General features: G+C 68.2%; 50 protein-coding genes and 1 tRNA gene (2 of these 51 only partly in view). 11 read left to right on the top strand and 40 right to left on the bottom strand.

Annotation, left to right across the window (positions count from 1 at the left end; translation table 11 throughout):
* From ccmE to QFZ27_RS18275, 12 genes are all read right to left on the bottom strand, one after another.
* Positions 1-188, bottom strand: the 5' portion of a protein-coding gene (ccmE, locus tag QFZ27_RS18330) for a cytochrome c maturation protein CcmE (RefSeq protein WP_429227817.1). 298 nt of this gene lie to the left of the window's left edge; only the first 188 of its 486 coding nucleotides appear in the window; the start codon lies at positions 186-188; the stop codon falls past the left edge of the window.
* On the bottom strand, positions 185-355 hold the full coding sequence (ccmD, locus tag QFZ27_RS18325; protein WP_429227816.1) for a heme exporter protein CcmD: 171 nt from the start codon (positions 353-355) through the stop codon (positions 185-187). Before ccmD ends, ccmE begins: the two co-directional genes overlap by 4 nt.
* A complete protein-coding gene (locus QFZ27_RS18320; protein WP_429227815.1) occupies positions 352-1,113 on the bottom strand; it encodes a heme ABC transporter permease in 762 nt (253 codons plus the stop codon). The genes ccmD and QFZ27_RS18320 overlap by 4 nt, the downstream gene beginning before the upstream one ends.
* A 60-nt stretch (positions 1,114-1,173) precedes the next feature.
* Positions 1,174-1,590: an SET domain-containing protein gene (locus QFZ27_RS18315; protein WP_429227814.1), complete on the bottom strand. Its 417-nt coding sequence runs from the start codon at positions 1,588-1,590 to the stop codon at positions 1,174-1,176.
* A 126-nt stretch (positions 1,591-1,716) separates the two neighbouring features.
* Positions 1,717-2,382: a heme exporter protein CcmB gene (gene ccmB / locus QFZ27_RS18310; RefSeq protein ID WP_429227813.1), complete on the bottom strand. Its 666-nt coding sequence runs from the start codon at positions 2,380-2,382 to the stop codon at positions 1,717-1,719.
* Entirely contained in the window at positions 2,379-3,026 is a 648-nt protein-coding gene (gene ccmA, locus QFZ27_RS18305; RefSeq protein WP_429227812.1) for a heme ABC exporter ATP-binding protein CcmA, read from the bottom strand. Before ccmA ends, ccmB begins: the two co-directional genes overlap by 4 nt.
* A gap of 111 nt (positions 3,027-3,137) precedes the next feature.
* A complete protein-coding gene (locus tag QFZ27_RS18300; RefSeq protein ID WP_429227811.1) occupies positions 3,138-4,520 on the bottom strand; it encodes a Ca2+-dependent phosphoinositide-specific phospholipase C in 1,383 nt (460 codons plus the stop codon).
* A 172-nt stretch (positions 4,521-4,692) separates the two neighbouring features.
* Positions 4,693-6,102 carry a cell envelope integrity protein CreD gene (gene creD, locus QFZ27_RS18295; RefSeq protein WP_429227810.1) on the bottom strand — a complete coding sequence of 470 codons (1,410 nt, stop codon included), beginning with the start codon at positions 6,100-6,102 and terminating at the stop codon, positions 4,693-4,695.
* Between the two features lie 109 nt (positions 6,103-6,211).
* Positions 6,212-6,616: a VOC family protein gene (locus tag QFZ27_RS18290; protein WP_429227809.1), complete on the bottom strand. Its 405-nt coding sequence runs from the start codon at positions 6,614-6,616 to the stop codon at positions 6,212-6,214.
* Positions 6,613-7,119 carry a helix-turn-helix transcriptional regulator gene (locus QFZ27_RS18285; RefSeq protein WP_429227808.1) on the bottom strand — a complete coding sequence of 169 codons (507 nt, stop codon included), beginning with the start codon at positions 7,117-7,119 and terminating at the stop codon, positions 6,613-6,615. Before QFZ27_RS18285 ends, QFZ27_RS18290 begins: the two co-directional genes overlap by 4 nt.
* Positions 7,120-7,173: 54 nt before the next feature.
* Positions 7,174-7,590 (bottom strand): VOC family protein, encoded by a 417-nt coding sequence (locus tag QFZ27_RS18280; RefSeq protein WP_429227807.1) that lies wholly within the window; start codon positions 7,588-7,590, stop codon positions 7,174-7,176.
* A 96-nt stretch (positions 7,591-7,686) separates the two neighbouring features.
* Entirely contained in the window at positions 7,687-8,775 is a 1,089-nt protein-coding gene (locus QFZ27_RS18275) for an esterase-like activity of phytase family protein (RefSeq protein WP_429227806.1), read from the bottom strand.
* Positions 8,776-8,869: 94 nt separating this feature from the next.
* Between QFZ27_RS18275 and QFZ27_RS18270 the strand changes: the two genes are divergently transcribed.
* The 3 genes from QFZ27_RS18270 (at position 8,870) to QFZ27_RS18260 (ending at position 13,083) form a co-directional block, all read left to right on the top strand.
* On the top strand, positions 8,870-9,715 hold the full coding sequence (locus QFZ27_RS18270; RefSeq protein ID WP_429227805.1) for an alpha/beta fold hydrolase: 846 nt from the start codon (positions 8,870-8,872) through the stop codon (positions 9,713-9,715).
* 36 nt (positions 9,716-9,751) lie between these two features.
* Entirely contained in the window at positions 9,752-12,490 is a 2,739-nt protein-coding gene (gene acnA / locus QFZ27_RS18265) for an aconitate hydratase AcnA (protein ID WP_429227804.1), read from the top strand.
* A gap of 248 nt (positions 12,491-12,738) precedes the next feature.
* Positions 12,739-13,083, top strand: coding sequence for a MucR family transcriptional regulator (locus tag QFZ27_RS18260; protein ID WP_429227803.1), 345 nt, complete (start codon positions 12,739-12,741; stop codon positions 13,081-13,083).
* An 85-nt stretch (positions 13,084-13,168) separates the two neighbouring features.
* On the opposite strand, the gene QFZ27_RS18255 is transcribed toward QFZ27_RS18260, so the two are convergent.
* The gene (locus QFZ27_RS18255; RefSeq protein WP_138887178.1) at positions 13,169-13,375 is read right to left on the bottom strand and encodes a cold-shock protein; all 207 of its coding nucleotides are present in this window, start codon (positions 13,373-13,375) and stop codon (positions 13,169-13,171) included.
* A gap of 274 nt (positions 13,376-13,649) precedes the next feature.
* Here QFZ27_RS18255 and QFZ27_RS18250 point away from each other — a divergent pair, with 274 nt between their 5' ends.
* Positions 13,650-14,462 (top strand): molybdate ABC transporter substrate-binding protein, encoded by an 813-nt coding sequence (locus tag QFZ27_RS18250; protein ID WP_429227802.1) that lies wholly within the window; start codon positions 13,650-13,652, stop codon positions 14,460-14,462.
* A 339-nt stretch (positions 14,463-14,801) separates the two neighbouring features.
* The gene (locus QFZ27_RS18245; protein WP_429227801.1) at positions 14,802-15,836 is read left to right on the top strand and encodes a calcium-binding protein; all 1,035 of its coding nucleotides are present in this window, start codon (positions 14,802-14,804) and stop codon (positions 15,834-15,836) included.
* A 62-nt stretch (positions 15,837-15,898) separates the two neighbouring features.
* On the opposite strand, the gene yghU is transcribed toward QFZ27_RS18245, so the two are convergent.
* The 8 genes from yghU to QFZ27_RS18205 form a co-directional block, all read right to left on the bottom strand.
* Positions 15,899-16,774 (bottom strand): glutathione-dependent disulfide-bond oxidoreductase, encoded by an 876-nt coding sequence (gene yghU, locus QFZ27_RS18240; protein WP_429227800.1) that lies wholly within the window; start codon positions 16,772-16,774, stop codon positions 15,899-15,901.
* A gap of 102 nt (positions 16,775-16,876) precedes the next feature.
* Entirely contained in the window at positions 16,877-17,428 is a 552-nt protein-coding gene (locus tag QFZ27_RS18235) for a hypothetical protein (protein ID WP_429227799.1), read from the bottom strand.
* Positions 17,425-17,694 (bottom strand): hypothetical protein, encoded by a 270-nt coding sequence (locus tag QFZ27_RS18230; protein ID WP_429227798.1) that lies wholly within the window; start codon positions 17,692-17,694, stop codon positions 17,425-17,427. Before QFZ27_RS18230 ends, QFZ27_RS18235 begins: the two co-directional genes overlap by 4 nt.
* Positions 17,691-17,909, bottom strand: coding sequence for a hypothetical protein (locus QFZ27_RS18225; protein WP_429227797.1), 219 nt, complete (start codon positions 17,907-17,909; stop codon positions 17,691-17,693). Before QFZ27_RS18225 ends, QFZ27_RS18230 begins: the two co-directional genes overlap by 4 nt.
* A gap of 10 nt (positions 17,910-17,919) precedes the next feature.
* The gene (gene rlmN, locus QFZ27_RS18220; protein WP_429227796.1) at positions 17,920-19,065 is read right to left on the bottom strand and encodes a dual-specificity RNA methyltransferase RlmN; all 1,146 of its coding nucleotides are present in this window, start codon (positions 19,063-19,065) and stop codon (positions 17,920-17,922) included.
* Positions 19,066-19,175: 110 nt separating this feature from the next.
* The gene (locus tag QFZ27_RS18215) at positions 19,176-19,712 is read right to left on the bottom strand and encodes an invasion associated locus B family protein (protein ID WP_429227795.1); all 537 of its coding nucleotides are present in this window, start codon (positions 19,710-19,712) and stop codon (positions 19,176-19,178) included.
* A 468-nt stretch (positions 19,713-20,180) separates the two neighbouring features.
* Positions 20,181-20,819: a hypothetical protein gene (locus QFZ27_RS18210; protein WP_429227794.1), complete on the bottom strand. Its 639-nt coding sequence runs from the start codon at positions 20,817-20,819 to the stop codon at positions 20,181-20,183.
* 139 nt (positions 20,820-20,958) lie between these two features.
* Positions 20,959-23,784, bottom strand: coding sequence for a beta strand repeat-containing protein (locus QFZ27_RS18205; protein WP_429227793.1), 2,826 nt, complete (start codon positions 23,782-23,784; stop codon positions 20,959-20,961).
* A gap of 482 nt (positions 23,785-24,266) precedes the next feature.
* On the opposite strand from QFZ27_RS18205, the gene QFZ27_RS18200 reads away from it, so the two are divergent.
* Entirely contained in the window at positions 24,267-25,580 is a 1,314-nt protein-coding gene (locus QFZ27_RS18200) for a LacI family DNA-binding transcriptional regulator (RefSeq protein WP_429227792.1), read from the top strand.
* Between the two features lie 11 nt (positions 25,581-25,591).
* Here QFZ27_RS18200 and QFZ27_RS18195 read toward each other — a convergent pair whose 3' ends face one another.
* Positions 25,592-26,074: an MmcB family DNA repair protein gene (locus tag QFZ27_RS18195; protein WP_429227791.1), complete on the bottom strand. Its 483-nt coding sequence runs from the start codon at positions 26,072-26,074 to the stop codon at positions 25,592-25,594.
* A 286-nt stretch (positions 26,075-26,360) separates the two neighbouring features.
* On the opposite strand from QFZ27_RS18195, the gene QFZ27_RS18190 reads away from it, so the two are divergent.
* Positions 26,361-28,184 (top strand): type I secretion system permease/ATPase, encoded by a 1,824-nt coding sequence (locus QFZ27_RS18190; RefSeq protein WP_429227790.1) that lies wholly within the window; start codon positions 26,361-26,363, stop codon positions 28,182-28,184.
* On the top strand, positions 28,118-29,482 hold the full coding sequence (locus QFZ27_RS18185) for an HlyD family type I secretion periplasmic adaptor subunit (RefSeq protein WP_429232470.1): 1,365 nt from the start codon (positions 28,118-28,120) through the stop codon (positions 29,480-29,482). The genes QFZ27_RS18190 and QFZ27_RS18185 overlap by 67 nt, the downstream gene beginning before the upstream one ends.
* Positions 29,483-29,832: 350 nt before the next feature.
* Here the strand turns inward: QFZ27_RS18185 and QFZ27_RS18180 are convergent, their stop codons facing one another.
* On the bottom strand, positions 29,833-34,185 hold the full coding sequence (locus QFZ27_RS18180) for a beta strand repeat-containing protein (protein ID WP_429227789.1): 4,353 nt from the start codon (positions 34,183-34,185) through the stop codon (positions 29,833-29,835).
* A gap of 320 nt (positions 34,186-34,505) precedes the next feature.
* Here QFZ27_RS18180 and QFZ27_RS18175 point away from each other — a divergent pair.
* Positions 34,506-34,582 (top strand) — tRNA-Arg (locus QFZ27_RS18175).
* Position 34,583: 1 nt separating this feature from the next.
* On the opposite strand, the gene QFZ27_RS18170 is transcribed toward QFZ27_RS18175, so the two are convergent.
* The 5 genes from QFZ27_RS18170 to QFZ27_RS18150 form a co-directional block, all read right to left on the bottom strand.
* Positions 34,584-35,429 carry a carbohydrate ABC transporter permease gene (locus tag QFZ27_RS18170; protein ID WP_429227788.1) on the bottom strand — a complete coding sequence of 282 codons (846 nt, stop codon included), beginning with the start codon at positions 35,427-35,429 and terminating at the stop codon, positions 34,584-34,586.
* Positions 35,429-36,373: a carbohydrate ABC transporter permease gene (locus QFZ27_RS18165; RefSeq protein WP_429227787.1), complete on the bottom strand. Its 945-nt coding sequence runs from the start codon at positions 36,371-36,373 to the stop codon at positions 35,429-35,431. The genes QFZ27_RS18170 and QFZ27_RS18165 overlap by 1 nt, the downstream gene beginning before the upstream one ends.
* On the bottom strand, positions 36,370-37,476 hold the full coding sequence (locus QFZ27_RS18160; RefSeq protein WP_429227786.1) for an enolase C-terminal domain-like protein: 1,107 nt from the start codon (positions 37,474-37,476) through the stop codon (positions 36,370-36,372). The genes QFZ27_RS18165 and QFZ27_RS18160 overlap by 4 nt, the downstream gene beginning before the upstream one ends.
* Positions 37,477-37,547: 71 nt before the next feature.
* On the bottom strand, positions 37,548-38,792 hold the full coding sequence (locus QFZ27_RS18155; protein WP_429227785.1) for an extracellular solute-binding protein: 1,245 nt from the start codon (positions 38,790-38,792) through the stop codon (positions 37,548-37,550).
* A gap of 50 nt (positions 38,793-38,842) precedes the next feature.
* Positions 38,843-39,982, bottom strand: coding sequence for a mandelate racemase/muconate lactonizing enzyme family protein (locus tag QFZ27_RS18150; RefSeq protein ID WP_429227784.1), 1,140 nt, complete (start codon positions 39,980-39,982; stop codon positions 38,843-38,845).
* Between the two features lie 96 nt (positions 39,983-40,078).
* Between QFZ27_RS18150 and QFZ27_RS18145 the strand changes: the two genes are divergently transcribed.
* A complete protein-coding gene (locus QFZ27_RS18145) occupies positions 40,079-40,786 on the top strand; it encodes a GntR family transcriptional regulator (protein ID WP_429227783.1) in 708 nt (235 codons plus the stop codon).
* A 109-nt stretch (positions 40,787-40,895) separates the two neighbouring features.
* Here the strand turns inward: QFZ27_RS18145 and QFZ27_RS18140 are convergent, their stop codons facing one another.
* From QFZ27_RS18140 to QFZ27_RS18110, 7 genes are all read right to left on the bottom strand, one after another.
* Positions 40,896-41,384: a GNAT family N-acetyltransferase gene (locus tag QFZ27_RS18140; RefSeq protein WP_429227782.1), complete on the bottom strand. Its 489-nt coding sequence runs from the start codon at positions 41,382-41,384 to the stop codon at positions 40,896-40,898.
* Positions 41,385-41,843: 459 nt separating this feature from the next.
* The gene (gene arfA, locus QFZ27_RS18135) at positions 41,844-43,394 is read right to left on the bottom strand and encodes an arabinosylfuranosidase ArfA (protein WP_429227781.1); all 1,551 of its coding nucleotides are present in this window, start codon (positions 43,392-43,394) and stop codon (positions 41,844-41,846) included.
* Positions 43,395-43,423: 29 nt separating this feature from the next.
* A complete protein-coding gene (locus tag QFZ27_RS18130) occupies positions 43,424-44,269 on the bottom strand; it encodes an ABC transporter ATP-binding protein (RefSeq protein WP_429227780.1) in 846 nt (281 codons plus the stop codon).
* The gene (locus tag QFZ27_RS18125) at positions 44,266-45,276 is read right to left on the bottom strand and encodes an ABC transporter ATP-binding protein (RefSeq protein ID WP_429227779.1); all 1,011 of its coding nucleotides are present in this window, start codon (positions 45,274-45,276) and stop codon (positions 44,266-44,268) included. Before QFZ27_RS18125 ends, QFZ27_RS18130 begins: the two co-directional genes overlap by 4 nt.
* Positions 45,273-46,142 (bottom strand): ABC transporter permease, encoded by an 870-nt coding sequence (locus tag QFZ27_RS18120; protein ID WP_429227778.1) that lies wholly within the window; start codon positions 46,140-46,142, stop codon positions 45,273-45,275. The genes QFZ27_RS18125 and QFZ27_RS18120 overlap by 4 nt, the downstream gene beginning before the upstream one ends.
* A complete protein-coding gene (locus QFZ27_RS18115; protein ID WP_429227777.1) occupies positions 46,142-47,146 on the bottom strand; it encodes an ABC transporter permease in 1,005 nt (334 codons plus the stop codon). Before QFZ27_RS18115 ends, QFZ27_RS18120 begins: the two co-directional genes overlap by 1 nt.
* Positions 47,147-47,211: 65 nt before the next feature.
* The gene (locus QFZ27_RS18110; protein WP_429227776.1) at positions 47,212-49,107 is read right to left on the bottom strand and encodes an ABC transporter substrate-binding protein; all 1,896 of its coding nucleotides are present in this window, start codon (positions 49,105-49,107) and stop codon (positions 47,212-47,214) included.
* A gap of 147 nt (positions 49,108-49,254) precedes the next feature.
* Between QFZ27_RS18110 and QFZ27_RS18105 the strand changes: the two genes are divergently transcribed.
* Positions 49,255-50,193 carry an ArsR/SmtB family transcription factor gene (locus QFZ27_RS18105; RefSeq protein WP_429227775.1) on the top strand — a complete coding sequence of 313 codons (939 nt, stop codon included), beginning with the start codon at positions 49,255-49,257 and terminating at the stop codon, positions 50,191-50,193.
* Positions 50,194-50,712: 519 nt separating this feature from the next.
* On the opposite strand, the gene QFZ27_RS18100 is transcribed toward QFZ27_RS18105, so the two are convergent.
* The 5 genes from QFZ27_RS18100 to QFZ27_RS18080 all read right to left on the bottom strand — a co-directional run.
* A complete protein-coding gene (locus QFZ27_RS18100) occupies positions 50,713-50,976 on the bottom strand; it encodes a recombinase family protein (RefSeq protein ID WP_429227774.1) in 264 nt (87 codons plus the stop codon).
* 310 nt (positions 50,977-51,286) lie between these two features.
* Complete coding sequence (locus QFZ27_RS18095; RefSeq protein WP_429227773.1) at positions 51,287-52,972, bottom strand: FAD-dependent oxidoreductase; 1,686 nt, start codon at positions 52,970-52,972, stop codon at positions 51,287-51,289.
* Between the two features lie 75 nt (positions 52,973-53,047).
* Positions 53,048-54,277 (bottom strand): MFS transporter, encoded by a 1,230-nt coding sequence (locus tag QFZ27_RS18090; protein ID WP_429227772.1) that lies wholly within the window; start codon positions 54,275-54,277, stop codon positions 53,048-53,050.
* 67 nt (positions 54,278-54,344) lie between these two features.
* A complete protein-coding gene (locus QFZ27_RS18085) occupies positions 54,345-54,770 on the bottom strand; it encodes a putative quinol monooxygenase (protein ID WP_429227771.1) in 426 nt (141 codons plus the stop codon).
* Between the two features lie 117 nt (positions 54,771-54,887).
* Positions 54,888-55,306 carry the final stretch of a VOC family protein gene (locus QFZ27_RS18080; protein ID WP_429227770.1) on the bottom strand. 466 nt of this gene lie beyond the right edge of the window, so the window shows 419 of its 885 coding nt (coding positions 467-885); its start codon lies beyond the right edge, outside the window; its stop codon occupies positions 54,888-54,890.

The following is a 55,306-nucleotide window of genomic DNA, read 5'->3' as shown; positions in this document are numbered from 1 at the left end:
GAACCGTCGACCACCAGGCCGCCGAGGCGGAAGCGCTGCCCCTCCGCCACCTTTCCGTCATGCAGCTCGGTCGGGCTGTAGAAGAACAGCAGATTGTCCTGGAAGGCGGTCAGGGCCAGGGCCGAGGCGGTGCCGATGCCCAGGGCGGCGAGCCCCAGCAGCACCAGGCGGCGGCGCTTGCGGGTCATGCTCGTCTCCCCCGGCCGCGCAGCTGCTCCAGCGCCTCGAGGCTGCGCCGGCTGCTGCGCCGCCGCGCCAGGGTGGCGACGGTCAGCCCGACCAGCACCACCAGGGCGGCGCCATAGGCGGTCCAGACATAGAGGGCGTAGCCGCCCATCGCGAGGAACTCGGTCATCCGATCGGCTGCTCCAGCCCCGGCGCCTCGCCCCGTCGCGCGGCCGTGGCGGCGGCCAGGCGCAGGGCGCGGATCCGGCGTTCGGCGATCTCGGTCTCGGTGCGCAGCAGCACCAGCCAGGCGAACAGCGCGGTGAAAGCGACCGCCATCAGCAGCAGCGGGACCAGCATCGACGAGTCGAGGGTGGAGCCGCCCAGCTTCATCACCGAGGCCGGCTGGTGCAGTGTGTTCCACCAATCAACCGAGAACTTGATGATCGGCAGGTTGACGGCGCCGACCAGGGTCAGCACCGCGCCGGCCTTTAGCCCGCGCTGCGGGTCGTCGAAGGCCGAGACCAGCACGATGTAGCCGAGATAGATGAAGAACAGGATCAGCACGCTGGTCAGCCGCGCATCCCACACCCACCAGGTGCCCCACATCGGCTGGCCCCAGAGCGAGCCGGACAGCAGGCACAACGCGGTAAAGCCGGCGCCGAGCGGCGCCGCGGCCTTGGTGTAGAGTTCGGCCACCGGGTGCTTCCATACCAAGCCGACGGCCGAGGCCACGGCCATGGTGGCGTAGACCATCATCGCCATCCAGGCCGAGGGTACATGGATGTACATGATCCGCACCGTCTCGCCCTGCTGGTAGTCCGGCGGCGAATCGAACAGGGCCAGCCACAGCCCGGCGCCCAGCGTCAGCAGGGCGATGCCAAGGGCCCAGGGCCGCAGGGCGGCGCTCAGGCGCAGGAAGCGGGCCGGGTTGGCGAAGCGGTGCATGGCGTGGCGTGGCGATCGTTGGGTCCCAGGATAGACAAAGCTAGGTCGCGTGTCGGCGGTTCAATTGCCGCGGCCCGCGGGGCCGCCGGCCGCCCCGCCCGATGCATGGATGGCGTCGCGCAGCTCGGGATGGAAGGCGCCGTAGTCGCAGGTCAGCTCCTCCCCCGCCGCGATGTCGCGCCGGGCGACGCAGACCTCGCCCACCGTCTCCAGCGTCGGGTCGTCGCTGTGGTTCATGAAGCGGGCATCGTCGAGGTTCAGCGACAGCCCGCCCGGCAGCTCGGGCGCCGGATAGGCGTAGCGCTCGAGGAAGTCGCGCGCGGTCTCGGGCAGCGCGGCGATCGCGGCATCGGGCACGAAGGCCTCGAACACGGGATGCCAGCGCCAGACCTCGGTGCCGGCGGCGATCGGTTCGGCGGCGAGCAGGCCCAGCCCTTCGATCCGGCTGGGCCCGACGGTGGTGGGGACGAGAAGCATCGGCCGGGTTCCTTTTCCCAAAGCATTACGCGAGCCCGGCCCCCGCGTCACCCCGGACGAAGGGTCGAGACGGAATGAGGCCATGCCGGCCGCGGATCGATCTGGCGATCAGGCCCTCTGATCGCCTCACGACTGCGCCTGGCGCAGCGCCGCCGCGGCGGCGATCGGGGCCAGGGGCAGGGCGGCGGTGAGGCAGCCGCCGAGCAGCAGCAGATGTGGGCGGGCCGTGAGGCCGGTCGCCACTGCCTCCACCGCCGCGGCGCCGAAGATCAGGACCGGGATGAAGAGCGGCAGGATCAGCAGCGCCAGCAGCGCCCCGCCGCGCCGGGCGCCGAGGGTCAGGGCGGAGCCGACTGCGCCGATCAGGCTGAGGCAGGGCGTGCCGAGCAGCAGCGACAGCGCCAGCACCGGCCAGGCCGCCGCCTGCAGCCCCAGCATCGCCGCCATCAGCGGCGACAGCAGGATCAGCGGCAGGCCGGTCAGCAGCCAATGGGCCAGCGCCTTGGCCAGCACCGCGGCCTCCAGCGGCAGCGGCGACAGCATCAGGAGGTCGAGCGACCCGTCCTCGTAGTCCTGGGCGAACAGGCGGTCGAGCGCCAGCAGCGTCGCCAGCAGCGCCGCGACCCAGACCACGCCGGCCGCGATCCGGCCGAGCAGCGCCAGCTCCGGCCCCACGCCGAGCGGGAACAGGACCACGGTGATGACGAAGAAGGCCAGCACGGCGGCGACGTCGCCGCCCGAGCGCAGGGCCAGGCGCAGGTCGCGCGACAGCAGGGCGAGGAAGGCGCTCACAGCGGCAGGTCCTCCGCCGCGTAGTCCTGCAGCGCCAGGAAGCGGGCGCCGTCGAGCGCCAGCGGCACATGCGTCGCCAGCAGCACCAGCCCGCCCGCGGCGCGGTGCCGGGCGATGCGCCCCTCCAGCCGCGCCACCGAGGCGGCGTCGAGGCCGAGCGTCGGCTCGTCCAGCAGCCACAAGGCGGCGCGGCCGAGCTCCAGCCGCGCCAGGGCCAGACGGCGGCGCTGGCCAGCGGAGAGGTAGCGGCCCGGCAGATCATCCAGCCCCTCCAGCCCGACCGCGGCGATGGCGGCGTCGATGGCAGCGCCGATCGGCCCCTCCCCCGCCGCGGCGCCGGCCATGGCGGCCCAGCTGCGCAGCGCCTCGCGCACGGTCAGCGCCGGCTTCACCGCATCCTGATGGCCGAGATAGGCGATCGAGCCGGGAGCGCCGGTCCAGTCGAGCTGCCCGGCGAAGGCCGGCACCAGCCCGGCGACCAGGCGCAGCAGGCTGGACTTGCCACTGCCGTTCGGCCCGGTCAGCACCAGCGCCTCGCCGGCATCGAGCCGGAAGGACAGCCCGGCGAAGACCAGCCGCCCGCCGCGCAGGCAAGCGAGGCCGTCGGCAGTCAGACTCGGCTCAGGCGTGGGCGCGGCGGTCATCCCCCGGCAATAGCAGCCGGACGGCCCCAAACGGAAGGGGCAGGACCGCGGTCGGCCCTGCCCCCTCGTGCCGCGCCGCCCCCCGACGGCACGGCGTCCCGTCGCAACCGGTCAGTAATGCGGGTTGTTGGCGTTCGAATTGCCGATGATGTCGAAGCGCTGGCTGGCGCCGCCGGTGCAGTTGCGGATCTGCAGCCGGGTGCCGTTGGTGTTGTCGACCACGTCGGCGCAGCGGCCGTTCATGCCGATCAGGCGGCCGTCCGGCTGCAGCTGCCACTTCTCGCTGGAACCGCCGTCGCAATCCCAGATGTGCAGCTTGTCGCCGTTGTTGCCGTTGCCGCCATCGATGTCGAAGCAGTATTCGGCGTTGCCGACTGCGCGCAGCTGGGTCTCGTCGCTATAGATCCACTGCTGCGGCACGCCGCCGGTGCAGGGGCGCTGGTTGAGGTCCGAACCGTTGGCGTAGAGGCCGCTCTGGATCTCGACGCAGTAGCCGGACTGGGCGCTACGCAGGCTGAAGCCGGTCGGAACCGAGCGGCGGACGCCGTTGACCGGCAGCTTGCCGGAGAAGGTGTCGAGGCTCTCGCGGCTGATCATCGAGGCGCCCCAGCCCACCGCCAGATACATCTGCTGGAAGGCGTCGAACTGGTTCTCGTTGCTGGACCAGAGGTTGACGATCTGGCCGTTCTGCTGCGCGGTCAGCGTGTCCTTGTACCAGTACTGCACCGCCTCGTGGTTGCCGCAGACCACCCATTTGTTGGTGTTAGCGTCGTCGAAATCGTTGGCGTTGCCGTTCCAATAGAAGTCGTTCGGCTCATGCGCCTCGGGGCAGACGAAGATCTGCGCCGCGCTGCCGAACTGGTTCACATACTCTTCCTGGGTGTCGTTCTTGTCGCCGATCGGGCCGCCCATCATCTGCAGGATGATGCGGCCGCGCAGCGAATCCACCGTCGGCCAGCCGGCGCGGTAGACGCCCTCGCGCAGCGAGGCGTAGCCGGTGAAGGCCCGCAAGGTCTCCGGCTTGTAGACCTTGACCCCGAGCTCGGTCGCCACCAGCGTGTTCAGCGCCGACATATAGCCGGCGTCCCAGCCCCACAGGCCCAGGCTGGGCTTGAGGTCGAACTGCACGGTGATCGGCAGGTGGCCGGGATGCGCGTCGCTCCACGCCTTGATGTCGCGCAGGCAGTCCTGCAACAGGCCGCCGGCGCCGCCCTTGCAGTTGTTGTCGGTGTTCGAATTGCCGGGATCATGTTTCACCGGGAAGCCGGAATTGTCGTAGACGTCGATCTCGACCACCTGGTTGCCGCGGTCCAGCACGTCGGTCAGCCTGGCGAAATGCACCTTCTCATAGGCGTTGTGCGGCCGCGACCAGTAGGCGGCGTTGTAGGTGGTGGTCCCGGCCAGCGGCTGGCCCGCCGGCACCTCGGCCGACGCCCCCGCCGACAGCAGCAGGGCGGCCGCGACGGCCGCTCCGAACAATGCACTCCGTTCCATCGTTTTCCCCTTCCGTCCGGCGCCACCCATCGGCCGGCGCAACGGCGATGCTAGGCGGCTTCGAAGACGGCCGCGTGACGATTTGAACACGTGTTCATGACGAAGGGGATGCCTGTTCGCAGACACGAGCTGCTGGGCGGGAGGGCTACGGCCGCGGCCCTCCCGCCATCAATCATGAAGCCGACGGCTCGCCGCGGGCAGCCTCGGCCGCGCCCGCCGGGGCGGCGGCGTACCAGTCGATCCGGCGGGTCACATACATCACGCCGCTGAGCGCCAGGAACAGGCCGATCGAGCCGAGCAGCAGAGCCAGGTCCTCGAGCTGCATCAGCGCGTATAGGGCGCCGTACAGGATGGCCAGCAGCGCGCCGAGCACCACACTGCGCTTCCAGGTGCCGAGCACCGGCCGGCAGTAGAGGACGATCTGCGCCACCACCGCGGCCGCGCCGACGCCATAGGCCGCGGCGAAGCCGATCTGCTCGGCGAAGGACAGCAGCAGCAGGTAGAACAGGCACAGCGACAGCCCGACCAGCCCGTACTGGAAGACGTGGATGCGCAACCGCGCCACCGCCTCGAACAGGAAGAACAGGGTGAAGGTGAAGACGATGAACAGCATGCCGTATTTGGCCGAGCGCTCGGTCTGCTGATAGGCGTTGACCGGCTGGAAGAAGCGCACGCCGAAGCTGGAGCCGGACACGGCGGACAGGTAGTTGCCCTCGCCGCCGACCCAGGCCTGGGGGTAGCCGCGGCCGAAATAGGACAGCTCCCACTCTGCGGTGAAGCCCTGCGGGCCGATGCCGGAGCGCACCGGCAGGAAGGCGCCGTCGAAGCTGGGGTCAGGCCAGTTCGAGCTGGCGGTCACCCGGGTGGAGCGGCCGAGCGGCAGGAAATCGAGGCGCTGGCTGCCGTTCAACCGCAGCGTGGTAGCGAACGGGATGGCGGATTGGGCCGACGCAGCCGACAGGCCCGGCAGGCGCAGGGTCATGCCGGCGCCGAAGCGCTGGCCCAGCTCGCCCGGCGCGCCGGGCTGGAACGGCAGGTCGCGCCCGCCCCAGCGCAGCGACGCGCCTTCGCGGATGCTGCGCGGGTCGGCCACGCCGACATAGAGATAGGCCGAGGACCAGTCGATCGTCGCCTCCGGCCCGGCCAGGGACGCGGCGTCGCCGATCAGGAACTGCCCGGACAAGGCGAGGTCGACGGTGTAGACCACGGCCTCGAACAGGCCGCGCCTGCGCGTCTCCGGCGCCGCCTTGGCCTCGATCTCATAGCGGTCGGGCAGGATGACGAGCTGGCGGTCCAGCGGCGGCAGCGGCGTGCCGTCGGCGCGCGGCTCGGACGGCACCCGGAACGGCACCACCAGGATCGGCCCGATGACGCGCTGCGGCCCGCCCCAGCTGCTGCCGATCTCGTCCACCACGGACCGGTAGCGCTCTTCGCGCTCGCCGATCACGTCGTAGACCAGGAAGACCGGCAGCAGGAAGGCGACGGTCAGGAAGACGATGGCCAGCACCTTCAGCGCCGGCGACCCGGCGCGGAGGCGCCGGGTGGGCCAGGCGGCGGCAGGCGGGACGGAGTCGATGCTCATGGCGGGCTCGCTCGAGGCTGCGGAGCCCGCAGCGTCAGGGCCGCCCATGGCCGCTTCGTGGCGGCGCGACGGAAAGCTGGGGGCGCGCAGCGGCGCCCCCCTGGATCTTTCACCTGGCCTGGACCAGCTTCCAGCCATTCCCCGACGGATCGCGGAAGCTGGCGTCCACGCCGCCGTAGCGCTCGATGGGCTCCTGGGTGAACTCCACACCGCGGGCGAGCATCCGGTCATGCGCGGCGCGGCAGTCATCGACGATGAGCACGAGCGGCGGCATGGCGCCCTTCGCCACGATCTCGCGCAGGGCCTGGACGGTCGCCGCGTCGACCGTCGGCGACTGCGGCGAGAACAGGCCCAGCTGGAAGGAGGGCTGGTCCGGATGCTGTACCGTGAGCCAGCGATAGTCGCCGTTCTGCGCGTCGGTGTGGACGCGGAATCCGAGCTTCTCGATATAGAAATGAAGGGCTTCGTCCTGATCGCGGACGTACAGACCGACAACACCGACACCCTGGCTCATGGGACCTCCGTTTGCTGAGACCCAGGCACCCTATCGTCGGCCTCCAGCCGCCGCTTCTCCGAAACTGCGATTGTGAGGTCGGGCCGGTGGGCGGCGCTCAGGAAGCAGCCCGGCACTCGATCGAGCTGATGCGGGGCGGCCTTCTCGCGGGTACGGAGCTCGCCCGGGCTCTCGCCGGTGACATCGCGGAAGGTGCGTCCGAAGGTTCCCAGGCTGTTCCAGCCGGTCTCGAACGCGATCTCGGTGATCGGCAGATCCGTATCGCGGAGCAGTGCCGTGGCCCGTTCGATCCGGCGCGTGAGCAGATAGCGATGCGGCGGGACGCCGAAAGCATCCTTGAACGACCGTGCGAAATGGGCCTCGGAGACGCCGCTGACGCGCGCCAGCCGCGGCACGGGCCAATCCTCATGCGAGGCGGCATCGATCCGGTCCTTCGCGCGCAACAGGCGGCGCAGCAGCGCAGGGTCCTGGCCCCTGGTTGACCTCGATGCCGTGTCGGCCATGGTGCATTCCCCCTCCGGCGGGAAGGTGCACCATCGGGCCGTGGGATCAAACCTTTAGTAGTTCGAGCGCAGCCCCGGCGTCGCCAGCTCGATGGCGTGGCCATCGGGATCGCGGAAATACAGGCTGCGGCCGCCGCGCCGCCAATGGGTCTCGCCGGCCAGCGGGACGCCCTCCCGCTCCAGCCGGGCGCGCCAGGCCGGCAGGTCCTCCGCGGCGACGGCGAAGGCCATGTGCAGCCGCCCCTGCCCTTCATGGCCCGGGATCGTGCCCTCGTCATCGACCATGCCATCGGAGGTCAGGCCGTGGCGGAACAGCAGCAGCGCGCCCTGGCGCCCGGCATCCAGCGCCGCCAGCCGCGGCGAGCGCGACAGCAGCTCCAGCCCCAGCACCCGCTGGTAGAACTCGGCGGCGCGGTCGACGTCCTCGACATAGAGGCAGGTCTCGGCCAGCCCGTTTACCCGCGCTTCCATCCCTCGGCTCCTCCGTTTCGGAAGGCCAGGGTGAGGCGGCGGCCTGCGCCGGTCCAATCGCGGTTTCTCACCCGCGGATGAGAACCGCTCATGCCCTCAGTCGGGCAGCACCTCGAACACCAGCGCCTTGGTCACCTGCAGCGGGTTGAAGTTGTCGTCGGACAGCACGACCAGGCTGCGGTGGCCGTTGGCCAGGTCCGGGCCCCAACCCATCGCCTCGAAATTGTCGAGGGCGACGCCGAGCGTGCCGAAATCCAGCAGCAGGGCCTTCTGCATCGCGAGCCAGCTGCCGTCGAGCAGCGAATCGAGCCTGGAGACATCCGTGGCCAGGGTGGGATCGGCGCGGTACAGCCGGATCGAGTTGCCGCGGCCCTGGGCGTAGGCGCGCTCCAGCACCAGGAACGTGCCGTCGCCGGCCGGCAGGATCTCCGACACGCCATTGTCGGCCAAGCCGCCCGGAAGCAGCGGCGCCACCGGGATCGGGTCGGTGACATAGACGTGCTCCGGCCCCGGGGCGCCGGTCGCCGTGTCGAAGCTGGCGAAGCGCACCGAGCTACCCCGGGCCAGCGAGGCTGCCGGCCCGTCCTGGACGAGGGCGTTCTCCAGCGACACGATCAGGGTGTGGCCGTCGGGCGAAAGCGCCAGCCCCTCGAACACCAGGTTGTCGCGCGGGCCGAGATCCTTGTCCTCGGAGACGCGGTAGCGCTGCGGCAGGTCGAAGCCGCGCTGCCAGCGCCCGTCCGGCGCGGCGACGCTGACGGCCGGGTCGATCCCGGCCTTCACGCCGCCCTCGCTGCTCCAGTACAGCAGGCCCGAGGCCGGGTCGCGGCGGATCGCCTCCGGATCGACACTCTTCGGCGCGAAGCTAGCGCCGGCCGCGTCGCGCAGGGTGGTCACGCCGGTCACGGCGATGCCGCGCACCGCCTCGGCGTCGTAATCGATGGCGAGCGTGTAGAACCGAGCCGGCGCCTTCTCCGACCGGTCGTCGCTGAGGGCGATCCACTGCCGGGCGGCCGGATTCCAGTCCAGCCCCGACAGGCCGCCGACCGTGGTGCCCTGATAATCCAGCCCCTTCGGCAGCGCCGCCTCGCCGATCAGCCGCAGCTGCCCGATCCCCTCCGCCCCGGCCGGCAGCGCGGCACAGGCCAGCAGCACGCCGAGCACGGCGATCCCGAATTTGCCCATAGACATTCTCCCCCGGACATTCGCGCGCCCTGTTGACCACGGCAGCGCGACAGCGGCATGACGAGCCTGTGTTGGCTTGATGACGGAGCGGCGGATGGACAACCCGGCGGCCACCCCGGCGAACAATTCCGCCCCGCTGCGGCGCAGCGAAGGTTTCGTCCGCGTCGACAGACGCAACCTTTACTGGCAACGACTCGATCCGCCCGGCAGTGCCGGGCGCCTCCCCATCCTTCTACTACATGAAGGGCTGGGCTCCGTCGCGCAATGGACGCGACGCGGCGTCGACATCGCGGCGCGGCTGGCCGCCGCGACCGGCCAGCCGGTGCTGGCACATGACCGGCTGGGCTTCGGCCGGTCCGACCCGCTGCCGGCGCCGCGCGGCACCGACTATCTCTATCAGGAAGGGCGCGAGACGCTGCCGCGGGTGATGGACGCGCTCGGGATCGACCGCGCCGGACTGGTCGGGCACAGCGACGGCGGCAGCATCGCGCTGATCTTCGCCGCTGCCCATCCCGGCCGCACCGCCTGGGTCGTGACCGAGGCCGCGCATGTCCTCGTCGAGGACGAGACCCTGGCCGGCATCGCCGTGGCTCATGCCGCGTTCCACGCTCCGAACTCCAGGCTGCGCGCCGTGCTGGCCCGCTATCACGGCGACAAGACGGATGTCACCTTCGCCAATTGGGCCGAGCTGTGGCCGACCCCCGGATTCCGCAGCTTCGACATGCGCGATGCGCTGCCCTCGATCCGCTGCCCGGTGCTGGCGCTGCAGGGGGCCGAGGACGAATACGGCACGCCGGCCCAGCTGGACGCGATAAAGGCTGGGGTTTCCGTCCCTTGCGAGACCTGGCTGGTGCCGGATTGCCGGCACGCGCCGCATTTCGAGGCGACCGAGCGGGTGCTACCCCGGATCGTCGATTTCGCAGTTGCGAACGGTTCTTAACCCGTTGCATTTGAACGGCTTGCGCGGACGCGCTACATGAAGGCCGCACAGCCCATTTCGCGATCAGCCTTCGACCGAAGGAGCCCTTCCGTGACCTTCACCGGACATGACACGCTCAAGACCCGCCGTCAGCTGACGGTCGATGGGAAGAGCTATGATTATTTCAGCCTCGAAGCCGCCCAAGCCCAACTCGGCGACGTCGCCCGCCTGCCCTTCTCGCTGAAGGTGCTGCTGGAGAACCTGCTGCGCTTCGAGGATGACCGGTCGGTCACGGTCGATGACGTCAAGGCGATGGCGCAGTGGCTGAAGGACCGCCGGTCCGACCGCGAGATCGCCTACCGCCCGGCCCGCGTGCTGATGCAGGACTTCACCGGCGTGCCGGCGGTGGTGGACCTCGCGGCGATGCGCCAGGCGATGGTCGCGCTGGGCGGCGACCCGCAGCGGATCAACCCGCTCTCGGCCGTCGACCTGGTGATCGACCACTCGGTCATGGTCGACGCCTTCGGCACCCCGAATGCCTTCCAGCAGAATGTCGACCTGGAGTTCGAGCGCAACCACGAGCGCTACGCCTTCCTGCGCTGGGGCCAGACCGCCTTCGACAATTTCCGCGTCGTCCCCCCCGGCACCGGCATCTGCCACCAGGTCAACCTGGAGTATCTGGCCCAGACCGTGTGGGTCGAGAAGGACCGCAACACCGGCAATCAGGTCGCCTATCCCGACACGCTGGTCGGCACCGACAGCCACACCACCATGGTCAACGGCCTGGCTGTGCTGGGCTGGGGCGTCGGCGGCATCGAGGCCGAGGCGGCAATGCTGGGCCAGCCGGTGTCGATGCTGATCCCCGAGGTGATCGGCTTCAAGATCACCGGCAAGCTGAAAGAAGGCATGACCGCCACCGATCTGGTGCTGACGGTCACCCAGATGCTGCGCAAGAAGGGCGTGGTCGGCAAGTTCGTCGAGTTCTACGGCGAGGGCCTGGACCACATGTCGCTGGCCGATCGCGCCACGATCGGCAACATGGCCCCGGAATACGGCGCCACCTGCGGCTTCTTCCCGATCGACGCCGAGACTCTGCGCTACCTGGAGTTCTCCGGCCGCGATCCGCACCGCGTCCGCCTGGTCGAGGCTTATGCCAAGGCCCAGGGCATGTGGCGCGACGCAAATTCGCCGGAGCCGGTCTACACCGACAGCCTGTCGCTGGACCTGGGCGACGTCGAGCCGTCGCTGGCCGGGCCGAAGCGGCCGCAGGACCGGGTCGCCCTGACCCAGGCCGCCAGCGCCTTCACCAAGCTGCTGGCCGATGCCGGCACCGCCCCGGCCCCGACCAAGGTGCTGGGCATGGACCATGACCTCGACCATGGCGACGTGGTGATCGCCGCGATCACCAGCTGCACCAACACCTCGAACCCGTCGGTGATGGTCGCGGCCGGCCTGGTGGCGCGCAAGGCGCGCGAGCGCGGTTTGACCCGCAAGCCCTGGGTGAAGACCTCGCTGGCCCCGGGCAGCCAGGTGGTCACGGAGTACCTGAACGCGGCCGGCCTGAACGTCGACCTGGACGCCGTCGGCTTCAACACCGTCGGCTATGGCTGCACCACCTGCATCGGCAATTCCGGCCCGCTGCCGGACGAGATCGCCGCCGCCGTCGAGGCGGGCAACCTGAACGTCGCCGCCGTCCTCTCTGGCAACCGCAACTTCGAGGGCCGGATCAGCCCGCATGTGCGGTCGAACTACCTGGCCTCGCCGCCGCTGGTGGTGGCCTACGCCCTGCTCGGTAGCATGACCAAGGACATCACCACCGAGCCGCTGGGCACCGGCAGCGACGGCCAGCCGGTCTATCTGAAGGACGTCTGGCCGACCGCGCAGGAGATTGCCGAGACGATCGAGCAGTGCCTGACGCCGGAGATGTTCCGCAGCCGCTACGCCAATGTGTTCGAGGGCCCGCAGGAGTGGCGGAGCATCGAGACGGTGGAGAGCGAGACCTACAACTGGAACCCGGGGTCGACCTACGTCCAGTACCCGCCCTTCTTCACCGGCATGCAGAAGGAGCCGGAGCCGCTGACCGACGTGCGCGGTGCCCGCCTGCTGGCCGTGCTGGCCGACAGTGTCACCACCGACCACATCTCGCCGGCCGGCTCGATCAAGAAGGACAGCCCGGCAGGCGAATACCTGCTGGAGCACCAGGTACGGCCGCTCGACTTCAACAGCTACGGCGCCCGCCGCGGCAACCATGAAGTGATGATGCGCGGCACCTTCGCCAACATCCGCATCAAGAACGAGTTGGTGCCGGGCGTCGAGGGTGGCTTCACCAAGCACCAGCCCTCGGGCGAGATGCTGCCGATCTACGACGCCTCGATGCGCTACCAGGCCGAGGGCGTGCCGCTGGTGATCATTGCCGGCAAGGAATACGGCACGGGCTCGAGCCGCGACTGGGCGGCCAAGGGTACCCGCCTCCTGGGCGTCAAGGCGGTGGTGGCGGAGAGCTTCGAGCGCATCCACCGGTCGAACCTGGTCGGCATGGGCGTTCTGCCGCTGCAGTTCACCGGCGGCACCACCCGGGCGGACCTCAAGCTCGACGGCACCGAGACCTTCGACATCCTCGGCATCGCCGAGGGGCTGAAGCCGCGGCAGGAGATGGTGCTGACCGTCACCCGCGCCGACGGCAGCCGCCAGGACGTGACCCTGCTCAGCCGCATCGATACGCTGGACGAGCTGGAATACTTCAAGAACGGCGGCATCCTGCAGTATGTGCTGCGCAGCATGGTGAAGGCGGCGTAGGCCCTTCCTCACCCCAGCGACTTCGGAGAAGCCCGGCGCGAGCCGGGCTTTTCTATTTCCGAGGCCGGCATGGCGGCAGCAGCGACGATCCGGCGCAGGCTGTGGCCATGAGGGAACCGAACCGCCGCTCGATCCTTGTTGGGCGGTGGCGACGGCACGGCCGGAAATTCGATTCCGGCGGAATAAGCGTCGCCATCCGGGCGTCCTAGGAAGGTCACCGGGTAGAGCAACAGCAACGAGGGGGCCGGATGCCCATCGATGAGATCGGCGCGGCGGCGCTGTCGACGCCGAACCAGGTTCTCGAAGTCACCACGGCGATCGTCGCCGCCCATCTGCGCGGAACCGCGACCTCGGCCGCGCATGTGCCGGACATCATCCGGCAGGTCTATGACGCCCTGACCGAGCTGGTCGAGGGCTCCGGGGCGGAGGAGGCGCCCCGCCCCGTGGGCGATGCAGCCCCGCGCCGCCAAATGGCCGAACCACTTGCGGACGCCGCGCTGCCCTGGCGCGAGACCACGGCCTTGCGGGGGATGCGCGCCGGCACCCGGATCGGCGAGAGCCCACGCGAGCGCTTCCGCTCACGGTCACGCTGACGCGGGATCACCGCAGCATCCGAACAAAAAAGGGCGGCGTCCGTCTCGGATGCCGCCCCTTTGTATCAGCCGTCGATGCGGACCGTCAGGAAACCTGCAGGTTCGCCGCCGACTCCCGGCCGTCACGGCCTCGCGCCAACTCGAACGTGACCTGCTGACCTTCGTTCAGGGACCGCAGCCCGGCCGCTTCCACCGCCGAGATGTGGACGAACACGTCCTTGCCGCCGTTGTCCGGCTGAATGAACCCGAAGCCCTTGGTGGTGTTGAACCACTTCACGGTACCAGTCGCCATACGTCTTCACTCCATAGGCAGCCGAAGCCGCCGTCGTTCACGGCCGAATGAGGTCCCGGCCGGTCGGCCAAGTGAGCCGAAGCCAGTCACATAGGCAGCGTTTTGGCCGTCGCCTAGTCACCCGATGCGATTCGACCGAAACTTGCGCGAGCACGCTGCGCGATGACTCAAGCCGCAACCGCGGATATGGTGGCCGGCCTCCTCGCTGTATCTGATTGAACATATCGAGAGACGCGGCTGGCGTCCGGCTGCGGAACAGCGGCGGAGGAAGGTCATGCGGCGGCTGGCGGTGGTAGTCATCGGATGCGTGCTGCTGGCGGTGCCCGCCGCAGCGGCGGATCAGGCCCTGACCTTGGACGGTGCCGGCAGCCTGCGCGGTGCCATGCTGCGGCTCGCCGAGGCCTTCCACAAATCCGGCGGCGCCGAGGTCACGGCGAGCTTCGGCCCCTCCGGCACGATGCGGGAGAAGATCGAGGCCGGCGACGAGGTCGACATCTTCACCTCGGCCGACACCGGCCATCCCCAGAGGCTGAACCAGGAGGGGCTGGGCGGGCCGCTGATGATATTCGCCCGCAACCGGCTGTGTGCCATCGCCGGGCCGAAGGCCGGGCTGATGGCCGACAACGTGCTCGACCGCGCCCTCGACCCGGCGGTCAGGCTGGGCACCTCGACGCCGAAGAGCGACCCGTCGGGCGACTACACCTGGGCCATGTTCCGCAAGGCCGAGGCGATCCGCCCGGGCGCCTTCGCCGCGCTGGACAACAAGGCGCTGCAACTGGTCGGGGCGCCCGACAGCGCGCGGAAGCTGGGCCTGCCCGAGGACGCCAACGCCGCCGCCTGGCTGATCGAGCACGACAAGGCCGACATGGTCCTCGGCTACTGCACCAGCGGCAAAACGGCGCAAGCGGAGCGGCCCGATCTCGTGGTGGTGCCGCTGCCGAAGGATCTGGCGGTCGGCGCCGCCTATGGGCTGACGGTGCTGAAGGACGCCCCGCCGGAAGCCTATCGCCTGGCGCTGTTCATCCTGTCCCCGGCCGGCCAGGCGATTCTGGCGGAATCAGGTTTCGATACGCCGACAGCCCCCTGAACCTTCACGCCCCATCGATTCTGACTTGAGATTCGACTCACCGAGCCTTCGGCGGCCGATCTGGAGCGCCGACTGTGACAAATTTGAATCTCCGGATGGAAGATTCTCAGAGATTATATTTTAGGCAGATTTCAGTTCGAGTATCCCAACGCCAATCCTGCTGCGGCATTCAGATTTTAAAACGATCACTCGCAAAATGCCGACGATCTCGCCGCTGGATTTCACATCGCACTCTGTGCGTAGACATAGAGGAAATCTTGTGATGATTCATGCAACGGTCATGATTCTGAGTATTATGCCTATGGGCATAAGGTTTCCAGCATACAGGAGTAATCAATCATGCCAAATCTGATCGTGGGAGGACTGGGCGACGACATTCTTGTCGGCGGTACAGGTGACGATCTGATCATCGACCCCTGGGGCCACGACCGGATCAACGGCGACCTGGGCAACGACACCATCCTGGCGGGCGAAGGCAACGACGTCGCCAAGGGCGGCAGCGGCGACGACCATGTCGATGGCGGCTCAGGCAACGACCTGATCCAGGGTAACGACGGCGCCGACACCCTCACCGGCAATCTCGGCGACGACACCATCCGCGGCGGCGCCCAGGCCGACCATATCAACGGCGACCAGGGCAACGACACCGTCTATGGCGAGGACGGCGACGACTTCGTCTTCGGCGGCCAGAACATCGACCATGTCTATGGCGGTGCCGGCAACGACCACGTCTTCGGCAGCGAGGGCAACGACGCCGTCTATGGCGGCCTGGGCAACGACGTCCTCGCCGGCGACAACGGCCGCGACACGGCCCGCACCGATGTCGGCGAAGGCAGCGACAAGCTCTATGGCGACGCCGGCAACGACACCCTCATCAGCGGCGACGGCAAGGACTACCTCACCGGCGGCGCCGGCGACGACACCTTCCTGTTCCGCTTCCACGACCCGAAGGCCGGCTCGATCCAGGGCTTCAGCAACGTCACGGATTTCGATCCGAGCCATGACAGCTTCGCCTTCGATGCGGCCGGCCTCGGCCGCGACGGCGTCGGCGCCAACTTCGTCGACAACGGCGACGGCACGTCCGGCGGCGCGGTGACCAGCTTCTTCAGCGGCGCCGCGGCCGACGCCCATGGCGAATCGGTGGTGGTCGTGACCGACAAGGGCTTCGCCTCGGCCGATGCCGCCGCCAAGGGGATCTCGGGCGAGACCGCCGGCGACATCATCGCCTATTACGACAGCGCCACCAGCACCGCCAACCTGGCCTATGTCACCTCGGCCGACCACGCGGACACCTTCGTCCATCTGACGAATGTGCACAGCGTGGCCGACCTGGCGGCCCTGGGGCTGACCGCGTCGGACTTCACCTACGTCTGATCCGGAACGTCCCGGCAGACCCGCGCCCCGCCGTTCGCGGCGGGGCGCTTCCTTTCTGGCGGCTAGCCCTGGGCCGCGAGCTTGTCCTGGGTCCGGGTCGCGAAGTCGCCGGCGTCGTGGCGCTCATGCAACTGCTCCGACGGGTCGCCGCTGAGGCGGTTGACGATGCGGCCGCGCTTCACCGCCGGCCGGGCGTCGATCGCCTTGGCCCAGCGCTGCACGTTCTTATAGGTCTGCACATCCAGGAACTCCGCCGCGCCATAGGCCCGGCCCAGCGCCAGGCCGCCGAACCAGGGCCAGTTCGCCATGTCAGCGATGGTGTACTGGTCGCCGGCGACGTATTCGGTCTCGGCCAGCCGGCGGTCGAGCACGTCGAGCAGGCGCTTGGCCTCCATGGCGTAGCGGTTGATGGCGTATTCGATCTTGGTCGGGGCATAGGCGTAGAAATGGCCGAAGCCGCCGCCGAGGAAGGGCGCGCTGCCCATCTGCCAGAACAGCCAGGACAGGGTCTCGGCGCGGGCCGCGGCCGCTTCCGGCAGGAAGGCGCCGAATTTCTCGGCGAGATGGACCAGGATGGCGCCGGATTCGAAGATCCGGATCGGGGTCGGGCCGCTGCGGTCGACCAGCGCCGGGATCTTCGAGTTCGGGTTGATCTCGACGAAGCCGCTGCCGAACTGCTCGCCGTCGCCGATCCGGACCGGCCAGGCGTCGTATTCGGCGCCGCTGCGGCCGGCGGCCAGCAGCTCCTCGAACAGGATGGTGACCTTCTGGCCGTTCGGCGTGGCCAGCGAGTAGAGCTGGAACGGGTGGCGGCCGACCGGCAGGGCCTTGTCATGCGTCGGGCCGGCGATCGGGCGGTTGATGTTGGCGAACTGGCCGCCGCTCGCCTTGTCCCAGGTCCAGACCTTCGGCGGCACGTAGTCGGAGGAATCACTCATTCTCTTGGCTCCCGGTGGGGCGGAGAGGATTGCGGCGTTCGTTGGAGCGTCGACCCTAGACCGCGATCGCCGCGGAATGAAGCATTTCTGTTGCCATCACGTTCACGTTCCGGGTTTGTCCTGTTCACAGGGCGACGGCGGCGCCCGGTCGGCGGCGGTGTAGCGCAGCAGCAGGCGCTGCAGCCGGCCGCGGCTGCCGTCGGCGGAGAAGTCGACCGCAGTCAGCGCCACCTGGGCTGAGGGGAAGCGCCACAGCCGCGTGACCAGGCCGGATTCGACCACGCAGCTCTCGGCCGGCGGCCCCAGCCGGGCGTGCAGGTCGTTGACGAAGGATTGCAGCTCGCCCGGGCCGGGGATCGGCGGGCGCCGCTCGAACAGGATCTGGACCAGCCTTCCGTCCTTGCGCGCCAGCTCCGGCACCAGGTCGAAGGCGATGCCGCCGACCACCACGTTCTGCACCATGCGTTCGGCATAGAGCGGCCCGAAATCCCAGGGCGGCGAGAGGGGCACGGCCTGCGGCAGGGCGGTGTCGACCTGCTGCGCCGTCATGCCCCAGGTCAGGTTCTCCCAGCCGCGGATGTCGGTCTCCGCGGCGACGGCATGGGCGGCGAGGAGAAGCCAGGCCGGCGCGAGAGCCAGGCCGAGGCCCCTCATCCCCGGTGCACGACATGCGGCCGCGGCCCGTCGATGCGCGGCCAGCGGATGAAGGCGATGACCCAGAGCACGATGACGTCGAGATAGGGCACCAGCAGCAGGATCGACCACAACGGCGTCACCCGCGCCTTGACCAGCGCATAGGCGGCGAAGCTCATCAGCAGCACGATGTAGATGCCGATGATCAGGTTGATGCCCCAATGCGGGAAGGTCGCCATCCAGCCGGGGCCGTAGAAGGACGACAGCGCCTCGAGCACATCGCTCATCGCTTGCCCTCCCCCAGCGCCGCCACCACCGGCCAGCGCCGGAACAGCAGCACGGCGAAGACCAGCATGACGCCGACATGCGGCACCAGGGCCAGCAGCGCCCAGCCGCGGGCCAGGCCGGCGCGGGCGAGGATGCGGGCCAGGGCCGGCATCGCCAGCAGGGCGAAGAGCAGCGCCCAGGCGCCCGGGGTCTGGAAGAATTCGGCGAGGGTCATGCGCGGTGGATCAGTGCACGGCCGCCGGGGCGGCAGCGCGGGCCGAGGCGCGCTGGCGCACGCTGTCCGACTTCAGCTGGCCGCAGGCGGCGAGGATGTCGCTGCCGCGCGGCGTCCGGATCGGGCTGGCGTAGCCGGCCTCCATCAGGATGTCGGCGAAGCGCTCGATCGCGTCGGGCGTCGAGCATTCGAACGGCGCGCCCGGCCAGGGGTTGAAGGGGATCAGGTTCATCTTGGCCGGGATGCCCTTGAGGATGCGCACCAGCTGGCGGGCATCGGCCGGGGTGTCGTTGACGTCCTTCAGCATCACGTATTCGAAGGTGATGCGGCGGGCGTTGTTGACGCCGGGATATTCGCGGCAGGCGTCCAGCAGCTCCTTAACCGGGTACTTCTTGTTGATCGGCACGATCTGGTCGCGCAGCTCGTCGGTCACCGCGTGCAGCGACACCGCCAGGTTGACGCCAAGCTCCTCGCCGCAGCGCTTCATCATCGGCACCACGCCGGCGGTCGACAGGGTGATGCGGCGGCGCGAGATCGCGATGCCCTCCGGATCCATCACCAGCTTCAGCGCGCGCTTCACATTCTCGAAATTGTACAGCGGCTCGCCCATCCCCATCATGACGATGTTGGTGAGCTGGCGGTCGTCCCCTTCCCGCCCCCAGTCTTCGAGGATGTCGCGGGCCAGCATGACCTGGCTGACGATCTCCGCCGCCTCGAGGTTGCGCACCAGGCGCTGGGTGCCGGTGTGGCAGAACTTGCAGGTCAGGGTGCAGCCGACCTGGGAGGAGACGCAGAGCGTGCCGCGGTCCTCCTCCGGGATGTGCACCGATTCGATCTCCTGGCCGTCTTCCATCCGGGCCAGCCACTTCTTGGTGCCGTCGAAGGAGTTCTGCTGCCGCACCACCTGCAGCCGGTCGAGGGCGTAGCCGTCCGCCAGCTTGGCGCGCAGGCTCTTGGCCATGTCGCTCATCGCCTGGAAATCGGTGGCGCCGTGCTTGTAGATCCAGCCGAACAGCTGGCGCGCGCGGAATGCCGGCTCGCCCATCCCTGCCAGCGTCTCCGCCAGCTCGGCACGGTCGAGCCCGACCAGGTTGATGCGGCCATCGGCGCGGGTCGCGGGCGGCGCGAAGGTGGTGGCGTGCGTTTCGATACCCATGGGACCTCCGGAAGGCCCTGAAATGGCGACGGCCCCTCCCCAAGGGAAGGGGCCGCGCTGTTTTACATGAACCGATGCGGTCTGACGACTGCGGGGTCGGGACCCTGCGGTCAGGCGCCGCAGGCTTTGTTGATCTCGCCCAGCGCCGCCGAGATACCGGCGAGGGAGAAGGTGTAGTTGGTGCCGGTGCCGCGCGAGGAGGTGGCCTTGACCGTCATGGTCGAGCCGCCCTTCATCGCGTTGACCAGCGCGTCATCCGCCGCGGCGTCGCGCGACCAGGCGGTGTTGCCGTCGGTGAACAGCTGGAAGTTCTTGCCGCCGATCGTGAGGGTGACGTCGGCGCCCTGCTTCAGCGTGTAGCCGACCTGCAGGCTGACCACGTTCTTCTGCTTCTCCGCCGGCCGGTTGGTGACCAGGATGAAGACGTCGCCATGGCGGACATTGGCGGGCTCGGACTTGGTCGGCTTGCTGGCGATGTAGCAGGCCTTGCCGCCATTCTCGCTGAACTGGAAGGCGTGCCAGTCGCGACTGGAGGAGATGTACTGCACGTTCTGCGCCGAGGCCGTGCCCGGCACGGCGACGCCGGCCGCCATGGCAAGCCCGGCCAGGGCACCGAGGACAAACTTGCGAGGACGGGTTCTCAGCATAGCGCCACTCTGTTTCGGGGTTGCAAGGCTGGACGACGCGGCCCGATGCGACCCCACGACATACATGGATTTGTGCGCGACGGGAACCACCCGAACGCATGCTGCATTGTTGATCCGGTCCGACCGGCCGCCGGATGGCGATGGCGGGCACCGGACCGGCGTCCTTCCCTCATCTGAGGCGCAGGCGCCTCCGACCTCTCCCGCTGGGTGGGACTTTTCTGGAATGCCGCCGTTCGAGCCAATCCATCCCTTCTTCTCTCCCCCTCCCCTCGTGGGAGTGGGGGTATCGCCGTCGAGGCTGGCCTGAACTCTGACGCTACGGCCATGACGGCAAGGCCTGTCCTCTGCGCAGTCGCGCGCGGACGCGCGCAGACCCCTCCCCAACCCCCTCCCGCAAGGGGAGGGGGAGTGTGTAAGGCTGCGTTCGCGAATGCTGGAGGTTGGTAAAAGCGGGTGAGTTCGCGGGGGTCAGCCCGTGTCCGGCGGCTTGGGCTTGCGGCGGCCGGTGCCGGCCGGGCGGAGCTCGGGCGGATCTTCCCGATCATCGTCCTCGCCATCCTCCGGCGGGATGAAGCCGTAATGCTCCATCGCCTCGTCGGCCATCTCCAGCCAGCGCTCCACCTCCGGCGGGAATCCCCAGCGCCGGCACAGGGCGGCCACCGCGACCTCCGGCCGGCTGGCTGCGATCAGCTCGGCCACCTCCGGCCGCTCGACCCGCTCGCAGACCTCGGCGACGCGGCGGTCGACCTCCTCATCGTCCTCGGACACCTCATAGGCGGCAGCCAGCATCGCCAGCTTCACCCGCAGGTCGTGCCAGTCCTCCTGGGCCGATTCGCGCTTCGCCGCGGCCTTGCGCCGCTCGCCGCGATGGCCGGCGAACTTGTCCTCCAAGAGCAGGGTCAGCCGCAGCGACTTGGTGATGACGGCGATCCGCTGGCCATAGTCGATGCCGGGCTGCGGCGCCTCGACCGCCTCGGTGCGGGTCGCCTCCATGATCTCCATGTGGATCTCGGCCGCCCGGGCGAGCATGCGCAGATGCCGCGCCGCCCGCTCCTCCTGGGGAGTGGCCGGGGCTTCCGACATCCGATCGGTCTGCGCCTTGTCCATGGAACATAGCATGAACGAGAGTCGCAAGCGAGCGCAATGAACATTGTGTTAACCGCCAGACCGTCGGGAGATCCGTGGCGTTCAGCAGACACGGATGAAAGCGGACCGGGCGCGCCCAGCGCCCGGTCCGTCAGGAACGCTACAGCACGAAATCCGCCGCTGTCAGGGCGTGGTCGGAGTAGACGGTGATGATCGAATCCTGCGTCCTGTCACCGCTGGTCTCGAGATAGACGCCCTGGCGACCATCGTCGAACGTCACCACCCGCAGCTGGCCGGCACCGGCGGTGAAGTTGCCGGTGCCGAAGGTGAAGGCGGTGTCGCCATTGGCCGGGTTGCCGTCGGCGTCGATGCCGGACAGGTCGATCCTGTCGCCGGCGGCGAAGTCCAGGATCGTGTCCTTGCCCGCGGCGGCCACGGTGCTGTCGCCGATCGCGGTGTAGACGAAGCTGTCATTGCCGGCCCCGCCCTTGAGCGTGTCGGCCCCGGCCGCGCCGGTGAGCACGTCGTCGCCGGCGCTGCCCCAGAGCCCGTTGTTGCCGGCGTCGCCGCTCAGCGTGTCGTTGGAGTTGGACCCGATCAGTTGCTCGATGCCGGTCAGGGTGTCGCCCTGGGCGTCGCCGCCGGTGCCGGCGCCGACGGCAAGGTCGACCGTGACCCCGGCCCGGCTGGCGGTGTAGGACGCGACGTCGATGCCGGCGCCGCCGGTCAGGGCATCGGCGCCGGCCGCGCCCTGGAGCTTGTCGTTGTCGGCACCACCATCGATCTGGTCATTGCCGGCGCCGCCCCAGAGCGAGTCGATATCGGCCCCGCCGGAGACGATGTCGTCCTCGCTGCCGGCGTCGATGGAATCGCTGCCGGCGCCGCCATTGATGGTGTCGGCCCCGGCACCGCCATGCAGGATGTTGGCACCGCCGCTGCCGGTGAGCTGGTCCGCATTGCCGGAGCCGATGAGGTTCTCGATGCCGGTCAGCGTGTCGCCGGCAGCGTCGCCGCCGGCGGCAGTGGCGGCCTGCAGGTTGACCGTGACCGCGGCGGCCGAGCCTTCGTAGCTGGCGAAATCCGACCCGTCGCCGCCGTTGAGGGTGTCGGCACCCGCGCCGCCGCGGAGCGTGTCGTCGCCGGCACCGCCGGCCAGCGCATTGGCCCCCGCGGCGCCGATCAGGGTGTCGTTCAGCGTCGAACCGTTCAGGTTCTCGATCGTCGCCAGCGTGTCGCCCTCGGCGGAGCCGCCGGTGCCGGTGCCCGCGGCCAGGTCGACCGTGACGCCGGCCGTCGAGTCGCCATAGCCCGCCGTATCGACGCCGGCGCCGCCGACCAGGGTGTCGGCGCCGAGGCCGCCACGCAAGCCGTCATTCCCGTCATGCCCGTTGAGCTCGTTGGCGCCGGCATCGCCGACCAGCCCGTCGTCGAAGATGGTGCCGGTGATGCTCTCGATGCTGGTCAGCGTGTCGCCCGCGGCCTGGCCGCCATAGACCCCGGTCTCCAGGTTGACGGTCACGGCCTCCGATTGCCCTTCCAGGCTGTAGTCGACGGTGTCGTGGCCGTCGCCGCCGTCGATGTCGTCGTTGCCGAACGCTCCGGCATCCCCGCCGCCGCTCCCGCCGGCCAGGTGGTCGTCGCCGGCCCCGCCGTCGACGGTGTCGTCACCCTGATGGGCGTGGATGTAGTTCACCCCGGCATCGCCGGTCAGCGTGTCGCCGACCGTGGTGCCTTCGAGATTCTCGATCCCGTCGAAGGTGTCGCCCGCGGCATTGCCGCCGGTGGCGGTGTTGGTCTCCAGATTCACCGTGACCCCGACGGTCTCGCCGGAATAGTTGGCGGTGTCGCTGCCGGCGCCCCCGGTCAGGGCATCGGCCCCGGCCCTGCCAAACAGATTGTCATCGCCATCACCGCCGTCGAGGACGTTGACGCCGGCGGTGCCGGTCAGGGTGTCGTTGAAGGCGGAGCCGCGCAGGTTCTCGATCGCGGTCAGGGTGTCGCCCGCGGCGTCGCCGCCCGTGGCGGTGCCGGCGGTCAGGTCGACCGCGACCGCGGCGGCCGAGGTGGAGTAGCTCGCCGTGTCGACATCGGCGCCGCCATTGAGGCTGTCGGCGCCCGCGCCGCCGCGGAGCGTGTCGTCGCCGGCGCCGCCGGCCAGTGCATTGGCCCCCGCGGCACCGATCAGCGTGTCGTCGAAGCCCGAGCCGTTCAGGTTCTCGATCGTCGCCAGCGTGTCGCCTTCGGCATCGCCGCCGGTACCGGTGCCGGCCTCGAGGTCGACCGTGACCCCAACCGCCGAGGTGCCATAACCCGCGGTGTCGATGCCGGCGCCGCCGATCAAGGTGTCGGCCCCGCCGCCGCCGCGCAGCCCGTCATCGCCGTCATGGCCGTTGAGGACATTGGCCCCGGCGTCGCCGACGATGGCGTCGTCGAAGGTGGTGCCGGTGACGTTCTCGATGCTGGTGTAGATGTCGTCCGCGGCCACGCCGCCTTTGACGCCGGTCTCCAGGTTGACGCTCACCGCGGCCTGCTGGCCCTCGCGGCTGTAGTCGACCGTGTCGTTGCCGTCGCCGCCGTTCAGGGTGTCGGCGCCATAGGTCGCGCCGGTGCCGGCGCCGCTGCCGCCGGAGAGGATGTCGTCGCCAGCGCCGCCATTCAGGATGTCATTGCCAGGGCTGCCATGCAGCCAGTTGTCCCGGGCGTCGCCGGTGATCGTGTCGTTGAGGCCGCTGCCGACGACATTCTCGATGCCGGTGAAGCTGTCCCCCGCGGCATCCCCGCCGGAGGCGGCGCCGGTGCCAAGATTGATCACGACGGCGGCGGCCGAGCTGCCGTAGCTGATCGCGTCGATGCCGTCGCCGCCATTCAGCACGTCGGCGCCGCCGACGCCTTCCAGAGTGTCATTGCCGGCCAGGCCATTGATGGTGTCCGCGGCGGCGGTGCCGCTGAGACCGTCGTTGCCGGCGGTGCCGTTAAGGTTCGCCATGGTTTCCTCCTAGGGCAGAATTCCCAGAACTAAGATGTATTAAGAAAAACTCTGGTTCCGTAAAGTTGACAGAAGAATCTGATAAGCCCTAATGATTCAGTTTAAACAAAATTATGACCGACATAGAAATTAAACGCCGAAAATCTCAATGAAATATGATTTCAAGCCGTGGGTTCGATTGTTTCAAACCATCAATAATAGGACTATTATCGGAGATACTCTCGGCATCTCTCGAAAAATGCGTCGATTCTACTGGGCACGATCAGCGGCATCAGCACATATGATCGGTGCGATGCGGCGCATCCCGCGGAGCCGGCGTGCCTCGGCAGCCCGGCGGAGCCGGGCAGCACGGAACGGCAATCGATTGCCGAATAATGGCAACGTTACCGCCCTTTGCAACAGCTTTTTCCCGGGTCTAATGGACGGCGCGTCGGCCGCGGGACCGCGTGGCCGGCGGCAAACGGGAAAGATCGCGCAGGATCATGGCCAGGCGGCCCCGGGACAGCCAGACGTTCGGACCGCTGATGCGCGATGCCGCGCGGCTGGCCGGCGTCGCGACATCGACGGTCAGCCGCGCCCTGGCCAATCCCGGCCGGGTCAACGAGAAGACGCGCCGCCGGATCGTCGCGGCGGTCGAGCAGCTCGGCTACGTCCCCAACGCCGCCGCCCGGAACCTGCGGGTCGGCACGTCCAACATCGTCATGGCCATCCTGTCGGAGCCGGCGATCGCCAACGGCGCCTCGCAGATCGTCCCCGAGGTGCTGCAGAGCGTCGCCTCGACCCTCTCGGACAACGGCTTCAGCCTGCTGATCGCCGGCCGCAACCGATCGGCGGCGGCGGAACGGCACATCCCCGACCTGGCGGTCGGCGGCATCGTCCGCGGCGCCATCCTGATCGGCGCTGCGGAGCTGCCGCCGCATGGCCAGCAGTCGCTCGCCAATGCCGGCATCCCGATCGTGTCGGTGCTGCAGGACCGCAGCGCCGCCGGGATCCCGAGCGTGATCGCCGACGACCGCAAGGCCATGCGCGAGGCGGTGCTGCACCTGATCGGGCTGGGCCACCGGACGTTCTTCTATATCGCCGGGCCGGAAGGCAGCTATCACGAGGCCGAGCGGTTCGGCGGGTTGGCCGAGGCGCTGGCGGCGGCCGGCCTGCCCGGCCGAGCAGTGGTCCGCCACGGCGGCGGCCATGCGTTCCAGGACGGCTTCCCGAGCGGCGTCGACGCCGCCCGGGCCTATCTGGCGCTGACGCCGCGCCCGACGGCGGCGGCCGCCTGCTGGGACGACGCCGCGATCGCCTTCATGAGCACGGTCCGGTCGCAGGGCGTGGCCGTGCCCCGCGACCTCTCCGTCCTGGGCTTCGACGGCGTCCCGGTCGGCGCCTTCTGCGAGCCGCCTTTGGCCACGCTGCGGCAGCCGACGGCGGATCTCGGGGCCAAGGCCGCGGAGATCCTGCTGCAGTTGCTGGACGGCGACGCCGCCGATCCGCCGCTGAAGACGACGCTGCCGAACCAATTGCTGCTGCGGGCCAGCACGGCCGCGCCGAAGCGCGGCGGCCGCAAGGTCGCGCCCGCCGTGACATCCGGGCATCGGCCGAACTCAACGAGCCCCCCTCCCCTCGCGGGAGGCGGTAGGGGGTTTTCGAAGCCCGGAACCGGTCCGGGCTCTGGCGATCCGGTTCCGACGGCGAAGCCTGTCCTTCGCGCATTCGCGCGCGGACGCGCAAACCCCTCCCCCTGCCCCCCTCCCGCAAGGGGAGGGGGGGACCAAAAAGGAAGCGGGCTTCAGCTATTTTGAGAGGGGCTGGGTCAGATCGCCCCGGTGCCGCGCCAGCCGACCAGCGCGCCCTCGTCCTCCAGCAGGTGCAGGCGCTGGGCCGCGACCCGGCCGAACTCCAGCACCAGCGCCTTGCGCCGCGGCGGCGGCAGGCGGTGCTCCGGCGGCGGCCGCAGCAGCACCGCGTCGAAGCCGTCGGCAACGATCAGACCGCATTCCGGGCCGATCAGCTCCTGCGGAAAATCCTCCGGCACGGCAAAGCAGAAGCGGTCGCAATAGGCGGCGTAGTTCGGCCATTTGCGGTCGCCGCGGAAATCGGCGATCGAGACCTTGACCTCGACCAGGGTGATGCCGCCCGCCCCGTCGAGCGCGAGGATGTCGGCGCGGCGGCCGTCGGGCAGCCCGAATTCTGGCAGGCTGGTCTGGCCGGCGGCGGCCAGCCAGCGGCGCACCCCACGCGTGACCTGCGCCGTCTGCAGCCGGGCCAGGGAGTCCATGTTGCTTCTTTGTTCCATGCCATGCCTATCCTAAACTCCGTTTGGGCCCGCCGCCAAGGGAGAAGGATCGGTCTTGAAATCGACAGAATTTTGCCATGCCCATCACTGAATCTATCGGGACAATGGGTGTTACCTATGACACTGTTACAAAGCTCGGAATGAATTAATCAAATACGGGTCCTAGTGGGGATTCAGTTCGCTTTCCGGTAGCGGGGCGATCTGCTTCTCGATCAATATACGACGGTATATAAAGTCGGCTTCGGGCGGTGGCGCCTGGGGACGCCGACGAGGGGAAAAAAGCATTATGGCGAAGACCGAGTCGACACCGCCGAGCGCCGCCCGCGAAGCCCTGAGGTCCGTCAGACCCTGGTTTCTCGTGGCGGCCGGGTTCAGCTTCGTCATGAACCTGCTGGTGATGGTCTCGCCGTTGTACTCCTACCAGCTGTTCGACCGGGTGCTGGGCAGCGCCCATGTCGAGACGCTGGTGTTCCTGACGCTGATCGCCGGCTTCGCCTTCATCATCCTCGGCTGGATCGACGGGCTGCGCTCGGCCCTGCTGGCCCGGATCGGCACCCGGTTCGAGCGCAAACTGGCCGGCACGCTGGTCGAGACCGGAGTCAACGGCGCCGTGCTGGGCGCGCCGGTGGGCGGCCAGGCGCTGCGCGACCTGTCGCAGATCCGTGCCTTCATCGGCGGCCCGTCGATCGGGCCGCTGTTCGACGCCCCCTGGGCGCCGGTCTTCATCGTCATCATGTTCCTGCTGCACTGGCTGCTCGGAGTCACCGCGCTGGTCTCCGCCATCATCCTGTTCGGGCTGGCCCTGGCCAATGAGAAGATGCTGCGCGGCCCGACCACCGAGGCCAACAAGCTGCAGGTGACCGCCCAGCGCCAGGCCGAAGGCGCCATTCGCAGCGCCGAGACGGTGCGCGCCATGGGCATGCTGCCGGCGCTGCTGACCCGGTGGCGGAAGGACCAGGAAGCGGCGTTGCAGGGCCAGGAGAAGGGCGCCGACCTGTCGTCGATCATCGGCGGCTCCTCGAAATTCATCCGCATCTTCGTGCAGAGCTTCGTGATGGGCGTCGGCGCCTATCTGCTGCTGAAGGGCGAGCTGACCTCGGGCGGCATGATCGCCGGGTCGATGCTGCTGTCGCGCGCGCTGGCCCCGGTGGAGCAGGCGATCAGCTCCTGGCGCCAATTCATCAGCGCCCGCCAATCCTATGACTCGATCGAGAAGATCCTGAGCGCCCTGCCGAAGCGCAAGGAAGGGCTGACCCTGCCGCCACCGTCGGGCAAGGTGCAGATCGACAAGCTGGTCTTCGTCGCGCCGGGCGGCAAGGCCCCGATCATCAAGCGCGTCAGCTTCGAGATCGCCGCCGGCGAGGCGCTGGGCGTCGTCGGCCCCTCGGCCTCGGGCAAGAGCACGCTGTGCCGCCTGCTGTGCGGAATCTATCCGCCGACCGACGGCGCGGTGCGGCTGGACGGCGCCGATCTCGGGCAATGGTCGCCGGAGACGCTGGGGCCGCATCTCGGCTATCTGCCGCAGGTGGTCGACATCTTCCCCGGCACGGTGGCCGAGAACATCGCCCGCATGGGCCAGGTCGACTCCGACCAGGTGGTGGCGGCGGCGCAGCTGGCCGGCGTGCACGACATGGTCGTGCGGCTGCCGCAGGGCTACGACACCCCGATCGGCGACGGCGGCGTGCCGCTGTCGGGCGGCCAGCGTCAGCGCGTCGGCCTGGCCCGCGCCGTGTTCGGCCAGCCCAAGCTGGTGGTGCTGGACGAGCCCAACTCCAACCTCGACGCGGATGGCGAGGCCGCGCTGATGGGCACGATCGCCGGGCTGAAGGCCCAGGGGACGACCGTCGTCATCGTCGCCCACCGACCGCAGATCCTGGCCGATGCCGACCGCCTCCTGGTGATGCGCGACGGCGAGATCGCCTTGCTTGGACCGCGGGCCGAGGTTCTGGCCCGCATCGCTGGACCACGTGCCGCCGACACGACGCCGGCGCCAAAGGGAAGTTCGGAAAATGTCGCTTACCCCTCAGGAGGCCTGGACAGCCACTGCCGCCGGCCGTCCTCAGCAGCCCCCGCCTGCCCGCTCCGCTGGATGACACGGCAGCGACGCTGAAGCGCAACGCATACGGCCTGAACCGCCTGAGCCTGATCGGCGCCGTCGTGGTCGGCGTCTTCGTCTTCGGCTTCGGCGCCTGGGCCGCGGTGTCCCCGCTGGCCAGCGCCGCGATCGCCATGGGCGTGGTCAGCCCGGAGGGCAACAAGCGCACGGTGCAGCACCTCGAGGGCGGCATCATCCGCGAGCTGGCGGTGAAGGACGGCGCCGAGGTCAAGGCCGGCGACACGCTGCTGGTGCTGGACTCGACGCGCGACCTGGCGACCTTCGATTCGGTGCGGATCCAGCGCCTGGCCGACATCGCGGCGCTGACCCGGCTGGACGCCGAGCAGGCCGGCGCGGACACGCTCGTCATGCCGCAGGAGGTGCTGGACGAGGCGGCGAAGAATCCGGTCGCCGCGGCCTTGGTCAAGGCGCAGCAGGAGCAGTTCGTCTCCCGCCGTGAATCGATCCTCGGCCAGAAATCGGTGCTGGAGCAGCGCGTCCAGCAGAGTCGCGCCGACATCGAGGGGCTGCGCGCCCAGATCACCTCGTCCGACACCCAGCTCGGCCTGATCCAGGAGGAGATCGACGGCGTCGCGCCGCTGGTCGCCAAAGGGCTGGAGCGCAAGACCCGCCTGCTGCAGCTGCAGCGCGCCCAGGCCCAGATCATCGGCCAGAAGGCGTCCGACACCTCCTCCATCGCCAAGGCCGAGCAGACCGTCGGCGAAAGCCAGATGCGGATGCTGGCGCTGGACAGCGACTTCCGCGACAAGATCGCCGAAGAGCGTTCCAGCACCCAGAAGGAGCTGGCCCAGCTCGAGGAGAAGATGCGCTCCGCCGGCGACGTGGTCGGCCGCACGCGGATCACGGCGCCGGTCGACGGCATCGTGGTGAACCTGAAATACCACACGCTCGGCGGCGTGATTCAGCCGGGCGCCCCGATCCTGGAGATCGTGCCGAAGAACGACAAGCTGATGATCGATGTGCAGGTGCAGCCGAACGACATCGACACGGTGCGCGAGGGGCAGTCGGCGCTGATCCGCTTCACCGCCTATCACCAGCGCAACATGCCGCGGATCGACGGCAAGGTGGTCTATGTCGCCGCCGACAGCACCCAGGACGAGCAGACCCGCCGCTCGTACTTCCTGGCCAAGATCGAGGTCGACCCGACCCTGCTGAAGCAGGTGGCGCCGCAGGTCAACCTGTCCGCCGGAATGCCGGCCGAGGCCTCGATCCAGACCGGCACCCGCACCGCCCTGCAATACGCGGTCGACCCGCTGGTGCACGCCTTCCAGCGCAGCTTCGTCGAGGATTGAGGCGGGGGCGGTCGCTGCTCCCGTTCCCGAGACTGTTTCAGAAGTCGATCATCTGAACCGACGCGTGCTCTCCACTCTCCCCCTCCCCTTGCGGGAGGGGGTTGGGGGAGGGGGTGTCGGTGACAGGAGCCTGTGCAGGATCATCCAGGATTTCTGCCGTTGTGACAGTCAAGACCGGTTCCGGCGGCGCCAAACCCCTCTCCCTTCCCCCCTCCCGCAAGGGGGGAGGGGGGAAGGGAGAGGCCGGCCCAAACGGCGGGATCCTGAAAAGATCGCGCAGGCGGGAGAGGCCACGCGGCCGGCTTCGGCGATGCAGGCCGCCCGCCGAAGAGAGGACAGGCCTTACCGGATCAGGTCCAGCTGAAATCGGCGTCGCCGAGCTGGCCCGCGGTGGTGATGCCGGTCAGGGTGAGGGTGAGGTCCGACGAGCCGTCGCCGTTGGTGTCCACCAGCAGCGCCGATCCGGTGAACCGGGCCTCGGAGTTGCCGGTCGCGGTAAAGGCGCCCGATCCGCGGTAATCGAACGCGCCTGAGAGCAGCCCGACGAAGCGCAGCTGGTCTCCCTGGCCCGCGCTGCCGCTGAAATTGGTGATGGTGTCGCCGCCGTGGCAGGTCGAGGCGTAGATGAACGCATCCGCGCCGGTTCCGCCGGACAGGGTGTCGGCTCCGCCTCCCCCGGTGATGAGGTTGGCGCCATTGCCGCCGCGGATGGTGTCCGCCGCCGCGCCGCCGGTGACGGTGAAGCCTTCGGCCTGCCCGGACACGTCGAAGGTGTTGCCCGCTGCCGACAGAAAGACGGTCGATACGCTGACGAAAGTGAGGTCGCGCAGGTCGATCGCCCCGCCGGTCGTCACAGCGACATCGATGGCGCTGATCGAGGTCAGGCCGTCGAGCTGGACGGCGGTCAGCTGCGTCGTCTGGTAGTTGGTGACCTGCAGCACCTCGATGCTGATCAGGGTCACCCCGGCCAGGGGGAACAACACCGCGGTGAAGACATCGACGTCGGCGACCAGCGTGTCGGTGCCGGCGCCGCCATTGTAGGTTTCTCCGGCCACCAAGTCGATCGTGGAGCCGACGGTGTGGACGAAGAACGTGTCGTTGCCGTCGCCGCCATTGACGATGTCGAAATCGGCACCGCCGGTGATGGTGTCGTTGCCGACGCCGCCCCGCAGCATGTCGAGATCGCGGCCGCCGTCCAGAGTGTCGTCGCTGGCGCTACCGGTGAGGATGTCATTGCCGTTGCTGCCGCTCAGGCTGTTGCCACCATTGCCGCCGCTGACGGTATCGAAGCCGATGCCGCCATGGACGGTGAAGCCGCTTGCCTGGCCGGACAGATCGAGGACGTTGCCGGCGGCGGACAGGGTGAAGGACGAGACGGCTATGCCGGTGCCGTCGCGCAGGTCGATCGTGCCGCCGGTGGTCGCCCCGACGTGGCCGGCGTTGACTGCGATCAGGCCGTCGAGCTGGGCCGCAGTCAGCAGCACCGTCTGGTAGTTGGTGGTGACCTGCAGCGACTCGATACCGGTCAGGGTCACACCGGACAGGTCGAGCGAGGCATTGAAGACGTCGGTGTCGGCGATCAGGGTGTCGGTGCCGCCGCCGCCATTGTAGATCTCGCCGGCCGCCAGGTCGCCCAGGCCACCGATGGAGTGGATGTAGAGCGTGTCGTCGCCGAGGCCGCCATTGACGGTGTCGGCGCCGGTGCCCCCGGTCAGGCTGTCACCGCCGTCGCCGCCCTGGAGCCCGTCATCGGCCGCACCGCCGTCCAGCCAGTCGCCTGCAGTGCCCCCGGTGAGGCCGTCATTGCCGCCGTTGCCGTCGAGGGTGTTGCCGCCATTGCCGCCGGAGATGACGTCGATGCCGCCGGCGCCGGCGACGATGAAGCCGCCGGCCAGGCCGGCCAGCGCTAGGGTGTTGCCGGCGGCGGACAGGATGAAGGACGACACGGCGATCAGGCTGGCATCGCCCAATTGGATCGTCCCGCCGGTGGTCGCCTCGACGTCGAGGCCGCTGATGGAGGTGAGGTCGTCGAGCTGGGCCGCGGTCAGCAGCACCTTCTGATAGAAGCTGGCCTCCAACCGCTCGATGCTGGTCAGGGTGACGCCGGAGAGGTTGATCGCCGCGGTGAAGACGTCGGTATCGACGATCAGCGTGTCGGTGCCGCCCCAGCCATTATAGGTCTCGCCGGCCGCCAGGTCGGCCACGCCACCGAGCGTGTGGATATGGAGCGTGTCGTTGCCGTGGCCGCCGATGACGAGGTCGGTGCCGGCACCTCCGGTCAGGGTGTCGTCGCCCTCGCCGCCCTGGAGCGTGTCGTTGCCGGTGCCACCCTTCAGCACGTCGGCACCGTTGCCCCCGGCGAGACTGTCATGGCCGCCGCCGCCGTTCAGGGTGTTGGCGCCATTGCCGCCGAAGACGATGTCGGCGCCGGCGAGGCCGGTGACGGTGAAGCCGCCGGACTGGCCGGACAGGTCGAGCGTGTTGGCGAAGATCGACAGGGTGAAGCCCTCGACGCTGAGCAGGGTGGCGTCGCGGAGATCGATCACGCCGCCCGTGCTGGCCTGCACGACGCCGGCAGTAATCGAGGTCAGGCCATCGATCTGAGCCGCGGTGAGCACCACGGCCCCGTAGCCGCTGACCTGCAGCGCCTCGATGCCGGTCAGGGCGGTGCCGGACAGGCTGATCGTGGCGATGAAGGCATCGGTGTCGACCGCCAGGGTGTCGGTGCCGGCGCCGCCGGCATAGGTCTCGCCGGCCGCCAGGTCGGCGACGCCGCCGATGGAATGGATGAAGAGCCTGTCGTTGCCGGCGCCGCCATCGACGGAGTCGGTGCCGGTGCCCCCGGTCAGCTGATCGTCGCCGCCGCCACCCTGGAGCGTGTCGTTGCCGGCGCCGCCGGCCAGCACATTGGCACCGGCGTTGCCGGTCATTGCATTGGCCGCGGCATTGCCGGCCCCGTTGCCGCCCAGGTCGCCGAGCAGCACCAGATTTTCGAAATTGGCGGCCAGGGTGAAGGTGCCGAAGCCGCGGTAGCGGACCGTGTCGGTCCCCGCTCCTGCAGCCTCGGTGGCCGTGTCGGACCCGAACTGATAGAGGACATAGGTGTCGTTGCCGAGGCCGCCGGCCAGGCTGTCGGCGGTGGAGTCGTCGCCGAGGCTGGCGTCGAGCGTGTCGTCGCCGGCGCCGCCGGTCAGGGCGTTGGTCGCGGCATTGCCGGTGATGACGTTGTTCAGCGCGTTGCCGGTGCCGCTGACCGCCCACACTCCGGTCAGGCTCAGGTTCTCGACATTGGCGCCCAGGGTGAGGCTGACGATCGACCGGACCAAGTCGGTGCCCTCGCCCGCCGCCTCGACCACGGGCTCGCCGTGGGCGTCGACGACATAGATGTCGTTGCCGGCCCCGCCGGCCATGCTGTCCAGGCCGCCGCCGCCGTCGAGCGTGTCGTCGCCCAGGCCGCCGAACAGCGCGTCATTTCCGAGCGCGCCGAGGAGGGTGTCGTTGCCGTCCAGGCCGTTCAGCGTGTTGGCCGCACCGTTGCCGGTGATGAGGTTGGCCAGGACGTTGCCGGTGCCGGCGATCGCCCCGCCGCCGCTCAGCGTGAGATGCTCGAGATTCGCCGCCAGCGTGAAGGTGATGCCGGCGGTGACCAGATCGGTGCCCTGGCCCGCGGCCTCGACGATGGTGTCGCCGGCCGAGTCCACGAGGTAGCGGTCGTCGCCGGCGCCGCCGATCAGCGTGTCGGTCCCGAGGCCACCGTCCAGGCTGTTGGCCGCGGCATTGCCGGTGATGGTGTTGTTCAGCTCGTTGCCGGTGCCATTGATCGCGCCGGTTCCGGTCAGGGTCAGGGTCTCGACATTGACGGCGAGCGCGAAGGTGACCGACGCCTTGACCGTGTCTGTGCCCTGGCCGGCGGCCTCGATGGTGACGTCGGAGACGCTGTCGACGACATAGGTGTCGTTGCCCAGGCCGCCGGCCATCAGGTCGCCCCCCGCCCCGCCGTCGAGCGTGTCGTTGCCGGCGAGCCCGTTCAGCACGTCATTGCCGGTGCCGCCCCGCAGCGCGTTGTCGGCGCCGTTGCCGTTGATGGTGTTCGCCAGGCTGTTGCCGGTGCCGCTGACCGCCCACACCCCGGTCAAGGTCAGGTTCTCGAGATTGGCGCCCAGGGTGTAGCTGACCATGCTGCTCACCAGATCGGTGCCGCCGCCGGCCTCGGTGACCGCATCGCCGGCCACGTCGACGACATAGCTGTCGTTGCCGGCGCCCCCGGCCATGGTGTCGCTGCCGGTGCCGCCGTCGAGGACGTCGTTGCCGGCGCCCCCCTTCAGCGTGTCGTTGCCGGCCGCGCCGCTGACGACGATGCGCGCCGAGGCGGTGGTGATCAGGGAGCCGTCGATGATGTCGCTGCCGGCATTGCCGGTGACGATCAGGCCGCCATTGTTGGCGGAGGCGGCCAGGGCGTCGCTCAGGGCCAGGCTGTTGCTGCCGTTGCCGAGGAGGATCTGCTCGATCTGGCTGACCTTGGCGAACTGGACCGCGGCGATCGTCCCGGCGCCGAGGAACTGGAGCACGTCGGCCGTCGCGCCGAGGCCGCCGGTGACCAGGTCGGCATTGCCCAGATTGGCGATGGAGGTCTGAAACAGATCGGCAACGGCGTTCCCGCCGACGAAACTGTCGTTGCCAGCGGTCAGCACGAAATTGGCCATGAAACGCCCCCTTCGAATCCGGATTCAAAATCGCCGATGAAAAACTGGCGCCGCTGATGATCCCGGATCCGGCGGGGAGAGGCAGGCGTCGAGACCAGCCACTCCGTGGCCGAAACCGGCCGATGCGACATTTGGTCGGGCGGCACTTCAGCAGAAATTCGCAGGAACAGCGTGACCCGAATGGGGCACGTCCGAAAATTTAACGTGGATTTCCCGGAATGTTGCCGGGAATCCCGGCCTTCAGGGGATGAGTCACCGGCCGGCGATTGTCTTCGACGGGGGGTGTCATCGCCCCCGCGAGCTTGCTATAAGGGCGCCGGGTCCCCGTAGCTCAGCAGGATAGAGCGGCTGCGTCCTAAGCAGCGGGTCGGGAGTTCGAATCTCTCCGGGGACGCCACTCAGCCTTTGACGGCCCCGGCCGTCAGGCCCCGCACCATCGCCCGCTGCACGATCGCGAACAGCACGACCACCGGCACGATGCTGATGATGCCCCCGGCCGAGAGCGCGCCCCAGGGCAGCTGGAACTCTCCGACCATGAGCTGCAGCCCGACCGGCCAGGTGCGCGACCCGGTGCTGGTGGTCAGCATCAGCGCGAACAGGAACTCGTTCCAGGCGCCGATCGCCACGAAGACCGCTGTGGCGACCAGGCCGCCCGCCACCAGCGGCAGGACGATGCGCAGCATCGCGCCGATGCGGGACGCCCCGTCGATCCGGGCGGCGTCCTCCAGCTCCGACGGCACCGCGTCGAAGAACCCCTTCATCATCCAGATGAACACCGGCAGCAGGAAGGTGGTGTAGGCCAGGGCCAGCCCGAACCGGCTGTCGAGCAGGCCGACACTGCGCATCAGGATGAACAGCGGCACGATGATCATGACCGCCGGAAACATCCGCACCACGAGGTAGAACAGCATCAGCTCGCGCCGGCCGCGGAAGCGGTAGCGGGCGACGGCGTAGGAGGCGAGCGTGCCGATCACGACGCAGATCACCACGGTGGTCAGCGTCACCACGGCGCTGTTGACGATCAGGGTCGGGAAGTTGGACCGCGTCCAGATCGCGACGTAGTTGTCGAACGTGACCCGGTCCGGGATGTACCGGATCGTCGCGGTGACGATGTCGGATTCGGGCTTGAGCGAGGTCAGCAGCGCCCACAGCACCGGAAACATCGCGAAGGCCACGATCGACAGGGCGGCGGCATAGCAGAGCAGGACATGGATCCGGCGCCGGGCGGAACGGCTGCGAAGCATCAGTCCCTCATCGCGTTGGAGAGCTTCACATAGGCGTAGCTGAACACCATCAGCAGCAGGAACATCACCACCGACAGCGCGCTGGCATAGCCGAAGTTGAATTCCTTGTTCGCCTTCAGGAAGGCGTAGAGCGACAGCACCTGGGTCGAGCGGCCCGGCCCACCGCCGGTCAGGATCAACAGGATGTCGGGCGAGTTGACCAGGCTGATGACGCGCAGCACCACGGTGGCCACAATCACGACCCGCAGCTGCGGCAGGGTGATGTGCACGAACTGGCGCCACAGCCCGGCGCCGTCGGTCGCCGCCGCCTCGTAGAGGTCGCCGGGGATCCCCTTCAAGGCGGCCAGCAGCAGCAGCGCGAAAAAGGGGAAGCCGTGCCAGACCTCGACCACCATGGCGGCGAACATCGCCATGTCCGGATCCGCGAACCACGCCTTGTAGCTGCCGAGGATGCCGACGCGCACCAGGATGTCGTTGAGCACGCCGAGGCGCGGATCCAGCATCAGCGCCCACATATGGCCGGCGACCACGTTGGGCAGGAACCAGGGCAGCAGCACCATGATCCCGAACACGCGGAAGCCCGGCAGGCTGGTGTTGAGCACCAGCGCCGTCAGCAGCCCGAGCAGGAGCTCGCCGGCGGCGGCCCCCGCGACCCAGACGACAGTGTTCTGCAGCGACAGCCAGAACACCGGATCATGGACCAGCGCGACATAGTGCTTGAGGCCGACGAAGCCGGTCCCGAGATCGACCCGGTTCAGCCGCATCTCGCGGACGCTGAGCACCATGCCCCACAGCGTCGGGTACAGCACCACCGTCAGGATCAGCACCAGGCTGGGAAGCAGCAGGTAATAGGCCCAGCGTCGGCTCTCCGACAGCCGGCCGAGAGGACCGAGCCGGTGGGCCGGGGCCGGTGCGGGCGCCGAGGGCAGGTCCAGCGCCGTCATGCCCGCGCCACGGCCGTGGCCTCGATCCGCTCCCAGTCGAAGTCGAAGCCGATGCCCGGTCGATCCGAGACCGTGAGCATGCCGCCCTCGATCGCCAGGGGCCCGAGCCTGTCCAGGCCCGCGATCTGCTCGCTCGAGATCACCAGCTGCTCGTAATAGTCGTTGTTGCGGATGGCGGCGCAGAGCTGGGCATTGGCCAGGCCCATCCCGTGCACCTGGGCCCGCATGCCGTGGGCTTCCGCCAGATGCGCGATCTTGACCGCGCCGGTCAGGCCGCCTTTGTAGAAGGTGCTGGTCCGCGCCATGTCGAGCGCGCCGGCCTGGATCCAGCTGGCCATGTTCCAATGACACCCGTCCGAGGTCTCCGCCGCCAGGACCGGGATGTCGAGCGCGTCGCAGAGCTTGCGGTACGAGCCCAGCTCGAACTCCCGCATCGGCTCCTCGTACCAGAGGAAGCCTTCCGCCTCGAGCACCCGGCCGAATGTCAGGGCGGTGACGTAGTCCCAGCCGGCCGAGCCGTCGAACATCAGAGCCGCGTCGGGCCCGGCCCAGCGCCGCAGGTTGCGGGACAGCGCCGCATCCTCCTTCGCGTCGCCCCAGGCGTGCAGCTTGAAGGCGGTGAAGCCCGCGTCGATGCACTGCTTGATGTGCCGCTCGTATTCGGCCATCGAGTCCCAGGTGACCGTGGAGGCATAGGCCGGCACCCGGCGGTCGTGGCCGCCAAGCAATTGGTGGAGCGGCATGCCGGCGGCCTTCGCCTTGATGTCCCAGGCGAGCAGGTCGACGATGCCGAGATGCGGCATCGCGATCTCCTCGATCCGGTCGATCTCCCAGACCAGCGTCCACAGCCTTTCGGTCAGGAGCGGGTTCTCGCCGATAAGGCGCTTCAGCCGCCGATCGACCAGGCTCATCGCGCCCCAGGCATTCGCCACCTCGATCGCGCCGCTGATACCGGAATCGGTGTCCATGCGGATCACGGCCTTCAGCGGCTTGCGGTCCGCCGGGGTGCCGTCGCCGGATCCGGCCAGCCCCTGGCGCCAGCGATAGGGATGGGCCGGGTGCTCGGTCTCGACCACCCAGCAGCGGATGTCCTCGATGCGCATGCCGCGCCTCCCTCGATCCTTGGCCTTGCCGTGCGGCGGCGCCGCGAACGGCCGCCGCCCCTGCCCCGGTCCTATTGCAGGGCGGCGTCGAGGCCGGCCATCAGGGCGTCGACGCAGGCTTCCGGCGTGCTCCGGCCGACCAGCACCTTCTGGAATTCGGGCAGCACGACATTGTCGTCCCATCCCGCGGAGCCGATGAACCGGGGCGGCAGGCGGCCGAACTTGGTCGTCTCCACCGCGGCGCCGTACAGCGGGTTGCCGGTGATGCGGCTGTCCGATGCCGTCTCCGGCGAGGCCGGGAAGTATCCCGTCTGCTCCAGGAATGCGATCGCCGCATCGGGCTCGGCCCAGAAGGCGAGCCAGGCCCAGGCGGCATCGGCATTGGCGTCCGACATCAGGCCGTTGAACAGATAGGTCAGCCGCGCGATATGGGCGGCGGGGCCGGCCGGGCGCGCCGCGGTCATGAACTGGCCCGGCTTCATCGCGCCGGAGATCTCCGCCAGCGATCCGGTGTGGTGCCAGACCATGGCGGTCTGGCCGGTCTTGAACGCCTCCATGATCTGCCGGTAGCTGTCATTGGGGGCGCTGGGCGGGCAGGCCTTGTGCCGCGTGAACAGCTCCGACAGGAAGGTGACCGCCTCGACGGCCTTGGCCTTGTCCATCGCCGGCTTGCCGTCGACGACGATCGGCGAGCCGAAGCTCTCGATCATGTCGACCACGTACTGGTAGCCGCCGGCCCCGCCGCGCAGGCCGAAGCCGTAGCGCCCCTTCGCCAGATCGGTCAGCTTGATCGCCGCCTCCTGGAACTCGGCCAGAGTCTTCGGCGGCCCGCTGATGCCGGCCTCGTCGAACCAGTCCTTCCGGTAGTACATCCAGTCGACGAAGGTGAAGGCCGGGACGCCGTAGATCTTGCCGCCGACGCTCGCCCCGGCCCACCGGTCCTCCGGGAATGCCGCCGCCTTGTCCCAGCCCTTGATCCGGTCGGTGATGTCGATCAGCCCGCCCATCCCGACCATGTCGTTGACCCGCTCGGCGATCACCATCGCCGTGTCGGGCTTCGACCCGGAGACCACCGCCGCGGTGATCTTCGACATGTATTCCGGGTTCGGGATGTTCTCCTGGGTCAGCGAGATGCCGGGATAGCGCTGCCGGAACAGCGCCATCACTGCCTCCAGCCCCTTGAACTCGCTCTCGCTGGTCAGGTGGTGCCAGTAGTTGATGCGGCCTTCCGCTGCCGCCTGGGCGAGGCGCGGCGCGAGCGCCAGGACCGGGACGGCCGCGGCGGTGCGCAGCAATGTGCGCCGATCGACGAGCATGACATGTCCTCCCTGCTTTGCGTTCTTGGGCTTTGCGTTCTTGGATCTGGTCAGGACGAGAGCCGGATCGGCGTCGATGGCGGGGCCGGCGGCAATTCCTCCGGCCGCAGCACCTGCGGCGCCGCTCCGGCCCGGGCCTCGGCGGACAGCACCAGGCCGTGGCCCGGCCGGTCCGGCGCGAAAGCATAGCCGTCGCGCATCACGATCGGCGCCTCGACCAGGTGGTTATAGTTCTGGAACGAGTATTCCAGCCAATCAGCCTCGGGCAGCGCGGCGGCCAGATGGACCCCGATCTCCAGCGACGTGTTGCCGAGCGTCACCGGAACGCCGTGCTCCGCCGCCAGCCAGCCCGCCTTCAGCACGTCGCCGATATGGCCGTGGACGTTGAGCAGGTCGGCGCCGCGGCCCTCCAGCAGCCGGCGCTTGCCGCGCAGGTCGAGATATTCGCCGGAGTTCACCAAGACATGCGGCGCGGCCAGGCGGATCTCCCGCAGGCCGTCGACATCGTCGCGCAGGCAAGGGTCCTCGACCCAGAGAATGTCGAAGCCCGCGCGCCGGAACTGGTCGAGCCGCCGGATCGCCTCCTTCGGCGACCAGGCCTCGTTGGCATCGATCATGATCGGCCCGTGCCCCTTGGCGATCTCGGCCACCAGCGCCAGGCGCCGGAGATCCCATTCGATGTCGGGGTGGCCGACCTTGATCTTGAAGCCGCGATAGCCCTGGTCCCGCGCCTGCCGGAACAGGGACGCGTAGTCGTCGTCGGTCAGGTGGAAGTCGAGGCCGCTGGCATAGACCCGCACCTTGGGATCGCTGCCGCCGAGATAGCGGTAGAGCGGCAGGCCGGCCTCCCGGGCCGCAAGGTCCCACAGCGCCTGCGCCACAGCCTCCTCGAAGCCGAGCGACGTCCGGCGGCTATTGCCGCCGCGGGGCCGGGTGACGCGGTGGATCAGCCCCGCCGGCGCCTGCCCGGCCAAGCCGGGCCATGCCTCCTCGGCAAAGATCCGCTCGATCTCGGCCAACGCCGGCAGCGGATGGAAGAGGCTGTGGAAGAAACCCGTCCCGGTGTGGCCGTCATCGGTGTGCAGCTCGATCACGCCGATATGCGCCTGGGCGATGCGGACCTGACTGTCCCCGATCACCCGGTCGCGGGCGAATTGGAAACGGGTCAGGGTGAAATCGGTCAGCCGCATCCCGGGCTCCTCCATGGGCCGTCTTGAGTGACGGCTATTGATATATCAATTCAGGTAACAGATATTTCTAAGCACGGCAATTGAATCATCAGGCAAATGAGCAGTAGCCCGAGACGGTCATCCGACGAACATCCGGCGACGCTGCGCGTCGAAGCCGCGCCGAATCTCAGCCGCGTCGCCTATGAACGGTTCAAGGAGGCGCTGTTCGAACGACGGCTGCAGCCTGGCGCCTTCATGTCGCAGGCGGAGCTGGTCGAGATCGTCGGCTCGCCGCTGGGGCCGCTGCGCGAGGCGCTGCAGGTGCTGCAGGCGGAGGGGCTGGTGACGATCCGGGCCCGCGCGGGCATCGAGATCGCCAAGCCGGACCTGGCGCTGGTCCGCAACTCCTACCAGCTGCGCCTCTTCCTCGAAACGCCCGCCATCCGACACTTCGCCGAGACGGCGCCGCGCGGCCGGATCGAGGCGATGATCGCGCAGCATCGCGAGGTCATCGGCTGGGTCGATGGCGCCGATGTCGACCGCGACCTGGCACGCCGGATCGAGGAGGTCGACGCCAGCCTGCATCTCGGCGCGATCGACGCGCTCGACAACCCCCTCCTTCGCAAGGCGTTCCTGCAGACGCAGGACTACATCCGGCTGATCCGCCTGGATCACCACTACGCCTATTCCGCAGCGAAGGTGCGGCGGACGATGGCGGAGCATCTGGAGATCTTCGAGGCCTGCCTGGCCCGGAATCCGGACGCCGCCGAGGCGGCGCTCCGGGCCCACCTGACCCAGGCGATCCAGCGGGCCATGGGGCTTTAGGCTGCGTACTCATAAACGGTTGCGCTTGGTTTTAGTCACCGGGCGGATCGGTGCTGCGCGGCCGGCCATATCTCAGATGCGGACGAAGCTGCGAATGACGGTGTGCCGCTTACTGCCTCGCAAGCATTGGCAAAATCAAGCCCCACCGAGTCTCTTGAGGTGGTCCGAACGGTTCGAAACCCAGTTTCTTGTAAACGGCAATCGCCCGTTCGTTGGCCGGGTGAGGATCAGTCGCGACAACGGGAACTCCCACATCGAAGAGAGCCCTCATTCTCGCCCCGATAAATGCTGATCCGTGCCCGACACCGATCATTTCGGGGTCTCCGATGTATTGATCGATTCCCCGCGATCCGCTGGGAAGCTTGGCAAAATGGTGATCTTCCCAGCCGTGGACGGTATAGTCCTGCATGAACGCAAAGGGGCGTTCGGCGGTTGAAACGATCCAACGCGCTACCCGAGGATCAGCCAAGTCCGCTGCATCGTACGGCTCATCTGAGTCCCACCATGCGCGGACATGCGGGTTCGATTGCCATGCTGTAAGCAACGGGAGATCATCCGCCGTCGCTTTGCGAAAACTGTATTGGTTAGTCGCCGTCATTTAACAAGCTTAGCACGTCACCGGCCGGTAGAAATGGGCTCTTTGAGAACCCGATTTGCTTCAGCCCCACCTCTACCGACAAAGAAACCTGGTCGAGCGGTTTTTCAAGCGAACCAAGCATTGTCGGCGCATTGCGAGGCGCTACGACAAGCGCCGCCAACCACTACCAACCGTCGTTGACGATGAACCCATGATCCTCACCGTCATGGCGAGCCCCACAGGGGCGTGGCCAGCCAGGTTGGCGGGGCCTGCTCCGACGGCGGGGCTGGATGGCCACGCCCGGCTTTCGCCGGGGTCGCCATGACGAGGAAGGGGCCGGGGAGTCGGCCTCAATAGGGCTTGGTATACCTCGTTTCGTCAAGCCGGCGGCCATACGGCTCTGGCTCAGCGTTTATGAGTCCACGACCTGGTCTCAGAGAAGCGGGAGCGAGACGTCCGAACGCCCCGCTCCCGTCGCATTCATCCCGCAGTCGCCAGCCGGATCACGTTCCAGGATGCGGGGGCGAGCGTGGCGAGAACCCGGCCGCCCTCGGCGCGGACCCCGGCCAGCGCGCCGGGCCTGACCCGATCCGGCGCTTCCTTGGTGTTGATGGCGGAGAGGTCGTCGTCCCGCAATTCCAGCGCCTCTTTGAGCTCAAGGTTACCGAAGCCGCGGATGTCGATGTCGATCGGCATCGGCTGATCGAGATGGCGGTTGAGCACGAACAGGGTCACGGTCCGGCCCGCGTCGTCATGGACGGCGGCGAGCTTGACATAGGGCACTTCGGGCAACGGGAAGGCCAGGTCGGCGGTGCCGCGCGGGTCGTGATAGGTCGCGGAGTAGGTCGGCGAGGCCACCTCCGCCCGCAGGACCCGGCCGCGGCCGAATTTGCTGAAATGGGCGAAGGGATGGAAGATCGTCTGCCGCCAGGCCGGGCCGCCGGTTTCGGTCATGATCGGCGCGATGGCGTTCACCAGCTGCGCCAGGCAGGCGCAGCGCACCCGGTCGGCATGGTTGAGCAGCGAGATGCAGGCCCCGCCGAAGGCCAGCGCATCCTTCATGTTGTAGATCTCTTCGAGGATCTCCGGCGCCACCGGCCAGCCGAGCTTGGTGCGGCCTTCGCTGCGGCGGCGCGTGCGGTACCAGACATTCCATTCGTCGAAGCTGAGCATGATGCGCTTGGCCGACCGCCGCCGCGCCGCCACCGCATCGACGAGGGCGACGACCTCGTCGATGAAGGAGTCCATCAGGTCGGGGCTGGCGAGGAAGGCCTCCGTATCGCCGGCATAGTCGTTGAGATAGGTGTGCAGCGAGATGAACTCGACATGGTCGAAGGTGTGCTCGAGCACCGTGTCTTCCCAGGTGCCGAAGGTCGGCATGGTGCGGCCGGAGGAGCCGCAGGCGGCGAGCTCGATCGACGGGTCGACCCATTTCATCATCTTGGCCGCCTCGGTGGCCTTGCGGCCGTACTCCTCGGCGGTCTTGGTCTCCATCTGCCACGGGCCGTCCATCTCGTTGCCGAGGCACCAGAACTTGACACCGTGCGGCTCCGGCCAGCCATGGGCGCGACGAAGGTCCGACAGCTCGGTATCGCCGGGGAAGTTGCAGTATTCGACCAGCCGCCGCGCCGCGTCGCCGTCGCGCGTGCCGAGATTGACCGCGAGCATCGGCTCGATGCCGGCCGCCCGGCACCAGTCGATGAACTCGTTGGTGCCGAAGGCGTTGGTCTCCTTCGACATCCAGGCGAGGTCGAGCCGGCGCGGACGCTGGTCGACGGGCCCGACGCCGTCCTCCCAGTCGTAGCCCGAGACGAAATTGCCGCCCGGATAGCGCATGATGGTCGGCGCCAGCTCACGCACCAGTTCGAGCACGTCGCCACGGAATCCCTGGGCGTCGGCGGTCGGATGCCCCGGCTCGTACAGACCGCCATAAACGCAGCGCCCGAGATGCTCGACGAAGGCGCCGAACAGGCGAGGGTCGGTCTCGCCGATGGCAAAGGTGCGGTCGATAGAAACCTTGACGGTCTGCATGGGAAACTCCGGGAGAGACGGGAAAACGGTCAGGCCGCCGGCTGGGGCCTGGGCTCGGCGGGATGCTCGTCCCGCCAGGCGTTGCCGACGGGCAGCACCGCCTGCAGCAATCGGATGGAATAGGGATGGCTCGGGGCGTCGAGCACGGCGCGGGCCGGCCCGCTCTCCACCACCCTGCCCTTCTCCATGATGATCAGCCGGTCGCTGATGGTGTAGGCAGTGGCGAGGTCGTGGGTGATGTAGATGATCGAGACGCCGAACTCGTCGCGCAGCGTCCGGAACATGTTGACGATGGTCATGCGCAGCGAGGCGTCGATCATCGAGACCGGCTCGTCCGCCACCACCAGCGCCGGCTCCGGCACCAGCGCACGGGCGATCGCGACGCGCTGCAGCTGCCCGCCGGACATCTCGTGCGGGAAGCGGCCGCGGACCTCGGCGAGCGAGAGGCCAACCTTGCGCAGCGCCGCATCCGCCAGGGCCTCGGCCGCGTCGCGCGTCCGGGCGCCGCAGAAGCGGCGCGCCGCCATGTACAGATAGCGGTCGAGCCGCTTCAGCGGGTTGAACGCCTCGAAGGGATTCTGGAACACCGGCTGCACCTCGGCCATGAAGGCCAGCCGGTCGCGGCGGCTGCGGATGGCCGCGAGGTCGCGGCCGCGGAACAGGATCGACCCATCGCTCGGCGAGACGCTGTTCAGGATCATCCGCGCCAGCGTCGACTTGCCCGAGCCGGACTCGCCGATGATCGTGAAGATCTCCGGCCGTTCGCTGGCCAGGGCGAAATCGACCCGGTCGACGGCGTGCACGACATGGCGCCCGAACAGCCCTCCGGACCTGAAGGTCTTGCTGACCTGCCGGATCTCGAGAAGGGTGGTCATGCCAGGACCGCCCCGCCGGCCCTGGCCTTGGCGACATGGCAGGCGACGCGATGCCCCGGCTCGAGCTCCTCCAGCGGCGGCGCGACCTCGCGGCAGCGCGCCACCGCCAACGGGCAGCGGGGATGGAAGCGGCAGCCCGCCGGCGGGTCGGCGAGGTTCGGCGGCGCCCCCGGCAGCCCGGCCTTCCTGACCTCGCCCCCGATCCGGGGCAGGCTGGAAATCAGGTGCGCCGTATAGGGATGGAACGGGCGCTGGAAGACCTGTGCGGTCGGCCCCTCCTCCACCAGCCGGCCGGCATACATGATGCCGAGCCGGTCAGTCAGGTTGGCGTGCACGGCCATGTCGTGGGTGACGAACAGGATGGAGGAGCCCATCTCCTGCTGCACCTCGCGCAGCATGGCCAGCACGCCCTTCTGGACGATGACGTCCAGCGCGGTGGTCGGTTCGTCGGCGATGATGAATTCGGGCCGGCAGATGGTGGCGAGCGCGATGGTCAGGCGCTGGCGCATGCCGCCCGACATCTCGTGCGGATAGGCGTCGAGCACCTTGGGGTCGAGGGACAGCCGCCGCAGATGGGCCGAGACCGCGGCGAAGAAGGCCTGCCGGGTGCCGCCGAGGTGGCGCGCGGCGAAGTCGACGAAGCTGTGCCGGATGCGCCGCACCGGGTTGAGCACGTTCATCGAGCCCTGGCTGACATAGGACAGCCGGCTCCAGCGGATCGCATCCAGCTCGGCCGGGGACATCGCGTAGACGTCCCGGCGGCCGTCCTTGAAGTCGAAGGTGACGGAGCCGCCGACGACATTCAGCGGCGGGCGGATCGCGCGGGCGATGGTCTTGATCAGCGTGGTCTTGCCGGAGCTGGATTCCCCGGCCAGGCCGTAGATCTCGTTGCGGCGGATGGTGAAGCTGATGTCGTCGACGGCCCGCACCTCGCGGGTCACGCCGAAGAACCGCATCTGGTAATAGGCCTTGAGGCCCGAGACCTGGAGCAGCGGTGCCAGGCTCATGCGCCGCCCCCCATGCGCGCGAGCCGGCTGCGCGGATCGATGTATTCGTTCATCGAGATCGCGAGCAGGAACAGCCCGATGAACAGCATGACCACCAGCGCTACCGGAAAGGCGATCCACCACCACACGCCGGCGACCAGCGCGGTGTGCTGGTTGGCCCAGTAGATCATGCCGCCCACGGTCGGGGTGTTGATGTCGGTGAAGCCGAGCACCGACAGCGTCACCTCGATGCCGATCGACCAGTTGATGTTGTTCATCGTGGTCGAGAAGACGATCGGCAGGACGAAGGGCAGGTGTTCCTGCACCAGGATCCGGCCGGTGCTCGCGCCCGAGAAATAAGCCTGGTGGGTGAATTCGCGGTTCCGCAGGCTCATCGCCATGGCCCGGATCAGCCGCGCGTCATAGGCCCAGCCGAGCGCTGCGGTGATCAGCGCGAGCATGGCCCAGCTCATCGCATCGCGCATGATGAAGTAGAACAGCACGAGGATCGGGAAGAGCGGGATGACGACGAAGGTGTCGTTGATCGACATCAGCACCCGGTCGACCCATCCGCCCTTGTAGCCGGCGACGAGCCCGACCAGGAGCGCGATGATCCGGCTGAGCACCGCGACCACGATGCCGAAGGTGAGCGTGTTGCGGATCGCGAGGGTGAGCTGCCAGAACACGTCCTGTCCCCGCGAGGTCGTGCCGAAGAAGTAGTCCCATGACGGAGGGACATCCGGCGCCACGACATAGACGTCGAGCGGCGGGTACGGCGACACGAAGGACAGCAGCGCCATCGCCACCACGAGCCCCACCAGGACCAGGCCCGCGGCGAATTCGAAATTGTAGCGGACGAGGTCCCGGAGGATGGCGAGGAACTGCATCAGCGGACCTCCACGCGCGGATCGATCAGCGGAAACAGGAGGTCGATCACCAGCACCGCGGCCGAGACCGCGATGATCGAGACCGAGGTGATGCCGAGCACCAGGCTGTAGTCGCCGGCATGCACCCCGCTGATCAGCAGCGAGCCGAGGCCGGGATAGCCGAACACCTGCTCGGTGATGATGGCGCCGTTGAAGATCGCGCCGAGATTGAGCGCGAGGCCGGTGACCTGCGGCCCCAGCGCATTGCGCATGACATAGGAGCCGAGGATCCGCCGTCGGCCGACGCCGCCCAGCTCGGCATAGGTAACGTAGTCCTCGGTCACGATGTTGGACACCAGCGCCCGCATGCCCATGAACCAGCCGCCGATGCCGACCGCCATCAGCGACAGGCTGGGCAGGATGGAGTGCACCAGCACGTCCAGGGCGAAGCCGAAGCCGTCCTCGCGATTGACGTTCATGCTGGCGCCGCCGGTGATCGGCAGCACCGGCCAGAGGAAGCCGAACACGATCAGGAAGACGAAGGCGACGATGTAGTACGGAATCGGATGGACCCCCATCGACACCACCCCGACCAGCTTCAGCAGCCGGTTCCGGCGGTAGTAGCCGGCGAGCCCGCCGATGAGGTTGCCGATGATCCAGGTCATGAGGGTGGAGACGAGAAGCAGCCCGACGGTCCAGGGCATGGCCCGCCAGATCAGGGTCGAGACCGGGGTCGGGAAGGCGGACAGCGAGGGACCGAAATCGCCGACGACGACCCGCCGCCAGAACGACAGATACTGCTCGACCGGCGATCCCTCGAGTCCATAGAGCTCGCGCAGCGAGGCCCGCATCATCTCGACCGCCTCGGGGCTGGTGACGCCGAAGGAGGTCGCCGCGGTCACGCTCTGCTCGACCGGATCGATCGGCGTCGCATGGGTGATGACATAGGTGATGTTCACGCCGATGAAGACGACCAGCGCGAACTGCAGCAGCCGCTTGGCGAGATAGGCGAGAAAGGGTTTCATGACTCCGGCGCTCGGGTTGCCCGCGGCGCCCGGACCTTCCGGGCACCGCGGGACTTTCGCGGGGATCAGGGCTGGGCCGGCTTGAGCCGCACCATCATCAGGCGCGAGTTGCCCCAGTTCGGCACCGGATTGGTGTAGGGGTCCTCTGCCGTCGGATAGCCGGTCCAGTAGGTCTCATCCATGGCCGTGAAGACGTTGTAGGCCATCAGCGGGATGATCGGCATCTCGCGGACCATGAACTTGGCATAGTCGCGTCCGAGCTCGACCGTCTTCGGATCCTCGAAGGATACGGTCCGGATCTGCTCGATCAGTGCATCGAGTTCCGGACTCTTCAGTCGCTGCCAGTTGCGTGGTGACTGCGTCTTGCCCGCCGGCGCCACGAACTGGGAATGCCAGCTGTCGAGGAAGAAGGCGAGATCGGGATGGCCGCCATAGGTCTCGACACTCCAGCCGATGAAGGTGTCGAAATCGCCGGCGCCGCGCCGGTCCAGCATGTTGGTGCCCTGGGCGACGTCGATCTTGGCGTCGATGCCGAACTGGCGCCATTGCTGGGCGATCATGGTGCCGGCCCGGGTCATCACCGGGCGGGAGTCGCCCTCGACCATGATCTTGATCGAGAAGGGCTTGCCGTCCGGCGTGTACCAGGCGTCGCCGCGCTTGGCATAGCCGGCCCGCTCGAGCAGTTCGGCGGCGGCGGTGGGATTGGTCTTCCACCAGCCATAGCCGAAGGAGCGCGCGATCACCGCGGGGTCGGTCGGGATCTGGTCGCCCATCGACGGCCGCAGCATCGTCGCGATCTGCTGCCCGATGGTCGGATCGTAAGGCTTGATCTTCTCCTTGCCGGTGTCCAGCTCGAATCCGGCCAGCCACTCCTGCATCGGCTTGTGGTAGTCGTCCGGGTGGGTTCCGGTCGGCGGGACGGCGATGGCCGAGATCGTCGCGGCGCCGCGGTACGAGGCCATCGCAACGGCCCGGATGTCGATCAGCAGTGCCAGGGCCCAGCGCACGTCGCGGTTCTGGAAGGCCGGGTTCTGCTGATTGAAGATCACCGACGGCAGGGTCGGATCGGGGTGGCCGAAGGGGAAGCCCTTGAACCAGGTCTTCAGCGACTTCGACTGCTTGGCCAGGGTGAACATCCCTTCCGGGGCGACGTCGTGGATGACGTCGAGGTCGTGGTTGAGCTGCGCGATGACGCGCTTGTCCGGCGGGCCTGCGTCGACATAGGCGACGTATTTCGGTCCGGGCTCGCCGTAGCGGCCGAGCGTGGTACGCTGCCAATCATCCCGTCGTTGCCACAGGAACCACTTGCCGTCCGGGTCGTAGCTGTTGAGCGTGTAGGCGCCCAGCGAGACCGGCTTGTTGAAGTCGAACCGCAGCGGATCGGGCGCCTTCTCGAAGATGTGCTTCGGCATCATCCAGATGGCGTTGAAGCGCACGGTGAACAGCGCGTGGAAGCGCGAATTCGGCTTCTTCAGCTTGAAGACCACCGTCTGGGCATCGACCTTCTGCACGCTGTCGACGTTGAGCGACAGCAGGGCGCTCCAGCGCATCCCCGGGGTCTTGATCTGCGTCTCGACGGTGTAGACGAGGTCGTCGGCCGTGAACTCGACGCCGTCGCTCCAGTAGATCCCCGGCCGCAGCTTCACGGTCATCTCGGTGAAGTCGGCATTGTAGATCGGCTTCTCGGCCGCCAGGGAATTCTGCCAGGACCCGTCCAGCCCCCGCTCCGGATCGATGTACCAGAGCGTGTCGAGGGCCAATTGGTGCAGGCCGGTATACTGCCCGCCGGCATTGATCGCCCAGATGTTGAACCAGCCGGGGTTCTTGATCGTCCCTTCCGGGTTTTCGAGGATCAGCGTCTCCCGGCGCGGCAGCTCCGAGATCGTGGCTTGGGCGGATGCCGCGACAGTGCTTGCGATGAGGCTCGCCAAGGCGAGCACGAGCAACTTGATGGCGCGCATAGGCTCTCCCTTTCTGACCGGTTCTGCGGCCGGCTCGGCAGGAGTGAAGCCTCATTCAAACTGTTCGTCAATCATTTTGATATGTATCATTTGTACTGATATGAACATGGCGTTACCGTGCTGCTTCTCCTGAAGGATGCTCGTGCGATGGATGTCCCGCAGCGCCGTTTGCTGACATTGATGGCGGGTGACGGCAGCGAGGCGCTGGAGGCGCTGGCCTCCCCCGTCCGGCTGGCAATGCTCCGGCTGCTCCGCCAGCGCGGGCCGTTGAACGTCAACCAGATCAGCAGCGAGCTGGAGCTGCCGCAGTCCACGGTCGCGATCAACGTGCAGAAGCTGGAGCGGGCCGAGCTGATCCGCACCGAGGCCGTGAAGGCGAGCAAGGGACAGCAGAAGGTCTGCTCGGCCCTTTATGACGAGATCACGGTCCGGCTCGACGATCCGGACGCCCTGCAGGACGACCACGTCATCGAGGTCGCGATGCCGATCGGCCTGTACACCACCTGCGAAGTCAGCGCGCCCTGCGGGCTGTGCTCGACGGAGGGCGTGCTCGGCCTGCTCGACGTCCCCGACCATTTCCTCGATCCGAACCGGATGAAGGCGTCCCTGATCTGGTTCGGCCGCGGCTTCGTCGAATACAAGTTCCCCAACAACGCCAAGGTGGTCGAAAAGGCGATCGAAGAGCTCGAGGTCACCATGGAGCTGTCGTCGGAAGTGCCCGGCACCAACAGCGACTGGCCGTCGGACATCACGCTGTGGATCAACCATGTCGCGGTCGCGACCTGGACGTCACCGGGCGACTACGGCGATATCCGCGGCCGCTATACGCCGCGGTGGTGGAAGCTGGCCGGCTCGCAATACGGCAAGCTGGTCACCTGGCGGGTCACCGATGAGGGGGCGTTCGTCGACGGCAACCGGGCCTCCGACGTGACGCTGGAGCAGCTTCGCCTGAACGACCATCACGCGATCCGCCTCCGGGTCGGCATCGACGAGAATGCCGAGCACCCGGGCGGCCTGAACATCTTCGGCCGGGGCTTCGGCAACCATGATCAGGACATCGTCATGCGCCTGCGCCTGCGGGGGTGACGGTCGATCGCGTTCATCTGTCGGAACAGCCAGCAATAACGTTCTTCGGTCAGGAGCCGCCGCGCCATCGCCCTCTCCGATCGTTCGGGGCATCATAGCGGGAGCGACGACTTGGTCTCCTCTTCCTTCGACCGTCCAGGGGTGCTGTCCGGGTCAGGTCCGTTTGACGGACCGCGACCCGCTTGGTGCTTCTCATTGTCCTGAGCCGGCCGGAAAGGGTGAGGAGCGGTCACCGCGCCAGGGATCCGAGACGCGAAGGTCAAATCGTCCGGTAATCACTTCTTTGCGGACATTCGAGCCTGACAACGCGCGATGATCGCCAATATCGTGGATTGATATCAACGCCTTACGTGATCCCATCGGGAGGCGTGGAGCTGTGGGAGCGAGGCCCGGCGAACACGGAGAGCCGCGGCGAGAAGAATTCCGGCCGTTAGATGACGTCGCGACGCTGCCCGTGAGGGTGCGGGGCTAATGAGACCGCGCCAAACCGGGCGCTGCCGGTGCCGCCCACAACCTCGTTCAGGTTCGCACTGCCGTCCTCAACGCCGTCCGGCGCCGCCTCTTTGAAAAGCCATATATCCGATGGCTGCGAGTGCTGCCACGCAAGAAAGCCCGGCCCCGCATCCGGTTGCCGCCGTCTCCCCAGACCCGGCCGCCAGTCGGCTTGCCTCCGGATGCCTTGTCCTGGAACACCCGGGCGCAGCCGACCTTGGCAAGAACGGCGAGCTGCAATGCCGGATCCTGTCCGGCCGTCGATACCCGCGCGTAGCCGATCTCCGCCATCCGGCACCGGCCCCCGTCCGAAAACCCGTCCGACACCTATCCGTCCGGAGAGCGATCGTCAGCGTGGGCTGGCGGACAGGTTGCGGGCCGGCCGCCAAACGGCCATTGAGCGGACGGGCACTAACGCCTTCACGTTGCTGCACCTTCCTTCGGGGACTGCTTTCGGTTCGTCGCGGGCCGCTTCCAGGATAGTCGTCGAGCGCCCGCTCCGTCCCCACATTGCCCGCGCCCGCAAACCGACCAGATCCCTCCGGACCGGAATTCCGCGTCGCTCCGGCGCACCCCGAAACCGAGCTCCGGCGATGCCGGATCACGGCCCCATGCCCGGCGCGCGTCCGACATTTCGCGCCAGGAAAGAATGGATCTGCGCGATGACGGCGGCCCCCTCGCCGACGGCGGCGGCGACCCGTTTGGTCGAGCCGGCACGTACGTCTCCAACGGCAAAGATGCCGGGGCAGCTCGTTTCCAGCGGCAGCCGCTCGCCATCGCCGACGCGATCTCCTGTGAGAACGAAGCCCTTTCCATCGATCGCGACACAGCCGTTGAGCCAGCTCGTATGGGGATCTGCACCGATGAACAGGAAGAGATGGCGCGACGCGCACTCCTCGGTCTCGCCAGTCCGGGGGTCACGGAACGTGGCGCCGGTCAGACCTGTCTCTCGGTCGCCATGCAAGGCCACAATCTCGCTGCCGACATGCAACTCGACATTGGGCAATGCCGCGATCCGGTCGATCAGATACTGGGACATGGTCTGCTCGAGCGGTCGCCGGACCACGAGATGCAGGTGCCTGACCTGCGGCGCGAGATAGGCAACGGCCTGGCCGGCCGAGTTGCCGCCACCGACCAGGGTGACCTCCTGTCCGGCGCAGAGGCGCGCTTCGATCGGCGACGCCCAGTAGGAGACGCCGGCCCCCTCCAGCTCATCGACATTGGGAACATCGGGCCGGCGGTAGCGCGCTCCCGACGCGATCACGATGGAGCGCGCCCGTGCCGTGCATCCATTGCTGAGCTCGAGGGAGAAGGGGGCTTCCGCATCGGCTCCATGACAGCACAGCTTTCCGACGGTCAGCGGAATCGCGAGCTCGGCGCCGAATTTCGTCGCCTGATTGAAGGCACGGCCCGCGAGAGCCTGTCCGGAGATGCCGGTCGGAAAGCCGAGATAGTTCTCGATCCGGGCGGATGCGCCCGCCTGGCCGCCGAAGGCCCGCGAATCGAGGACCAGGACAGCCAACCCCTCGGACGCCCCATAGACCGCAGTGGCCAGCCCGGCCGGCCCCGCTCCGACGACCGCCACGTCATAGACGATCTTCGGGTCGAGATCCGGCATGATGCCGAGACAGGACGCGGCATCCGCATCGCTCGGGTTTCTGAGCAATGTGCCATTCGGACAGATCATCAGCGGCAGATCTTCAGACGCGATGCCGAGCCGCTCGACCAGTTCGCGCCCCTCCGCCTCGCATGCGGCGATGATGGCGTGGGGATAGCCGTTGCGGGTGAGGAATCCAGACAACCTGACGATGTCCGCGGCATCCCGGCGTCCAACCAGAACCGACCCTGCGCCGCCGATCCGCCCTTCCTCGATCAGCGAAACGCGCCGGAGGATAAAGGCGCGCATGATCGTTTCACCGAGATCTGCCGACCCGATGACAAGGGCCCGAAGATGTGGTGCATCAAAGGGTATCGCCAGCACGCCCTGATCGCCCGCGACCACCGACGCCAGGGTCGCGTGCCCCGACAGCTGATTGGTCTCGCCGGTGAACTGGCCGGGTGCGTAGGTGGCGATCACGGACGACCTGCCCGCCGCGCCGCGCTGGATCGCGTCGGCCGAGCCCTCGAGAATCAGCCAGGCGGGGACGTTGCGGGTGCCGATGTCATAGAGGATGTCGCCTGGGCCGAAGCGGCGCGGCTCACCGCTCGCGAAGCGTCGAGCCGTGCCGATTTGAAGAGCCGAGAGTGTCGGATAGGTTTGCCCTCGCCGATCGTCGCTGATCGCCATGGTGTGAACTCCGTATCGGCCCATGCTCCTGCTCACGCGCGACACCATCCGACCATGTGAAGAGCATGACCGCAATCACGCGGGCGCGAGCTGAGGCGTCTTGGGCAGGGTGAGCGCGAAGACGAGAAGACCTAGGAGCGTCAGCCCGAAGCCTGCCCATACGGCGGACAGCAGGCCGTAGCCGGCGGCGATGGTCAGGCTGCCCGCCCAGGCACCGATGGCGTTGGCGACGTTGAGCGCCGCAAGATTCATGGCCCCCATCAGCGTAGGGGCTTCCGGGGCGAAGCCCGTGAGGCGCACCTGGATCGTGGGGATGGCGACCATCATCGTCATGCCGACGCCGAACAGCGCCGGCATCAGGATCCATACGGTGCCGCCGCCGGCCGCCAGCACCACGAGCACGACCAGGGCGCTGCCGAAGCCCATGACCAGTCCCCGCGCGGGGTAGGCATCCGCCAGATGTCCGCCGATCAGGTTGCCCGCGGTCATGCCGAGGCCGAACAGCGCCAGCGCGACCGGAATCCAGCCTTGATCGAGAATCGCGACGTCGGTGACGAGGGGGCCGATGAAGGTGTAGACGGCGAAGATGCTGGCAACGCCGAGCGCCGCGACGAGCATCATGACCCAGACGGCCGGCTTGCGCAGCGAGGCCAGCTCCTGCACCACCGGCCCGCCGTGAAGCGCCTCGGTCCGGGGCACCCAGGCCCACAGGGCAAGGAAGGCCAGCGAGGCGACCCCGGCGACGGTGACATAGGTGTTTCGCCATCCCAGGGTCTGGCCGAGGAAAGTGGCCAGCGGCGAGCCGATGATGGTCGCGACCGTCAGCCCGGTCATGACCAGTGCGAACGCCTTTCCTGCATGGCCGGGGCCGACGATGGAAGACGCCACCACGGCGCCGGCGCCGAAATAGGCACCTTGCGGCATGCCGCTGACGAAGCGCGCCAGGGCGAGCATGCCGAGATCCGTGGCGATCGCCGACAGGACGTTGCCGAGGATGAACAGGCCCATCAGGCACAGCAGCAGCGTCCGCCGGTTCAGCCGCGCCGCTATCAGCGTCACCAGAGGAGCGCCGATCACCACGCCGAAGGCATAGGCCGCAATCGCATTCGTCGCCGTGGGGATGTCGATGCCGAGGCTGGCCGAGAACAGCTGAAGGATCCCCATGCTCGCGAACTCGGACGTCCCGATGCAGAAGCTGCCGAGCGCCAGGGCGAACAGCGTGAGGCCCCGCTTGCGCCGCTGCGCTTCATCCGTGCAATGCACCGTCACGGCGGCGCATTGACCGCGATAGGCCTTGTCCAGCATTCCTGCCTCCCATTCGCGATGGCTGTACGAATCCGTGCCGATCCGGCGCTCGGCGTCCCGCTGGCCCCTACCCGGGAGACCCCGCGAGGATCTCCATCTTCATGACCTTGACGCCGCCGTCGGCGAGCTCGGGCAGCTTGGCGAACCAGTCCTTCACGTAGGGCATGGCGTTGTGCGCGTCGAAATCAGCCTGATTGGCGAAGATCTCGTAGAAGATGAAATGGCCGGGCGCCGCACGGTCCTCTTGCAGGAAGTAGACGAGATTCTTCGGGTCGCTCCGGACGAGCGCGACAAGCGGCAGTGTCGCGGCGCGCAGTTCGGCTTCCTTGCCGGGCTTTGCCCGCACCTCCGCGACGATCGAATAGGCGCCATGCGGCACCTGCGAATACCCCCTGCCCGGCCCTTCCTGCGCCATCGCCGAAGTCGCGGCTGCAGCGCAGGCGAGACCTGCAAGCACGGGAAGTCCAATAGCCGGGCGCGTCGTCCTGGACATGGTTGATCACCCCTTGTGTCTTCGAACGGCTCAAAGGCCGTGCCGACCGGACATCTGGCGTTTTTGCGCCGCCGCTTTGCACGCTGGCCAAAGGAATCCGTGGCCCGTCAGCCTCCGTCAGCCTCCGTCAGCGGCGAGCATGCGCCGACGGTCTGCCATGGCGTCCTCGAACGTCTTCTTCACGGGGCCGAGCGCCTGGACGAATTCGAGCTGCTCGCCCTCCGGCCCCTTGCAATAGATCAGGGACCATCCGTTCGATTTGCCTTCGGTGATCCTGTTGGTATTCGCGTCGAGCGGGGCGGCCAGGCGCTCCTGTTCCGACGTCACCGTGATCACGCGATTGGCCTTCACTTGCGTCATGCCGCGGCGCGCCGATTCCGCCTCGAGGTCGTGGATGAACTTGTTAAAGTCGACATCGTCGCGGATGTAGAAGCAGATGTGCATCGACCGCGGATAGGCCGGGCTCATATGGTCGCGCGGCTCCGCCCAGCTGTCCCCGTTTCCCATCGGCTGCTGGGCATCGCGGTACTGCAGGA

The sequence above is a fragment of the Inquilinus ginsengisoli genome, from assembly GCF_050434925.1.
Classification (GTDB): domain Bacteria; phylum Pseudomonadota; class Alphaproteobacteria; order DSM-16000; family Inquilinaceae; genus Inquilinus; species Inquilinus ginsengisoli_B.
Note: the sequence above shows the minus strand (reverse complement) of the source record. Positions and strands in the feature narration are given on the sequence as shown.

What these genes read in the sequence shown, in the direction of transcription:
- ccmD (WP_429227816.1), bottom strand. Translation starts at nt 355, where the DNA reads ATGACCGAGTTCCTCGCGATGGGCGGCTACGCCCTCTATGTCTGGACC.
- QFZ27_RS18320 (WP_429227815.1), bottom strand. Translation starts at nt 1,113, where the DNA reads ATGCACCGCTTCGCCAACCCGGCCCGCTTCCTGCGCCTGAGCGCCGCC.
- QFZ27_RS18315 (WP_429227814.1), bottom strand. Translation starts at nt 1,590, where the DNA reads ATGCTTCTCGTCCCCACCACCGTCGGGCCCAGCCGGATCGAAGGGCTG.
- ccmA (WP_429227812.1), bottom strand. Translation starts at nt 3,026, where the DNA reads ATGACCGCCGCGCCCACGCCTGAGCCGAGTCTGACTGCCGACGGCCTC.
- QFZ27_RS18300 (WP_429227811.1), bottom strand. Translation starts at nt 4,520, where the DNA reads ATGGAACGGAGTGCATTGTTCGGAGCGGCCGTCGCGGCCGCCCTGCTG.
- creD (WP_429227810.1), bottom strand. Translation starts at nt 6,102, where the DNA reads ATGAGCATCGACTCCGTCCCGCCTGCCGCCGCCTGGCCCACCCGGCGC.
- QFZ27_RS18290 (WP_429227809.1), bottom strand. Translation starts at nt 6,616, where the DNA reads ATGAGCCAGGGTGTCGGTGTTGTCGGTCTGTACGTCCGCGATCAGGAC.
- QFZ27_RS18285 (WP_429227808.1), bottom strand. Translation starts at nt 7,119, where the DNA reads ATGGCCGACACGGCATCGAGGTCAACCAGGGGCCAGGACCCTGCGCTG.
- QFZ27_RS18280 (WP_429227807.1), bottom strand. Translation starts at nt 7,590, where the DNA reads ATGGAAGCGCGGGTAAACGGGCTGGCCGAGACCTGCCTCTATGTCGAG.
- QFZ27_RS18275 (WP_429227806.1), bottom strand. Translation starts at nt 8,775, where the DNA reads ATGGGCAAATTCGGGATCGCCGTGCTCGGCGTGCTGCTGGCCTGTGCC.
- QFZ27_RS18270 (WP_429227805.1), top strand. Translation starts at nt 8,870, where the DNA reads ATGGACAACCCGGCGGCCACCCCGGCGAACAATTCCGCCCCGCTGCGG.
- acnA (WP_429227804.1), top strand. Translation starts at nt 9,752, where the DNA reads ATGAAGGCCGCACAGCCCATTTCGCGATCAGCCTTCGACCGAAGGAGC.
- QFZ27_RS18260 (WP_429227803.1), top strand. Translation starts at nt 12,739, where the DNA reads ATGCCCATCGATGAGATCGGCGCGGCGGCGCTGTCGACGCCGAACCAG.
- QFZ27_RS18255 (WP_138887178.1), bottom strand. Translation starts at nt 13,375, where the DNA reads ATGGCGACTGGTACCGTGAAGTGGTTCAACACCACCAAGGGCTTCGGG.
- QFZ27_RS18250 (WP_429227802.1), top strand. Translation starts at nt 13,650, where the DNA reads ATGCGGCGGCTGGCGGTGGTAGTCATCGGATGCGTGCTGCTGGCGGTG.
- QFZ27_RS18245 (WP_429227801.1), top strand. Translation starts at nt 14,802, where the DNA reads ATGCCAAATCTGATCGTGGGAGGACTGGGCGACGACATTCTTGTCGGC.
- yghU (WP_429227800.1), bottom strand. Translation starts at nt 16,774, where the DNA reads ATGAGTGATTCCTCCGACTACGTGCCGCCGAAGGTCTGGACCTGGGAC.
- QFZ27_RS18235 (WP_429227799.1), bottom strand. Translation starts at nt 17,428, where the DNA reads ATGAGGGGCCTCGGCCTGGCTCTCGCGCCGGCCTGGCTTCTCCTCGCC.
- QFZ27_RS18230 (WP_429227798.1), bottom strand. Translation starts at nt 17,694, where the DNA reads ATGAGCGATGTGCTCGAGGCGCTGTCGTCCTTCTACGGCCCCGGCTGG.
- QFZ27_RS18225 (WP_429227797.1), bottom strand. Translation starts at nt 17,909, where the DNA reads ATGACCCTCGCCGAATTCTTCCAGACCCCGGGCGCCTGGGCGCTGCTC.
- rlmN (WP_429227796.1), bottom strand. Translation starts at nt 19,065, where the DNA reads ATGGGTATCGAAACGCACGCCACCACCTTCGCGCCGCCCGCGACCCGC.
- QFZ27_RS18215 (WP_429227795.1), bottom strand. Translation starts at nt 19,712, where the DNA reads ATGCTGAGAACCCGTCCTCGCAAGTTTGTCCTCGGTGCCCTGGCCGGG.
- QFZ27_RS18210 (WP_429227794.1), bottom strand. Translation starts at nt 20,819, where the DNA reads ATGGACAAGGCGCAGACCGATCGGATGTCGGAAGCCCCGGCCACTCCC.
- QFZ27_RS18205 (WP_429227793.1), bottom strand. Translation starts at nt 23,784, where the DNA reads ATGGCGAACCTTAACGGCACCGCCGGCAACGACGGTCTCAGCGGCACC.
- QFZ27_RS18200 (WP_429227792.1), top strand. Translation starts at nt 24,267, where the DNA reads ATGGCCAGGCGGCCCCGGGACAGCCAGACGTTCGGACCGCTGATGCGC.
- QFZ27_RS18195 (WP_429227791.1), bottom strand. Translation starts at nt 26,074, where the DNA reads ATGGAACAAAGAAGCAACATGGACTCCCTGGCCCGGCTGCAGACGGCG.
- QFZ27_RS18190 (WP_429227790.1), top strand. Translation starts at nt 26,361, where the DNA reads ATGGCGAAGACCGAGTCGACACCGCCGAGCGCCGCCCGCGAAGCCCTG.
- QFZ27_RS18180 (WP_429227789.1), bottom strand. Translation starts at nt 34,185, where the DNA reads ATGGCCAATTTCGTGCTGACCGCTGGCAACGACAGTTTCGTCGGCGGG.
- QFZ27_RS18170 (WP_429227788.1), bottom strand. Translation starts at nt 35,429, where the DNA reads ATGCTTCGCAGCCGTTCCGCCCGGCGCCGGATCCATGTCCTGCTCTGC.
- QFZ27_RS18165 (WP_429227787.1), bottom strand. Translation starts at nt 36,373, where the DNA reads ATGACGGCGCTGGACCTGCCCTCGGCGCCCGCACCGGCCCCGGCCCAC.
- QFZ27_RS18160 (WP_429227786.1), bottom strand. Translation starts at nt 37,476, where the DNA reads ATGCGCATCGAGGACATCCGCTGCTGGGTGGTCGAGACCGAGCACCCG.
- QFZ27_RS18155 (WP_429227785.1), bottom strand. Translation starts at nt 38,792, where the DNA reads ATGCTCGTCGATCGGCGCACATTGCTGCGCACCGCCGCGGCCGTCCCG.
- QFZ27_RS18150 (WP_429227784.1), bottom strand. Translation starts at nt 39,982, where the DNA reads ATGCGGCTGACCGATTTCACCCTGACCCGTTTCCAATTCGCCCGCGAC.
- QFZ27_RS18145 (WP_429227783.1), top strand. Translation starts at nt 40,079, where the DNA reads ATGAGCAGTAGCCCGAGACGGTCATCCGACGAACATCCGGCGACGCTG.
- QFZ27_RS18140 (WP_429227782.1), bottom strand. Translation starts at nt 41,384, where the DNA reads ATGACGGCGACTAACCAATACAGTTTTCGCAAAGCGACGGCGGATGAT.
- arfA (WP_429227781.1), bottom strand. Translation starts at nt 43,394, where the DNA reads ATGCAGACCGTCAAGGTTTCTATCGACCGCACCTTTGCCATCGGCGAG.
- QFZ27_RS18130 (WP_429227780.1), bottom strand. Translation starts at nt 44,269, where the DNA reads ATGACCACCCTTCTCGAGATCCGGCAGGTCAGCAAGACCTTCAGGTCC.
- QFZ27_RS18125 (WP_429227779.1), bottom strand. Translation starts at nt 45,276, where the DNA reads ATGAGCCTGGCACCGCTGCTCCAGGTCTCGGGCCTCAAGGCCTATTAC.
- QFZ27_RS18120 (WP_429227778.1), bottom strand. Translation starts at nt 46,142, where the DNA reads ATGCAGTTCCTCGCCATCCTCCGGGACCTCGTCCGCTACAATTTCGAA.
- QFZ27_RS18115 (WP_429227777.1), bottom strand. Translation starts at nt 47,146, where the DNA reads ATGAAACCCTTTCTCGCCTATCTCGCCAAGCGGCTGCTGCAGTTCGCG.
- QFZ27_RS18110 (WP_429227776.1), bottom strand. Translation starts at nt 49,107, where the DNA reads ATGCGCGCCATCAAGTTGCTCGTGCTCGCCTTGGCGAGCCTCATCGCA.
- QFZ27_RS18105 (WP_429227775.1), top strand. Translation starts at nt 49,255, where the DNA reads ATGGATGTCCCGCAGCGCCGTTTGCTGACATTGATGGCGGGTGACGGC.
- QFZ27_RS18100 (WP_429227774.1), bottom strand. Translation starts at nt 50,976, where the DNA reads ATGGCGGAGATCGGCTACGCGCGGGTATCGACGGCCGGACAGGATCCG.
- QFZ27_RS18095 (WP_429227773.1), bottom strand. Translation starts at nt 52,972, where the DNA reads ATGGCGATCAGCGACGATCGGCGAGGGCAAACCTATCCGACACTCTCG.
- QFZ27_RS18090 (WP_429227772.1), bottom strand. Translation starts at nt 54,277, where the DNA reads ATGCTGGACAAGGCCTATCGCGGTCAATGCGCCGCCGTGACGGTGCAT.
- QFZ27_RS18085 (WP_429227771.1), bottom strand. Translation starts at nt 54,770, where the DNA reads ATGTCCAGGACGACGCGCCCGGCTATTGGACTTCCCGTGCTTGCAGGT.